Raw genomic sequence first — 57671 nt, forward strand, 5'->3', positions numbered from 1 at the left:
CACCACGTCGGCGCGGTAGTCGATGGACCAGCCGGCGTCCAGCGCCCGCCACGCGAGGTCGGTCTCCTCGTGGGCGTAGAAGAACTCCGCGGGCACCGCGCCCCTGGTGTAACCAATTTCCTAGACCCCGGCGACGTTGCCCCAGACCTTGTGGAAGTCGGGCCGCTCGTCGGCGGTGACGTCCCGCATCGTGCGCAGCCGCGCCCGCATCTCGTCCGTCGGGAACATCAACGGCTCCTCCGCCAGCGCCGCCACCTCCGGGTCCTCGCTCTTCGCCAGAACGTCCCGCGCGGCCGGCACCGGGCAGATGTACTGCACCGCCGCCGCCAGCTCCGCCGCCACCTCGGGCTGGTAGTAGTAGTCGATCAGCAGCTCGGCGTTGGTCTTGTGGGCGGCCCGGTTCGGCACCAGCAGGCTCTCGGCCCACAGCTCGCCGCCCTCCTCCGGCACCACGAACTCGATGTCCGGGTTCTCCGCCTTCAGCTGGATCGCGTCGCCGGAGTACGCCTGGCAGGCGACCGCCGCACCCGACGCCAGGTCGCTGGTGTAGTCGTTGCCGGTGAACCGCCGGACGTGCTTGGTGTCCACCATCTTCTGGACCAGCGCCATCGCCTTGTGCGCGTCGTCCGCCGTGAACTTCGCGATGTCCGCGCCCTGGGCCAGCATCAGCATGCCGATCGCCTCGTCCATCCCGGCGAACAGCGTGACCCGGCCCTTCAGGTCGGGGGCCCACAGGTCCGCCGTCGACTTGAGCTCCCGCCCCAGCGCCTTGCGGTTGTAGGCGATCCCGGTGATGCCGGACTGCCACGGCACGCTGTGCCGGCGCCCCGGGTCCCAGGCCGGGGAGGCCAGCTGCGGGTCGAGGTGCTTGGTGACGTTGGGCAGGTTGGCGGCCTCGTACTGCTGGACCCAGCCCAGCGAGACGTACCGCCCGGCCATCCAGTCGCTGACCACCATCAGGTCGCGGCCCGGGTCCCCGCCCTGGGCCAGCACCGGGCTGATCTTGCCGAAGAACTCGTCGTTGTCGTTGATGTCCTCGGTGTAGCTGACCTCGATCCCGGCGTCCTTGGCGAAGGCGTCCAGGGTCGGGCGCCCGCCCTTGTCGTCGGTGTCGATGTACTGCGTCCAGTTGGAGAACTGGAGCGACTTGTCCTGCTCCGACTTGTCCGGCCCCGCGCGGCGCTCCTCCGGGACGTACGCGGCGGGGATGCCGCAGGCGGAGAGGCTCAGCAGGCCGGCGGTGCCCAGCAGGGCGCGGCGGGTGAAGGTCATCAGCGGGTCTCCGAGCAAAGGGGCGGCCCCGGGCCGGTAGCCCGGGGCCGTGCCGAACGGTACGTCAGACGGTGTGCGCGTCGGTGAGGTTGAGCACCTCGTCCAGGATGGCGAGGCCGGTCTTGGCCTCCTCCTCGCTCACGTTGCACGGCGGCACCACGTGGAAGCGGTTCATGTTCACGAACGGCCACAGGCCGCGCTTCTTGCAGGCGGCGGCCAGCTCGGCCATCGGGGCGTTCGCGGGGCCGGCCGCGTTGTACGGCACCAGCGGCTCGCGGGTCTGACGGTCCTTCACCAGGTCCAGCGCCCAGAACACGCCCAGGCCGCGGACCTCGCCGATCGAGGGGTGACGCTCCGCCAGCTCGCGCAGGCCGGGGCCGATCACCGTCTCGCCGATGTGCTTGGCGTGCTCCACGATGCCCTCCTCGGCCATCGTGGTGATGGTCGCGACGGCGGAGGCGCAGGCCAGCGGGTGGCCGGAGTAGGTGAGGCCGCCGGGGAAGACCCGCTCGGCGAAGGTGGCCGCGATCTCGGCCGAGATGGCCACGCCGCCGAGCGGCAGGTAGCCGGAGTTGACGCCCTTGGCGAAGGTCAGCAGGTCCGGGGTGACGTTCCAGTGGTCGGCGGCGAACCACGCGCCGGTGCGGCCGAAGCCGGCCATCACCTCGTCGAGGATGAAGACGATGCCGTAGCGGTCGCAGATCTCCCGGACGCCCGCCAGGTAGCCGGCCGGCGGGATCAGGATGCCTGCGGTGCCGACCACGGTCTCCAGGATGATCGCGGCGACGGTGCCGGGGCCCTCGAAGGCGATGGTCTGCTCGAGGTGGGCGAGCGCGCGCTCGCACTCCTGGGCCTCGTTCTCGGCGTGGAAGTTGGAGCGGTAGGCGTACGGGCCCCAGAAGTGCACGATGCCGGAGACGCCGGTCTCGTTGGCCCAGCGACGGGGGTCGCCGGTCAGCGTGATCGCGTTGGCGGTGGCGCCGTGGTACGAGCGGTAGGTGGCCAGCACCTTGTGGCGGCCGGTGTGCAGCCGGGCCATCCGGATGGCGTTCTCGTTGGCCTCGGCGCCGCCGTTGGTGAAGAAGATCTTGTCCAGGTCGCCCGGGGTGCGCTCGGCGATGAGGCGGGCGGCCTCCGAGCGGGACTCCTCGGCGAAGCCGGGGGCGATGGTGCAGAGCTGGGCGGCCTTCTGCTGGATCGCGGCGACCACCTTGGGGTGCTGGTGACCGATGTTGGTGTTCACCAGCTGGGAGGAGAAGTCGAGGTAGCGGTTGCCCTCGTAGTCCCAGAAGTACGAGCCTTCGGCACCGGCCACCGCGAGGGGGTCGATCAGGGCCTGGGCGGACCACGAGTGGAAGACGTGCGCGCGGTCGGCGGCCTTGACGGCCTGCCCGGCAGCCGGATCAGCAGTGGGGATGCTCATGCCGGTAAGCCTAGGGAACCCCGGGCCTGACGTGCAGTTGCATCCTGTCAGGCGGACGCCGCGTCGCCCGACACCCTGACAAACACGAGGGGCGCGGAGCCAGTGGCCCCGCGCCCCTCACGCACTCAGAACCCTCAGAACACTCAGATCGCGGTCATGACGTGCTTGACCCGGGTGTAGTCCTCGAAGCCGTACGACGACAGGTCCTTGCCGTAGCCGGACTTCTTGAAGCCACCGTGCGGCATCTCCGCGACCAGCGGGATGTGGGTGTTGATCCAGACGCAGCCGAAGTCCAGGCGGCGGGACATCCGCATGGCGCGGGCGTGGTCCTTGGTCCAGACCGAGGAGGCCAGCGCGTACTCGACGCCGTTGGCGTAGCCGACGGCCTGGTCCTCGTCGGAGAACTTCTGCACGGTGATGACCGGGCCGAAGACCTCGTTCTGGATGATCTCGTCGTCCTGGTTCAGGCCGGAGACCACGGTCGGGGCGTAGAAGTAGCCGACCTCGCCGACCCGGTGGCCACCGGCCTCGACCTTGGCGTGGGCCGGCAGGCGCTCGATGAAGCCGGCCACCTGCTTGAGCTGGTTGGCGTTGTTCAGCGGGCCGTAGAGCACGTCCTCGTCGTCCACGCCGCCGGTCTTGGTCTCCGAGGCGGCCTTGGCCAGCGCGGCGACGAACTCGTCGTGGATCGACTCGTGCACCAGCACGCGGGTGGCGGCGGTGCAGTCCTGGCCGGCGTTGAAGTACCCGGCGACCGAGATGCCCTCGACGGCCTCGGCGATGTCGGCGTCCTCGAAGACCACGACCGGGGCCTTGCCGCCCAGCTCCAGGTGGACCCGCTTGACGTCCTTGGCGGCCGACTCGGCGACCTGGATGCCGGCGCGGACCGAGCCGGTGATGGAGGCCATCGCCGGGGTGGAGTGCTCGACCATCAGGCGGCCGGACTCGCGGTCACCGCAGATCACGTTGAAGATGCCGGCCGGCAGCTCCAGGTCCTTGAGCACGCCGCCGATGATCTCGGCCAGCAGCACGGTGGAGGCCGGGGTGGTGTCCGAGGGCTTGAGGACCACGGTGTTGCCCGCGGCGATGGCCGGGGCGAACTTCCACACGGCCATCATCATCGGGTAGTTCCACGGCGCGACCTGGGCGCAGACGCCGACCGGCTCGCGGCGGACGATCGAGGTCATGCCGTCCATGTACTCACCGGCGGCCTTGCCCTCCAGCAGACGGGCGGCGCCGGCGAAGAAGCGCAGCTGGTCCACCATCGGGCCGATCTCCTCGGAGAGGGTCAGCCCGCGCGGCTTGCCGGTGTTGCGGACCTCGGCGTCCACGATCTCGTCGGCGCGCGCCTCGACCGCGTCGGCGATCTTCAGCAGCAGCTTCTGCCGGGTGGAGGGGGTGGCGTCGCGCCAGGCCGGGAAGGCCGCGGCGGCGGCGTCCATGGCGGCGTCCACGTCGGCGGCGCCCGACAGCGGGGACGTCGCGTACACCTCGCCGGTGGTCGGGTCGATCACGTCGAGCGTGCGGCCGTCGGCCGCATCGACGAACTCACCGTTGACGTAGTTGCGCAGCGTCTGAAGCTCGCTCACGGAAGTCTCTCCTCGGTCGGGGCCTGCCACGTTGCAGGGACACCGGCGCCAGGGTACCTCTGGGCGCCGGGCGGCCGGCTGGGAAGCGCCGGTCCACGGTTGGGTGCGTACCCGCCTTCGCGTGTACCTGACCAGAGTAGCCGGTTGGCTTCCGTTCTCGACAGCCCATCGACATAAGGGCTACGTAATCCGCAGGCCAAATCGGAAACAGCGACGAAATCAGCAGCAGGAGCAGTTGCGCCTGACGAAACGATCAGGCACAGTGGCGACGTGGCCAACCGCGACCGGAACGCCAGCGTTCCCCTCGACGCCGCCTCCAAGGCGATCATCGAGCAGCTCCAGGAGGACGGGCGCCGCCCGTACGCCGCCATCGGCAAGGCCGTCGGCCTGTCCGAGGCGGCCGTGCGTCAGCGGGTCCAGAAGCTGCTCGACCAGGGCGTGATGCAGATCGTCGCCGTGACCGACCCCCTCACCGTCGGCTTCACCCGGCAGGCGATGGTCGGGATCAACGTCGAAGGTGACATCGAGCCCGTCGCCGACGCGCTGGCCGCCCTCGACGAGGTCGACTACGTGGTCTGCACCGCAGGCTCGTTCGACCTGCTGGCCGAGCTGGTCTGCGAGGACGACGAGCACCTGCTCGAACTGATCAACAAGCGCATCCGCGCCCTTCCCGGCGTGCGGAGCACCGAGAGCTTCGTTTACCTGAAGCTCCGGAAACAGACCTACACCTGGGGCACCAGATGACGGACCTTTCCAAGACCGCCTACGACCACCTGTGGATGCACTTCACCCGCATGTCGTCGTACGAGAAGAACCCCGTCCCCACCATCGTGCGTGGTGAGGGCGTCTACGTCTGGGACGACAAGGGCAAGAAGTACCTCGACGGCCTCGCCGGCCTGTTCGTGGTCCAGGCCGGTCACGGCCGCGAGGAGCTGGCCGAGGCCGCCGCCAAGCAGGCCAAGGAGCTCGCCTTCTTCCCGGTGTGGAGCTACGCCCACCCGAAGGCGATCGAGCTGGCCGAGCGCCTGGCCAACTACGCCCCGGGCGACCTGAACAAGGTCTTCTTCTCCACCGGTGGCGGCGAGGCCGTCGAGACCGCCTGGAAGCTGGCCAAGCAGTACTTCAAGCTGACCGGCAAGCCGACCAAGCACAAGGTCATCTCGCGCTCCATCGCGTACCACGGCACCCCGCAGGGCGCCCTGTCCATCACCGGCCTGCCGGGCCTGAAGGCCCCGTTCGAGCCGCTGGTGCCGGGCACCCACAAGGCGCCGAACACCAACATCTACCGCGCCCCCGAGTACCTCGCGGGCCCGGACGGCACCGTCGACCCGGAGTTCTACGGCCGCTGGGCCGCGGACCAGGTCGAGCAGGCCATCCTGTTCGAGGGCGCCGACACCGTCGCCGCCGTCTTCGTCGAGCCGGTGCAGAACGCCGGCGGCTGCTTCCCGCCGCCGCCCGGGTACTTCCAGCGCCTGCGCGAGATCTGCGACCGCCACGACGTGCTGCTGGTCTCGGACGAGGTCATCTGCGCCTTCGGCCGCCTGGGCACCATGTTCGGCGCCGACAAGTTCGGCTACCAGCCCGACATGATCACCTGCGCCAAGGGCATGACCTCGGGCTACAGCCCGATCGGCGCGACCATCATCTCGGACCGCCTGGCCGAGCCGTTCTACAAGGGCGACAACGCCTTCCTGCACGGCTACACCTTCGGTGGCCACCCGGTCTCCTCCGCGGTGGCGCTGGCCAACCTCGACATCTTCGAGCGCGAGGGCCTGAACCAGCACGTGCTCGACAACGAGTCGAAGTTCCTCGGCACCCTGGGCAAGCTCCACGACCTGCCGATCGTCGGCGACGTCCGCGGCAACGGGTACTTCTACGGCATCGAGCTCGTGAAGGACAAGGTCACCAAGGAGTCGTTCAACGACGACGAGATCGAGCGCGTGCTGTACGGCTTCCTCTCCAAGGAGCTGTACAACAACGGCCTCTACTGCCGCGCCGACGACCGTGGCGACCCGGTCATCCAGCTGGCGCCGCCGCTGATCTCCGACCAGTCGACCTTCGACGAGATCGAGCAGATCCTGCGCCAGACGCTGACCGACGCGTGGGCGAAGATCTGACGGCCTGACAGGCTCTCCGTCCCACCCTCCGCCCGAGGCGGCCTCCTTCCGGGGGCCGCCTCCGGCGTTTTCCGGTGATCAACACGCCGGATTCGTCACTCTTCGGACCGGAATGCGACCTGAACGGCTCAGTGTGCCGCAACCCCGACCCGCCCCGGTCGTTCTAATCTGACGACTGTCATATCCGCGTTCGGCACAGGATGGACCTCATGTCAGCGGCCCCGCCCGACAACGACGTGCTCTGGGCCCGGGGGATCGTCAAGTCCCACCACGGCACCCCCGCCCTCCGCGGCGTCTCGATCGGCGTCCGGGAGGGCGAGGTCCTCGCCGTCACCGGCCCCCGCGGCTCCGGCAAGAGCACCCTGCTCGGCTGCCTCTCCGGCCTGCTCCCCGTGGACGAGGGCGAGGTCTGGTTCAACAGCTCCCCCGTGCACACCCTCGGCCGGGCCGGCCGCGAGCGGCTGCGCCGCGAACGCTTCGGCTTCGTCGGCTCCGAGCCGCACCTCGTGCCGGAGCTCACCGCCCGCGAGAACGTCGCCCTGCCCCTGCTGCTCTCCGGCGTCGGCCACAAGGCGGCCCACACCGCGGCCGCCGAGTGGCTGGAGCGGCTCGACGTGGCCGAGCACGCCAAGCAGCGCCCGGCCGAACTGATGCAGAGCCAGCGCCAGCGGATCGCGGTCGCCCGGGCCCTGGCCCCGCTGCCGCCGGTGGTCTTCGCCGACGACCCCACCGCCCCGCTGCACCGCGAGGCCCAGGACCAGGTCCTGCGGATACTGGCGACCGCCGCCCGCTCCCACCAGCTCACCCTGGTGCTCGCCACCCACGACCCGGAGCTCGCCCGGTACGCCGACCGCACCGTCGCACTCGCCGACGGCCGGCTCACCGGGCCCGCCGTCCCGGTCGGCCGGGGCACGGCACCGCAGAACCTGAACGGCCACGGCCCCGCCACCGCCGTACCCGCGGGGCGCTGAGCATGCTCTATCTCCGCCTGGCCCGCGGCTACCGGGCCGCCGACCTGCTCCGCTGGCTCCTCACCGCGACCGCCGCCGCCCTGGTGGCGGCGCTGCTGCTGCGCGCCCTCGGCCGCGCCCTCGGCACCCCCGGCACCGACGCCCTCCCCCGGCTGCTCTGGTGCCTGCCGGCCCTGGCCGCCGTCGGCTGGTTCGCCGCCGCGGCCGCCCGCGCGGTGCCCGCCGCCCGGCCCGAGCGGATCCGGGGCCTCACCGCTGCCGGAGCCGGCCCGGTCCGCATCCGGCTGCTGATCGCCGGCGAGATCGCCCTCGCCTGCACTGCGGGCAGCCTGCTCGCCCTGCTCGCCTTCCTGGTGCTGCGCAACGACATCGCCGGCCCCTCGCTCGCCGCCGACCTCGGCATGGGCACCCCCCTCCCGGCGGCCGCGCCGGTCACCCTGCTGGCCCTCGTCCCGCTCGCTGCGGGCCTGTGCGCCGCACTCGCCGTCCCGGCCGCCGACCCGCTGCCCACCGGCGCCGAGACCACCGCCCGCACCGGCTTCCCGACCGCCCTGACCGCCACCGGCCTCGGCCTCCTGGTGGCCGGCGCGGCCCTGGAGCTCTACGGCCTGCGGCCCGGCGCCGCCGCCGACGGCCGCCCGGTCGACCTGCCCGGCGGCCTCGGCGACACCAGCCACGCCGCCCTCGCCGGCTGGGCCATGGCCGCACTGGGCCTGGCCCTGCTCACCGGGCCGCTGCTCGCCCTGGCGGGCCGGGTGCTCGCCCTCGGCCGCCCGAGCCCGCTCCGACTGCTGGCCGGCCGGGGCCTCACCGCCGAGGCCCGCCGGCTCGCCGTCCCGCTCGCGGTGCTCGCCCTCACCGCGGCCACCGTGCTCACCGCCTTCCGCCACTGGGGCGACCGCCCCGGCACCGGCGAGGCGCTGACCGCCCTGGCCGCCGTCCTGGTGATCGCCTGCGCGGCGGCCGCCGCGGTCGCCCGGGCCAACGAGGTCCGCCACTCCCGACGGGCCGTCAGCTCCACCCTGCTCCGCCTCGGCGCCGCCCCCGGGCTGCTCCTCGGCGCCGCCGTCCTCCGGGTGCTCACCGCCGGGACGGTGCTGCTGCTGACCGGCGGCCTGACCGCCGCCCTGGCGGCCGGCGCGCTCTCCTGACCCCCGGTCATGCCGAAGGGCCCGGCGGACTCACCGTCCGCCGGGCCCTTCGCCGTACGCCCTGACCGCTCGTCAGCCGGCCGCCGCCAGCTGCCCGCAGGCGCCGTCGATCTCCTGGCCGCGGGTGTCCCGGACCGTGGTCGGCACGCCGTGCGACTGGAGGCGGCGGACGAACTCCCGCTCGTCCTCCGGCCGCGAGGCGGTCCACTTCGAACCCGGCGTCGGGTTCAGCGGGATCAGGTTCACGTGCACCCGGTGGTTCTTGATCAGACGGCCGAGCAGGTCCGCCCGCCACGCCTGGTCGTTGATGTCCTTGATCAGCGCGTACTCGATGGAGATCCGGCGCCCGGACTTCTCCGCGTAGTTCCACGCGGCGTCCAGCACCTCCTCGACCTTCCACCGGGTGTTCACCGGCACCAGCTCGTCGCGCAGCTCGTCGTCCGGCGCGTGCAGCGAGAGCGCGAGGCGGCAGGAGAGCCCCTCGTCCGCGAACCGGTACATCGCCGGGACGAGGCCGACGGTCGAGACCGTGATGCCGCGCTGGGAGAGCCCGAAGCCGTCCGGCGCCGGGTCGGTCAGCCGGCGGATCGAGGCCAGCACCCGGTTGTAGTTGGCGAGCGGCTCGCCCATTCCCATGAAGACCACGTTCGACAGCCGCGCCTCACCGCCCGGCATCTCCCCGGAGCGCAGCGAACGCATCCCGGCGGCGATCTGCTCCACGATCTCGGCGGTGGAGAGGTTCCGGGTCAGCCCGGCCTGCCCGGTCGCGCAGAACGGGCAGTTCATCCCGCAGCCGGCCTGCGAGCTGATGCACATGGTGACCCGGTCCGGGTAGCGCATCAGCACCGACTCGACCAGCACGCCGTCGAACAGCTTCCACAGCGTCTTGCGGGTCTCGTCGTCGTCGCAGGACACGTGCCGGACCACCGACATCAGGTCCGGCAGCAGCGCCTCGGTCAGCTTCTCGCGGCTGGCGGCCGGCATGTCCGTCCACTGCGAGGGGTCGTTCGAGAGGCGGCCGAAGTAGTGGTTCGACAGCTGCTTGGCGCGGAACGGCTGCTCGCCCAGCTCGGCGACGGCCGCCTTCCGCTCGTCGGCGGACAGGTCGGCGAGGTGTCGCGGGGGCTTGGCGCCGCGCGGCGCAGCGAAGGTGAGTTCTCCGGGCTTAGGCATGATTCATCCAGTGTCGCAGATCGAAAAGGCCCCGGACGCTACGGCGTCCGGGGCCCTCCTGAGGGTGCGTCAGCGCGGCCGGTCAGCTGCCGACGAAGGCGGCGAGCAGGAGCCAGACCACCGGGGCGGTCGGCAGCAGCGAGTCCAGCCGGTCCATGATGCCGCCGTGGCCGGGGAGCAGGGTGCCCATGTCCTTGATGCCGAGGTCGCGCTTGATCATCGACTCGGCCAGGTCGCCCAGGGTGGCGGTGACGGCCGCGCAGGCGCCCAGGATCAGGCCCTGCCACCAGACGCCGTCGTCGATCACGTACTGCATCAGCAGCGCGCCCGCGATCATCGACAGCCCGATGCCGCCGGCCAGGCCCTCCCGGGTCTTGCCCGGGCTGATGGTGGGGGCCAGCTTGTTCTTGCCGAACTTGTAGCCGACCGCGTAGGCGCCGGTGTCGCTGCAGATGGTGACGACCAGGAAGAGCAGGATGCGCCACGGCCCGTCGTCGGCCGCCAGCATCATCACCACGAAGGTGGCCAGGAACGGCACGTAGAAGGCGGTGAAGATGCCCGCCGTTATGTCGCGCAGGTAGTTCTCCGGCGGCTGCGACATCCGCCAGACCATCACCGCGAGCCCGGTCAGCGCCAGCGCGGCGGCGGCCCACTCGGGCCCGGCCCAGTAGCCGGCCGCCAGCATCGCGATGCCGCCCGCCACCAGTGGCACCAGCGGGACGCTGACCTGCTTGCGCTCGGTGAGCCGGCTGGTGAGCTCCCAGATGCCGACCCCGACCGCGGCCATCACCACGAAGAGGAAGAGCACCTTCACGAAGAACAGCGAGGCCACGATGACCGCACCGAGGCCGACCCCGACTCCTATCGCCGCCTGGAGGTTGCGGCCGCCCCGCTGCTTGCGGGGCTGCTGGTCGGGCTGGGCCACGGCTGTCTCCTGCCCTGGGGCGGACGTCGGGGTGGGATGGTGCGGCATGACAGGAGTCTGTGCCGGGGTGCCCGGTCGGTACACCGGGCGCTGCCGCGCGTGACCCGTTTGGGGTGCACCGACCCCCGGGCCGGAGGACTCCGGCCCGGGGGCGGTCGCAGCAGAGCGGTCGGGCGCCGAGGCCGGGCGCCCGGGAGCGTCGTGCATCAGACCTCGAGCAGCTCGGCTTCCTTGTGCTTCAGCAGCTCGTCGATCTGCGCCACGTGGCGGGCGGTGACGTCGTCGAGCTCCTTCTCGGCGCGGCGGCCGTCGTCCTCGCCGATCTCGCCGTCCTTCACCAGCTTGTCGATGCCGTCCTTGGCCTTGCGGCGGATGGAGCGGATCGAGACCTTGGCGTCCTCGCCCTTGCCGCGGGCCTGCTTGATGTACTCGCGACGGCGCTCCTCGGTGAGGACCGGCAGCACCACGCGGATGATCGAGCCGTCGTTGGACGGGTTGACGCCCAGGTCGGAGTCGCGGATCGCGGTCTCGATGTTCTTGAGCGCGGTCTTGTCGAACGGCGTGACGACCGCCATCCGGGGCTCCGGCACCGAGAACGAGGCCAGCTGGTTGATCGGCGTCAGCGCGCCGTAGTAGTCCGCGACGATCTTGGCGAACATCGCGGGGTGGGCCCGGCCGGTCCGGATGGCCGCGAAGTCGTCCTTCGCAACCTGGACGGCCTTCTCCATCTTCTCCTCGGCCTCGAAGAGGATCTCTTCGGTCACTGTCTGCTCCCTGTCCCGTACATCTGCTGTTGTCCCGTACCGGTTGGTGCCCCGGACGGCTGGTTGCTGCTCAGGTGACGGCCCGCCGGCTGACCGACCGTCGGCTGACGACCGCTCAGGCCCGTACGGAATCCTGGCTGATGAGTGTGCCGATCTTCTCACTCTTCACCGCGCGGGCGATATTGCCCTCCGCCAGCAGCTCGAAGACCAGGATCGGCAGGTCGTTGTCCTTGCACAGCGTGATGGCGGTCAGGTCGGCCACCTTGAGGTCCCGCGAGATGACCTCGGTGTAGTCGAGCGAGTCGAACTTGACCGCCCCGGGGTTGGTGCGGGGGTCGGAGTCGTACACGCCGTCGACGCCGTTCTTGCCCATCAGCAGCACCTCGGCGTGGATCTCCAGGGCGCGCTGCACGGCGGTGGTGTCGGTGGAGAAGTACGGCATGCCCATACCGGCGCCGAAGATGACCACGCGGCCCTTCTCCAGGTGCCGGACGGCCCGCAGCGGGAGGTAGGGCTCGGCGACCTGGCCCATGGTGATGGCGGTCTGGACCCGGGTCTCGATGCCTTCCTTGATCAGGAAGTCCTGGAGCGCCAGGCAGTTCATCACGGTGCCCAGCATGCCCATGTAGTCGGAGCGGGCCCGGTCCATGCCGCGGACCTGGAGCTCGGCGCCCCGGAAGAAGTTGCCGCCGCCGATCACGACCGCCACCTCGGTGCCGCCCCGGACCACCGTGGCGATCTCGCGGGCGATCTTGTGCACCACGTCCGGATCGACGCCGAGGCCACCGCCACCGGCGAACGCCTCACCGGACAGCTTGAGCAGTACCCGGCGGCGGCCGCCGTCCTGCCCGGTCTCCTGCGTCTCCGTCATCGACTTCTCCTTCTCCACCTACTGGTCCGCAGGCGGGGCCACCGGCGGGCGCTGCCGGGCCCCTTGACCTGCGCGTACACGCGAGGAGGCCACTGCCGCGGGAACCGGTACGGTCTCCTGCACGGCAATGGCCTCCTCGTCGTTCATGGTGCCGACGTGGCCCGCCCGTTGACTTCGTGGCGCTGGTCGAGCCAGTTCGGCGCGTTCCTGGCCGCACCTGTGGTGGGCGGCCGGGCGGTTCCTACCTTAGGCGGGAAGCGCTCGGAACGGGTCTCAGGCGCCGACGCGGAAGCGGGCGAAGCGCTTGAGGGTGACGCCGTTCTCCTCGAGAACCTTGGCGACGGTCTTCTTGTTGTCCTTCGCGAAGGCCTGCTCCAGAACGGAGTTCTCCTTGACGAAGCCGGTGACGCGACCCTCGACGATCTTCGGCAGGGCGGCCTCGGGCTTGCCCTCCTCGCGAGCGGTGGCCTCGGCGACGCGGCGCTCGTTCTCGATGTCCTCGGCCGGGATCTCCTCGCGGGAGAGGTACTTCGGCGCGAAGGCGGCGATGTGCTGCGCGACGTCCTTGGCGACCTCGGCGTTCGGCTTGTCCAGCTCGACCAGGACGCCGATGGTGGGCGGCAGGTCCGGGTCGGACTTGTGCTGGTAGACCGCGACGAAGCCGTCACCGTCGAACTGGGCGAAGCGACGGAAGACGATCTTCTCGCCCAGGGTCGCGTTGGCCTCGTCCACGTACTGCTGGACGGTCTGGCCGGCGTTGATCTCGGAGGCCAGGGCGGCCTCGAGGTCGGCCGGGGAGGTGGCGGCGATGTGGGTGGCGATCGTGTTGGCGACCTCGACGAACTTGCCGCCCTTGGCGACGAAGTCGGTCTCGCAGTTGAGCTCGACCAGAACGCCGGACTGGGCGTCCTCGGCGATCACGGAGGCGACGGCGCCGTTGGAGGCGTCACGGCCCTCGCGCTTGGCAACGCCCTTCTGACCCTTGATGCGGAGCAGCTCGACGGCCTTCTCGACGTTGCCCTCGGCCTCGTCCAGAGCCTTCTTGCAGTCCATCATGCCGGCGCCGGTGAGCTCACGGAGCTTCTTGACGTCCGCGGCGGAGATGTTCGCCATGGTGTGAATCTCTTCTCGCGTCTCGCGTGTCTGCGGGGAGTGGTGCCGGGGTGGCGATGGCCAGGCCCCGGCACGGGAGAGAGGGGCACCTACCGGTGTCGTACCGGCGGGTGCCCCTCACCCTTGGTACGTCAGGCCTGCTCGGCCTCGACGGCCGGAGCCTCGGTGGCCTCGGCAGCGGGGGCCTCGACGGCCTCAGCGGCGGGAGCCTCGGCGGCGGCGGGAGCCTCCTCGGCCTTCTTCTCGCCCTCGAGGAGGTCCTTCTCCCAGTCGGCGAGCGGCTGGTCGGCGCCCGGCTCGGCCTTGACATCGCCCTTGGCGACACCGGCGCGGGACTTCAGGCCCTCGGCGACGGCGTCGGCGATGACGCGGGTCAGCAGGGTGACGGAGCGGATCGCGTCGTCGTTGCCGGGGATCTTGTAGTCGACCTCGTCCGGGTCACAGTTCGTGTCCAGGATGGCGACGACCGGGATGTTGAGCTTCCGGGCCTCGCCGACCGCGATGTGCTCCTTCTTGGTGTCCACGATCCAGACGGCGCTGGGAACGCGCTGCATGTCGCGGATACCGCCGAGGGTCTTCTCCAGCTTGTCGTGCTCGCGCTGGAGGACCAGGAGCTCCTTCTTGGTGAGGCCGGAGCCGGCCACGTCCGTGAAGTCGATCTCGCCGAGCTCCTTCAGGCGCTGCAGGCGCTTGTAGACGGTCGAGAAGTTGGTCAGCATGCCGCCGAGCCAGCGCTGGTTCACGTAGGGCATGCCCACGCGGGTGGCCTGCTCGGCGATGGCCTCCTGGGCCTGCTTCTTGGTGCCGACGAAGAGGACGCTGCCGCCGTGGGCAACGGTCTCCTTGACGAACTCGAAGGCGCGGTCGATGTAGTTCAGCGACTGCAGGAGGTCGATGATGTAGATGCCGTTGCGCTCCGTGAAGATGAAGCGCTTCATCTTCGGGTTCCAACGACGGGTCTGGTGACCGAAGTGGACGCCGCTCTCCAGCAGCTCCCGCATCGTGACGACGGCCATGGCCGTGCTCCTTGTGCTCTGCCCGGCGCGCCGGGTCCGTGCGGACCGCGGGGTGCCAGGGGTTCTCGGTTGTTCCGTGACGGTCGGGCGACCGTCACGCCTGACGCCCCGGACGTGCCGAGCCGCTCGGCCTGGCACAGGTCGGGACCGGAGTCCTGACCGCACCGGGCTCGGCGGACCGAGCGGCACTCGCACCGGGCTGGCGGCCTCCTCGCGGGTGGCCTGGCCGCCGGTGGCGGGGCGTGCGAAGTCGACCCGGGAGACCGGGTCGCGTGTGAAGTGTACGGGAAGCCCCGAGCGAGGAGCGACTCCGGCGGTGGCGGGAAGGGACTGGAGGACGGACTGCCGGGCCGCCCCGACCGCCCGGTCACCTCGGGTTCACCCCTGCGGGCGACGGCGGCCGTCCACAGGGACGGCCTTGTCCACAGGGCCGGGCCGGGCGGTGGTCCGGAGCTGGGCCGCTCGGGAGCCTGCACGGCATGACCGATCCTCTCGTCAGTCCTGTGGTTCCGTTTCCGTCCTCCTCTCCCCGGCCCCGGCCCCGGGTGCGCTCCTGGGGCCGGGCACGCTCCCGGGGATGGCCCGGGGCCGGTGCTAGGGCTCGCGCTGGGGCCCGGGACCGTCACCGGGACTGGGACCCGGGCTGGCTCCAGGGCTGGGACCGGCACCGGGGCTCGGGCTGGGGCTGGGACTGGGGCTGGGGCTCGGACCGGGCGAGGGTCCGGGCCCGGGACTTCCGGGGTGGGCTCGCCCTGCTACCCGGCGGGGACGGCTCCGGCCCGCCGGGCCGACCCGATCGACGGCTGGTGCTGTTGGCAGTCCTGCTGGCCGCGGTGCTGCTCGTCGGGGTGGAGCCGCCCACCGCTCACGGCACGGCTCGGGATGCGACTACGGGGGCGGCCCATGCACCCCGGGCTGTACCCCGGGCCGTGGTCGCTCCGGCGATCCGTCCTGCCGTCGGGCCGGGGCCCGGGCGGGCTTGGCCGGTGGGTGGACGGAGCGGGCTGCTGCAACGGTTCGACCCGCCGCCGGTCCGGTGGGCGGCCGGCCACCGGGGCGTCGACCTGGCGGCCTCGCTCGGCGACACCGTCCGGGCAGCCGCACCCGGGGTGGTGTCGTTCTCCGGGATGGTGGGCGGCCGACCGGTGGTGACGGTGACTCACCCCGGCTCAGGGAGCCCGGCCCTGCGGACCACCTACCTACCGGTCACCGGGCTCCCGGTCGGCACGGCGGTCTCGGCCGGGCAACCGATCGGGGTGCTGGCCGCCGGGGCCGGGCACTGCGCCAGCGACTGCCTGCACTGGGGGTTGCTGCGCGGGAAGCGCTACCTCGATCCGCTGGCCCTGCTGGGCACCGGGCGGGCCAGACTGCTGCCGCTCGACGTGCGCTGAGTCGGGCCGACCACCGTCACGTCGGCACGGGGCCGCCCTCAGGGGCGGCCTCCGTCAGTCCGCGGCCGGGGCTCCGGCCTGCCGCTGGGCAGCGGCGTCGGCAGTGATGGCGGCAGCGATGTCGGCGTCACCGTGGGCGGAAGCTTCACGGTGTGCCGGGCAGACACCGTGCAGCACCATCGACACGGCCGAGTCGGAGACCGGGCCGGAGCCCGGGCCACCCGGCCGCTCGGCCTGGCGCACGGCGGCCTCGACCACTCCCTGCAGCAGCGCGGCCGCCACCCTGGGCTGATCGTGCCCGAGGTCCTCCAAGGCCTGCACCACCAGGTCGACCAGGGTGTGGTGGGCCGCCCGGATCCGCTCGCGCGCCTCGTCGCTCAGTTCGAGCGCCGAGATCGCCACGACCGCACGGTGCCGAGGGTCCGCCGCGAGGGCGAGCTGCCCCCGGACATAGGCCTCGACCTTCTGCTCCGGGGCGTCCGAAGCGGCCATCCCGGCCTCGATCTCGGCAGCCCAGAGCGGGAAGTCGATGGCGCAGAGCTCTTCCACGACCGCCGCGCGCGAACGGAAGTACTCGTACACCGAGGAGCGTGCGAGACCGGCCTGCGCCGCGAGTGCGGGGAAGGTCAGCGCCTCCATGCCCCCCTCGGTGAGCAGCGTGCGGGCAGCATCGAGCAGCGCTGCGTGCTGCAGCTGGCGATGCTCGGCCACGGTGGCCGCCCGGATCTTAGGCACGCACCTACTGTACGGAGCCCGGAGCGCTCCGGTGACGGGGCCTCGCGAATCCGTCAGAGCACACCCGGCGCACCCGGCGCACGCCGCCCAGCGCGCGCTCCACCGAGGGTGGCTGCGAATCCGCCGGCGCCGTCCGCCGACCTGTCGGCCCATCAGCCGCGGGCCGACATCCGTGAGTGAGCCGTGGGCCGACATCCCGCACGGCGCGAGCTGCGGCCGCGAGCCGTCAGCAGATCTCGGAGAGCTTGGCCCGGAGCTGGATCACCGACTTGGTGTGGATCTGGCTGACCCTGCTCTCCGTGACGCCGAGCACCTGTCCGATCTCGGCGAGCGTGAGGCCCTCGTAGTAGTAGAGGGTCACCACCGTCTTCTCCCGCTCGGGGAGGGTGTTGACCGCCGTGGCCAGCAGCCGGCGCAGCTCGCGGTCCTCCGCCACCTCGACGGGATTGTCGGCGCCGGTGTCCTCCAGGGTGTCCATCAGGCTCAGCCGGTCACCTCCGTCCCCGGCCGGGTGCAGCAGTTCGTCCAGAGCCACCACGTTGGCGAGCGAGAGCTGGCTGAAGATCGCGTGCAGGTCCTCGATCGCGATCCCCATCTCGGCCGCGACCTCGGGTTCGTGCGGGGTTCGGCGAAGACGCGCCTCCAGCGTGGCGTAGGTCCGCTCCACCGCCTTGGCCTTCTGCCTGACGGAGCGTGGGATCCAGTCCAGCGCCCGCAGCTCGTCGATGATCGCGCCGCGGATGCGGCTGATGGCGTAGGTCTCGAACTTGATCGCGCGGTCGATGTCGAACTTCTCGATCGCGTCGATCAGGCCGAAGACCCCGGAGGAGACGAAGTCGGCCTGCTCGACGTTGGCGGGAAGCCCGACCCCGACCCGGCCGGCCACGTATTTGACCAATGGCGAGTAGTGCAGGATCAGTTGTTCCCGCAACCTGGCGTCGCCGGACTCCTTGTAGGAGCGCCAGAGCACCTCCAGAGCTGACCGTTCGTCAGTGGCAGCCCCCTCGGGGGGTGTAGCCGACGCCTGCTCACGCCGGGCGGCCGGCGCGCGGGCTCCCGTCGGGGCCGCCGCCTCCTCCGCGTTCCCCCTGGTGTGCGCCCGGCCGGCCTGCCGGGTCACACCCATCACGCCTGCTGCCTTGGCCGGTCCCTCGGCGGCCGGGCGCACCTCGGCCCCCGGCCCTGGCCCTCCCGAGGACCGGAGGCCACCGGTCACCCTGTGTCCGGGAATGTGTGTGGGCATACGTTGGTCTGCGCCGTTCTGCCGAGTCATGTGCTGATAGGGAAGCCACTGGGAGCGTAGCGTGATCGAGTCGCTGCACAGTGCTACCACCACTCGGTCGTCCCTCGATCCGGTGGTGCGATCGGCGCGTCGCGCTCCACCGGACCGGCGGGTCGTCACCCTCGTCCGGACCTCGCCCGGCGCGCGAGCCGCCAGTGGGCGCCGCACCTCTCGACGAAGCCAAGGGACCCCAACTCGTACAGCCGCTGCTGGACTTCGTCCTGAGACAGCCCCGCCTGCCGTGCCAGCCGCTCGAGCGGCGCGCCCTCGGCCGTGGCCGGGACCGCCTCCAACACCTTGGCCACGTTCGGCGTCAGCAGATCCCGGGGAAGAACCGGCCCGGACCGGCGCGGCGCGAGGTCGTCGCCGATTGCCCCGATCAGCTCGCTGACCTCCGCGGCGTCGGTGACCAAGGTGGCCGCGCCGCTGCGGATCAGGGCGTGGACCCCTGCCGAGAGCTCGGACGTGACAGGGCCGGCCACGCCCATGGTGTGCCGGTTGAGGTCACGGGCCCGGCGCGCCGTGCTCAGAGCGCCGCTGCGCAGGGCCGCCTCCACCACGACGGTGCCCCGGGTGAGGGCCGCGATGACGCGGTTCCGCAGGACGAAGCGGAACCGGTTGGGGTGCTCGCCAGGCGGCAGTTCGCTCAGCAGCAGCCCCTGCGCCGCGATCCGGGCGATCAGCTCGGAGTTGCCCGCCGGGTAGGCCACGTCCACCCCACTGGCCAGCACTGCGAGGGTCACACCGCCGACCGCGAGCGTGCCCCGGTGCGCCGCCGCGTCGATTCCGTACGCCGCCCCGGAGACCACCACCCAGCCCCGCTCGGCGAGTTGGGCCGCCAGCTCTCCGGCCACATGGGCCCCGTAGGAGGTGCAGGCCCGGGCTCCGACCATCGAGACCGACCGTAGGGCGAGCATCCGCAGGGAGCCCGAGCCTCGGATCCAGAGGCCGATCGGCCGGCCGTCCCCGAGGTCGTCGAGTTGGGAGGGCCACTCGGTGTCGCCCGGAATGATGAACCGCCCACCGAGTGATCGCACCCGTTCCAGGTCACCGTCAACGTCGATGAGCGGAAGTCTGGCCCGGTAGGCGGCGAGCCGGTCGGCGTCCAGGTCCAGGTACCCGGGCTCCGCCCTGCGGTGGATCGCCTCGACCAGGCTGGCCGCGCCGACCTGTCCGAGCCAGCGCCCGATCACGGCGTCGCCCGGCTCGATGAGGCGTGAGAGCGCGGCTCTGGCGCGCCGCTCGGGGTTGTCCTTCCAGGATGGAGGGTGGGTGCCGTCACTGGCGGCGCAGTCCTCGCCGGTGTGCCGACTCTCGGGCTGCGGCTCGGTGCGGCGCCCGGTCCGGGGTTCGGTGCGAGGTCCGAGCTCGGTCTCGGTCTCGGTCTCGGGCAGGGTGTCGGGCTCGGTCGCGGGCTTGGACTCGGTCAGGGAGTCGGACTCGGCAACGGTGGGTCGACTGCGGTTCACCTGCACCTCCACGGTGCGGAGTTGGGGAAGGCTCGGCCACGAGGGCTGTGAGGGGGTGTCAGGGCTCGATCTCGAAGTGGCCGTCTGGCTCTCCTTCGGGGTGGGCGGGCCGCTCCACGGCGGGGAGGCCGCGTTGGACTCCCGTCCGCAGTTGCAGCGCGGCCCGGACGTCGACCCTGGTCGGGCTGGAGTGCCCGCACAGGTCGGCGACAGTCCAGGCGACCCGCAGCACGCGGTCGAGCCCGCGGGCAGTGAGCAGGCCCCGCTCCAACTCCCGCTCCGCGTCGATCAGGGCACCCGGTGCCAACTCCCAACGGGTGCGGAGGGTGTGGCCGGGGACCTCCGCATTGGTGCGCCAGGGGGTCTCGGCCATCCTGGCGGCGGCTCGCTCACGAGCGACCAGGACCCGGTCGGCGACTTCCCGGGTGCTCTCGGCCTTCCCCTCACGCCCCATCAACTCGGCCCTTGTCACCGGCGCCACCTGCACCTGGAGGTCCACCCTGTCCAACAACGGCCCGGAGAGCCGGCCCTGATACCGGCTGACCATCGTGGGTGTGCACTCACATCCCTCGCCCCGGCGCGAATGCCTGCCGCAGGGGCAGGGGTTGGCCGCGAGGCAGAGCTGGAACCGGGCGGGCAGGCGGACCGAACCGGCAGACCGGGCGATGGTCACCTCCCCAGACTCCAATGGCTGCCGCAGCGCGTCGAGGACCCGGACGGGGAACTCCGGTGCCTCGTCCAGGAAGAGGATCCCTCGGTGTGCCAAGGAGACCGCTCCCGGTCTGGGGAGCCCGCTGCCGCCACCGACGATCGCGGGCATCGTGGTGGAGTGGTGCGGCGCGTAGTAGGGCGGACTGTCGATCAGCGGCCGGTCCACGGGCAGCAGACCGGCGACCGAGTGCACCGCCGTCACCTCCAGCGCCTCGGACTGGGTCAGCGGCGGCAGAAGGGCCGGGAGCCGCTCCGCGAGCATCGTCTTGCCCGCGCCCGGCGGCCCCTTCAGGTAGAGGTGGTGGCCGCCGGCGGCGGCGATCTCCAAGGCCTGGCGGGCTTCCTGCTGCCCGGACACGTCGGCGAGGTCGAGCAGGGCCGCCTTCTCGGCCGTGAGCCCCCGGATGCCGGCTCCCGGCAGGAGCAGCCCGGCCACCGACGGGTCACGGCGCCCGTCCAGTTGAGGTGAGGGATCGTCAGGAGCCGGGGCACCGGTCAGCATGGCGATCAGCTGCCGGAGGCTGCGGACGCCGCGGACCGAGACCTCGGGGACGAGCGACGCCTCGGCAGCGGTCTGCTCGGCCACGATGATCTGCCGGTACCCGGCCTCGGCGGCCGCCAGGACGGAGGGCAGGACTCCTCGGACCGGCCTGACCCGTCCGTCCAGGCCGAGCTCACCGATGATCAGCAGGTCGGCGATGACGGCCGGTTCGAGCCGCTCGGCCGCGGCCAGGACCGCACAGGCCACGGCCAGGTCGAACCCGCTGCCTCCCTTCGGGACCGAGGCCGGGCTCAGACCCACCGTCAGTTTCCGCTGGGGCCAGGTCTCCCCGCTGTTGACCACGGCAGCCCTCACCCTGTCCCTCGCCTCCGAGAGCGCCTTGTCGGGCAGTCCCACCAGGGCGAAGGCGGCCAGACCGGGCTCCAGGTCCGCCTGGACCTCCACCACCACGCCGTCCACCCCGACCAGGGCCACCGAGCAGGTGCGGGCGAAGGCCATCTCAGATCGCCCCTCTGAGGTGCTCCACCAGGGCGGCACCCTTGAGGCGGTTGACCACCGCCACCAGGTCGATGCGGACACCGCCGGGCGGCAGCGGGACCGACCGGATCGGGGGCTCCGGGGCAGGTGTCGGGCTGCCGCCCTTGGCCGCCTTGGCGCGACTGCCCTTGGCGCGACTGCCCCTGACACCGTCGCCCTTGCCACCGGTGGTCCCGCCCTGGCCCGTACTCGGACCCGCTCCCGGCGGTCCGGCGTCGACCATGGCTCCTCCCGGGGCAGGCCCTTCCCCGGCGGTGACCGCGGCCGGCGATGCCTTGACCGACTGGTCGACCGACTGGCCCCCCGGTGGTCCGGAAGCTGCCTCGACCGCCCTTGCCAGCCGATCGAAGTGCTCGGGCCAGCGCTCGCCGAGCCAGCGCTCGGCGAGGTGGCGCAGCCGCTCGGCCTTCGTCTGGTCGATGCCCTCCTGGGGCTGCTGGAACCCGCGCTCGGACCGCGTCTTCACCTCGCACACGGCGAGCGTGTCCCCGTCGAGCGCAACGATGTCCAGCTCGCCCTCGGCGCAGCGCCAGTTGCGCTCGAGGATCTGCAGCCCGCCTTGAGCGAGCCAGCGGGCAGCGACTTCTTCGCCGTACCGCCCGAGGCCGGTGTTGGAACTCTGCACGGCAATCACCTCCATGCCGGAGGTTGCCGCGACGGACCGACGACGGGTCGGAAGCGTCCTCAGCCTGTGGAAAACCTGGGGCTGTGGACAACGGTGCTCACTCGGAAGAGTGGTGCCGAGAATTCACCCTGGACAGACCGGTGATCGACGGTCCAATGTCTCGTTCCGGGCAGCAGTTCGACCGCTGCCGAGGTTCAGTTCCCGAACGACGCGTCGTCGGACGGGAGCTCCAGATCACTCTTCGCCAGTTCCTCGATATTGACGTCCTTGAAGGTCAGCACCCTCACCTTGCGGACGAACCGGGCAGGCCGGTACATGTCCCAGACCCACGCGTCCGCCATCGAGACCTCGAAGAAGACCTCGCCCTGCACCGAGTGGACCTGAAGCTCGTAGTCGTTCGTCAGGTAGAAGCGCCGCTCGGTCTCGATCACGTATTTGAACAGGCCGACGACATCCCGGTACTCCCGGTAGAGCTTGAGCTCCATCTCGGTCTCGTACTTCTCGAGGTCTTCGGCACTCATCCAGGCGTCCCCTCAGCTCGATACGTCCACCCCATTGTGGACCACCCCGCTCGTCCGCAGAGCCTTACCGGCCGGACTGGCGGACCATCGGCCAGCAACCGCTCCACCAGCTCGGCCAGCTCCACCGGGTAGACCGTCTCCCCGGTCTCCCGGAGTTCGGCCACCGTCCACCAACGGGCCGTCAGCAGCTGGGCGTGCTCGGTCCCGTCCCCCTCGGGCACGCGCAGCTCGGTGCTCGCGGTCCGCGCCAGGTGGAACCACTGGTCCTGCTCGTACCCCCTCCCCAGATAGGAGAAGGTCACCGTGTCGAACGCCACCACCGGCCCGAGCTCCACTCCGGTCAGCCCGGTCTCCTCCGCCAGCTCGCGCAAAGCCGCGTCGCGCAGCTCCTCGCCGGGCTCGACGCCCCCTCCGGGCGTGAACCACCAGTACACGTCCGGGACCGCGGGATCCGTTCCTCGGAACAGCAGCAGCCTGCCCTCACCGTCCAGCAGCAGCACCCGTGCCGCTCGACGCCGCTCCACCGTCATCGCCGACTCCTCCGTGACCGACTCGGCGCGGCCTCGCGGTTCAGCCCCGCCCCGCTCGCTTCCTCAGCCGCCCCGCCAGCGACGCCACGCCACCGGCCAGCGAGGCCAGCAGGACCAGGCCCGCACCGAGCGCCGTCCCGAACGCGAGCAGCCCGAACGGGCCGGCCTCCGCCGCAGGCCGGCCGGGCAGACCGTCGAAGGCGGCGGTGCGCCCGCTCACTCCCGCCCGGCCCGCCGGCCAGACCGTCGCGTCCACCCGTCCCAGCACCTCGGTCGCCGCCACCGTACCGCCCGCCAGGTCGAGGTGGGTCCGCGAATCGAGCGAGCCGAGCCGGTGATCACCCAGCAGGAACAGGCGCCCTTCGGGGACCGTCGTCGAGAAACGCTGGTCGTCGAGCTTCGGATCAGCCACGTAGGGCTCGTCGACCGGGTGGTCGTTCACCACGAGCCGGTGCTGGGCATCGCAGCAGACCACGGTGTCACCACCGACCGCGACCACCCTCTTGACCATCGTGCTGTTGCCCCACAGTGGGTCCCGGAAGACCACCACGTCGCCGCGGCCGATGCTGTCGGCCGACACCGACCGGGCCACCACCGTGTCGCCGATCCGCAGCGTGGGCTCCATCGACTGCGTCGGAATCCGGTACAGCCGGTACTGCACCGCGATCACCGCGAAGCAACCGACCATCAGCAGGAAGCCGAGGCCGATCACCAGCCCCTGGAAGACCGCCGCCGGACTCCGCCCGGGCTTCTTCCCCGCCGGGGCCGGGGCCGCCGGGCTCATCACACCGCTCACCGTCGCCACCTCCTGGTCGGCCCGCACTCCGCGCGGGCAGGCCGCGGCGGGGCCGGGAAGACCGACGGGCCGTGGCACGTGCGAGCAGATTACTCGCCGGTACCACGGCCCGCGCAAGAGCCGAACGCTGCTCGGGAGCAGCCCGGTCAACCGTCAGCGGCGCTTGCGCCGCAGCCACCAGACGGCCGGCAGTGCGACCGCCGCGCCCGCCACCGGCGGCGCGTACGGCAGTGCGGCAGCGGCGAGCCCCTTCTGGTCGAAGGTGTCCGGGACGGGAAGCGTGGCCCAGTTGCCGATCGGCCAGGCCACAACGAAGGCGCGGCCGACCACGTTGTCCACCGGCACCGTGCCGCCACCGGGCTGGTCCTGGTGGAAGCGCGAGTCGAGCGAGTCCGCCCGGTGGTCGCCCATCACCCAGATGCGGCCTTCGGGGACGTTCACCCGGCCGAACGGCTTGTCGCCGCACGGGGTGTTGCCGGGGTAGATGTAGGGCTCGTCAAGCGCGATCCCGTTCACCTTGACCGGCCCGGTGCCCTCGCACTCGACGGTGTCGCCGCCGACCGCGATGACCCGCTTGATGAGGTCCTTCTCGTTGGCCGAAGGCATCAGACCGATGAAGCTCAGCGCATCCTGGATGCCTCGGACGACGGCGTTGTCGCTCTGCTCCGCCGGCTCGTCGCTCAGCCAGCCGCCCGGATCGTGGAAGACCACGACCTCTCCGCGCTCGGGCTCGGCCCCGAACCAGGGCGTCAGCTTGTCGACCAGGACCCGGTCACCGATCTGCAGGGTGTTCTGCATCGAGCCCGAGGGGATCGAGAAGGCCTGGACGAAGAAGGTCTTGATCACCAACGCCAGGATCAGCGCGATGCCTACCAGGATCGGCAGTTCCTTCCAGAACGAGCGCTGCTTGGCCTGCTTCTTCCCGCCGCCTTCCGGCGTCTCCTCGGTCGAGTCCGAGGCCGCCGAAGCGGCCTGCCCGGATCGATCGGAGCCGTCCAACTGCTCGGGGCCCTCGCCCTCGGGCTCAGGGCCCCCAGAGCGGGCACCGATCACCAGATCCCCCACAACATCTCCTCCCAGCTGTGCGGACGCCCACGCGTCCGCGCTCACAGTGCCGCACAGCGGGCACCACGTTCTGCGTCGGGCCGTCAGCCCGCATCAGCACTGCCCGCCGAAACGGGGTCTGACACCGACTCAGCGACCGTGTCGCCGGAGGCAATCGGACCGTGCACCGAGCACTCCAGCACTTCTCTACCACTCCCGGCCGGGACGTCCGAGCTCCCACACGGCAGCACCTACGAATCAGCGGACGAGTGGTCCGTCCCGGTCCCTTACGCGCCTTGGCCGCACGAGGGCCGGAAGGAAGCCCAACACACCCATAACGAGCGGAGGTTTCGCCGGATCCGGCTGAGCACCCGCGAGATTCGTCCCGTCAGGTGTGCTCGTTCCTCCGCCCGCCCCCGGAACGCTACGCTCCCCCGCCCCGGCTTGCACGGGAAGCGCCGACAGAGCCCCGGGAACGTCGAGTTGGCTCATCCGCTGAAGCGGCCAGGCGATCACGAAGGCCCGTCCGAGCACGTTGTCCATGGGGATGGTGCCCTGGCCGGCCTCACCCAGGTGGTAGCGCGAGTCGGCGGAGAGGTCCCGGTGGTCACCCATCACCCAGAGCCTTCCCGGGGGAACGGTGACCTTGAACGGCTGCTTGGAGGGCGCGTTGCCCGACGCCAGGTAAGGCTCGTCCAGCGGAACGCCGTTGACGGTCAGTCGGCCCGTCGCCTCACAGCACTCGACGGTGTCCCCCGGGACACCGATCACCCGCTTGATCAAGTCCTGCTCGTCGTCGGACGGCAGCAGGCCGACGTGCGAGAGCAGCCGCTTTCCGGTGCGAAGTACGGCGCCTTCGTCCTGCGCACGGGGCTGGGGTTCGAGCCAGCCTCCGGGGTCCTTGAAGACGACCACCTCACCCCGGGACGGCTCGTTGCCGAACCACGGCGTGAACTTGTCGACCAGCACCCGGTCGCCGATCTGGATGGTCTGCTCCATCGATCCCGAGGGGATCACGAAGACCTGGACGGCGAAGGTCTTGAGCGCCAGGGCGATCAGCACGGCCACCACCGCGATCAGCGGCACCTCGCGCAGCAGCGAACGCCTGCGCCGCCGGGCGGCCCGGCGAGCGCTACGGCGCCGTTCGGCCCGGCCGCGCGGCGCGGGAGTCGAGGCCGGCGCTGCCCCACCTGTGGCCGGCCCCGTCCGTGGCCAGCCACTCGACGTGCCCGTCCCACCAGTCGCTCCGCCCCCACCGGGTATTCCCGTGCCGGCGGTCCCGTCGGCAACGGTGGGCGAGGCGAGGCCACGCCCTCTACCGCGCTCCCCCATGGCCACCGGTCCCCTCCACCTGGGCGAAGCTCGTGGGGCGGTCGAGCGAGGTCCAGCGACCGACCGGAAGGACGATCCAGTCCGCCCGTCCGATCACCTTCGACTCGGGCACGAAACCACCGCCCGGCTCACCGAGGTGATCCCGCGAATCACGAGAGGCGCTCCGGTGGTCCCCCATCAGCCAGAGCTTGCCGGCCGGCACCACCACGTCGAACCTCACCGTTGACGGGGCGTCACCCGCGTACAGGTAGGCCGACTCGTCCAACGGCACCCCGTTGACCCGGAGCCGCCCGTCCGTTCCACAGCACGTCACCCGGTCACCCCCGACACCGACCACACGCTTCACGTACACGGAGCCGTCACCGGGGTTGAGCCCCGCGGCCGACAGGAAGCGTCGCACAGGCGGTGTCTCGTCGGCGTAAGGCAGGAAGGAGCCGGTCCCGTCGAAGACCACCACGTCCCCGCGCTCGATCTCACCGCCGAAGACGTAGGCGAGCTGGTTCACCAGAAGGCGGTCACCCGGCTGGAGGGCACCCTCCATCGACCGGGAGGGGACGGAGAACGGGCGGACCACGAAGGCGTTCACCAGCAGCAGGACCAGCAGACCCAGCGCACCGATCCGCAGGAGGTCCCATGTCGACCAGCCGGCTGACGAGTCATCGGCTTCGTCGGTGCCGTCCACGACGTCAGTCGCTGCTCCGGCTCCTCCTGCTTCCTCTGCTACCGCTCCGGCTGCTTCTCCGGGCTCTTCCTCCGGAGGCCCGCCCCGCGCTCGGTCCACGGCCGAAACGGACGCGGACCGCGACGGCGGGTCCGCACCCTGGGGTACGGCCGTGCCGTCGCGGTCCGCGACAGGTTCTTGCGTGCTCATCGGGGCAGAGCCTATCCCGAAGGGACTCGGCCCCGACCGAGCGTTCCGGGCCTCCGGACGGACCGGAGGCCGGAGGATCAGCGGTCGCGCTTCTCCTTGATCTTCGCGGCCTTGCCGCGCAGGTCACGCAGGTAGTACAGCTTGGCGCGGCGGACCGCACCACGGGTCACGACCTCGATCTTCTCGACGACCGGGGTGTGCACCGGGAAGGTGCGCTCCACGCCGACGTTGAAGGAGACCTTGCGAACGGTGAAGGTCTCACCGATGCCGGAGCCGTGACGGCGGATGACGACGCCCTGGAAGACCTGGACACGGGAGCGGTTGCCCTCGATGACCCGGACGTGGACCTTCAGGGTGTCACCGGCGCGGAAGGCCGGGATGTCGGAACGCAGCGAGGCCGCGTCGACAGCAGCGAGCTTGTTGCTCATGTTGCTCTCCATCGCAGGCGCCACGGGCCGCCCACGGAAGTTCGTCACAATGGGGTGTGCTGCGGGCCGTTTCGGTCTTCGGCGATCCCCCCGTGGCGGGGGCACCGATCCACTGGCTCCCCAGGAGGCAGCCCAACGGCAGACAACAGTCGCCTATTCTTCCACAGCCTCCGCCGCGGACCGAAATCGGCCGAGCTCCTGGTCCCAGGCCAGCCCCAGGATGCTGAGCGCCTCGCGCTCCTTCTTGTCGAAGTCGCCGTGCTGCCAGCGCTGCACCAGGTCCGGCCGGTTCGCCAGGGTACGGGCGAACGCCTGCTCGCGGCGCCACCGGGCGATCTTGCCGTGGTGACCGCTGAGCAGAACCTCCGGCACCTCACGGCCGCGCCACTCGGCGGGCTTGGTGTAGACGGGCCCCTCCAGCAGGTCCGCCATCGCACCCGGCGCGAAGGAGTCGTCCCGGTGGGACTCCGCATTGCCGAGCACCCCCGGCAGCAAACGGGCGATCGCCTCGACCATCACCAGCACCGCGACCTCGCCGCCGGCCAGCACGTAGTCACCGATCGACGCCTCGACCACCGGCATCCGGGTCGCGGCCTCTTCGATCACACGACGGTCGATGCCCTCGTAGCGGGCCGGTGCGAAGGCCAGCCACTGACGCCCCGCCAGCTCCTGGGCCAGCTCCTGGGTGAACGGCTTCCCGCTCGGGGTCGGCACGACCAGAGTCGGCACCTGGCCCTCGGGCCCTTGAGCGAGCACCGCGTCCAGCGCCGCGCCCCACGGCTCCGGCTTCATCACCATGCCCGGGCCGCCACCGTAAGGAGTGTCGTCCACCGTGCGGTGCACGTCGGTGGTCCAGGACCGCAGGTCGTGCAGGTGGACGTCGAGCTGCCCCCGGGCACGGGCCTTGCCGACCAAGGAGACGTTCAGCGGCTCCAGGTACTCCGGGAAGATCGTGACAACGTCGATCCGCATCTCGCTCATGCGCGAGCCCCGCCGGGCGCATCGTCAGGTGCCTCGTCGGGCGTTCCGCCGGCCGACGCACCGTCAGCTTCCGCGCCCTCGGCCGTCTCATCCGCTTCGGTCGGCTCGGCCGCGTCCGCGCGGACCACCTCGGCGTCGGCCGGGTCGATCAGGCCGGGCGGCGGGTCGATGACCGCACGCTGGTTCTCCAGGTCGATGGTCGGCACGATGCGGGTGACGAAGGGCACCAGCACCTCCGTACCGTCGGGCTTGGTGACGGTGAGCAGGTCCTGGTACGGCAGGTGGACCACCTCGGTGAGCTCGCCCACGAGGGTGCCGTCCAGCATCACCACGTTGAGCCCGATCAGCTGGTGGTCGTAGTACTCCTCCGGATCGTCCGGGCGCTCCTCCGGATCGACCTCCGCGATCAGCATGGTGCCGCGCAGGGCCTCGGCCCCGTTCCGGTCCTTGACCCCCGCGAAGCGCAGCAGCAGCCGACCGCTGTGCACCTTGCCGGACTCGACGGTCAGCGGACCGACCGACGCCGGGTCGGTGAGCAGCACCGCACCGGGCCCGAGCCGCAGTTCGGGCTCGTCGGTCCGGACCTCGACACTGACGTCCCCCCTGATGCCGTGGGCGCGGCCGATCTTGCCGACGACGAGCTGCACGGTGATCTTTCTCCTGATCCTCTGGTCCTTGAAGCGATGAATACACGAGCGACACCCGTGCGGGTGCCCCGGTACGCAGAAGGACCGGCCGGGACGACATGCGTCCCGGCCGGTCCCTGAATCCTGACGATCTGACGTCAGCGAATGCTGTCCACGTCGACCAGGTCGACCCGGACGTTGCGACCGCCGAGGGCGCCGACCACGGTGCGCAGAGCGCGAGCCGTGCGGCCGCCCCGGCCGATCACCTTGCCGAGGTCATCGGGGTGCACACGCACCTCGATGGTGTTCCCCCGACGCAGGTTGCGCGAGCGCACCTGTACCTCGTCGGGGTGCTCGACGATGCCCTTCACCAAGTGGTCCAGGGCGTCCTCGATCACGATCAGGCCTCGGTGGAAGCGGCGTCGGCCTCGGCCTCGGCCTTGTCAGCCTTCTTGGCCTTCGGGGTGATGGCAACACCGGTGGTGCTGTCCTCGAAGCCGGCGACGGCCTTCGCGAAGAGGTGCGAGAAGTCCTCGACCTTCGGCTCGGCAACCAGCAGCGGAGCCGGAGCCGGCAGGCCCTTGAACTTCTGCCAGTCGCCGGTGAGCTTCAGGATGGCAAGGACCGGCTCGGTCGGCTGGGCGCCGACGGACAGCCAGTACTGGGCGCGGTCGGTGTCGACCTCGATCTTCGAGGGGTTGTAGGTCGGCTGGTAGATGCCGATCTCCTCGATCGCGCGACCGTCACGCTTGGTGCGCGAGTCGGCGACGACGATGCGGTAGTGCGGGGAGCGAATCTTGCCGAGACGCTTGAGCTTGATCTTGACTGCCACGGGAGTGGATTCTCCTGGTGTTGACGTGGGTGAGCGGCCACTTCCGTCGCGTGGGGTTGCGAGGTGGGCCGTTCAAGGGACACGCCAGCCGTAGGAGAGAGGGGTCCTGCTCGGCTGCCGAGTACTCAGCTGTCCATTCTGCCACACGCCGACGGCGCGCCCGACCGGAGCCCGAGCGGGGTCCGCGCCGGTCGGCCCGACCGAGGGCCCCCGCCCTCGGTTGAGCCGAATCTCGGCACGACAGGCACTGCACACCACGAGCAGTGCAGGTTGTACGGCGCTGCGAGTACTACGGGACTGCGGGACTACCGAACCTTCGGAACTGCACACCTGCGGATCCGCGAACCTGCGGACCTGTGAAACCACCGGGGCCATCGGCCCCGCGTGCGAGCAGCGCGGTACGTACGGCTCATCCGCCTGGCAACGGATGGCCACCCCCCGACCGGCTGCGGTTGAGCGCCCCGGTGCTCAGGCGATCCGGAACGGCTGCTGGCAGGCGCCGCAGACGATCGACGCCTGGGCGAGCACCGACGGCACCACCCGGACGTTGCGGCCGCAACCGCAGATCGCCTTGACACGGACGCCGCCCCCGGAGGAGCCGTGCCGAGCGGCCGGTCCGCGGAACGCGCGGTGCCCGCCCTCGCCGTTGACGGCGAGCTGGTGCGCACCGAGGGCGCGGTCGAGGCGCTCGATCGTCTCGGAGTAGCGCTCCTGCGTCTCCGACAGCATGGTCACCTGCGAGAAGCCGCTGCTGGCGTGCGGCTCGATCGGGTGGGCCAGGCCGAGCTCGGAGGCGAGCATCAGGAAGCGGCGGTTGTGGTAGCGGCCGGCTCGCGAGGTGTCCCGGATGTCCCGGGCGGCGGCGAGGCCGTGGGCGGCTTCGTGCAGCAGTCGCTCGAAGCCGAGCTGGGTGCCGCAGGCCGAGGAGGACTCGCCGATCAGCGCCTCGGGCGAGGCCAGGTCGGGGAGGTCCTGATGGTGGGCCTGGATGTCGCTCCAGGCGGCGGCCAGTTCGGCCGCCAGGACGAGAGGCTGTGTCGTGCTCACGCTAGACCAACGATGCAGTGAGAGCCGATGTTCCGCGAGTTCCCGTTCACGGGGAATTCCCAGCGAACTTTCAGGAATGCACTGCCGTGCGCGAATTGCGCTGCCTGTATCTGACGCAAGACCAACCCCCTGCAACTTTGGGCCCGGCGAACCTCGCCAGGCTCTCGGCTATCGCCCGGGAGCGGTTGCTCCCCTTGCGGCGAACGGCCCGTGGCGGTGTCGAGAATTGACAGGGCCACGGGCCGTATACCGTACCGCTAGTTCACCACGACCGGGAGTTGACCGGTCAGTAGTCTCACCAGACAGTCAGTCGGCGGTAGAACATTCGCACTGCATAAGTCACGTTCTGGGTGCCGGGAAGAAGCGAACTCAGTACGCCCGGGCCACGATCGCGACGTTGCCCTCCTGGTCGTCCGTCAGCGGCACGGAGCCGTCGGCGGCGACGATGCAGCGGACCGAGACGCCCTGCTCGGCCAGCTTGGCCTCGCCCTCCGGGCCGAGCTCGGCCCAGGAGATCCGGCCCCAGCCGGTGGCCGCGGCCTCGACCGCCTCGTCGAGGTTGGAGACCTCGACGGTGCGGGACAGCCGGCGCTCGCGCGACTGACGGAGCAGCAGGTCCTGGTCCTCCTCGAGGATGCCGGGCAGCAGCGCCGCCAGGCCGTCGATCGAGACCGGCTCCTTGCCACCGGGGATGCGGCGGGCCAGCATCGCGGTGCCGTTCTCCAGGTCGCGCGGGCCGACCTCGATGCGGACCGGGACGCCCTTGAGCTCCCAGTCCACGGCGCGGCGGCCGAACGGGGTGTCGGTGCGGTCGTCCACGACCACCCGCACGCCGGCCGCCTCCAGCTGGGCGCCGATCTCACGGACCTTGGCCAGCACCGCGTCGTCGCCCTTGATGGCGAGCACCACGGCCTGCACGGCGGCCAGGCGCGGCGGGACGCGCAGCCCGTTGTCGTCGCCGTGGGACATGATCAGGCCACCGACCATGCGGGTCGAGACGCCCCAGGAGGTCTGCCAGACGTGCTCGCGCTCGGCGCCCTGCAGCTGGTACGTGGTGTTGAACGCCTTCGCGAAGTTCTGGCCCAGCTCGTGGCTGGTGCCCATCTGCAGCGCCTTGCCGTCGCCCATCATGCCCTCGAGGGTGAGGGTGTTGATGGCGCCGGCGAAGCGCTCCTTGGCGGTCTTGCGGCCGAGCACCACGTCGATGCCGAGCACGTTGGTCATGAAGTCGCCGTAGACCTCGGTGTGGATCATCGACGCGTAGGCGCGGGCGTCCTCGTAGGTCGCGTGGGCCGTGTGGCCCTCCTGCCAGAGGAACTCGGTGGTGCGCAGGAAGACGCGCGGGCGCAGCTCCCAACGGACGACGTTGGCCCACTGGTTGATGAGCAGCGGCAGGTCGCGGTGGCTCTGCACCCACTTGGAGAAGTACTCGTTGATGATGGTCTCGGAGGTCGGCCGGACGACGACCGGCTCCTCGAGCTCCTTGCCGCCGCCGTGGGTGACCACCGCGAGCTCGGGGGCGAAGCCCTCGACGTGCTCGGCCTCCTTGGTCAGGTACGACTGCGGGATGAACATCGGGAAGTAGGCGTTCTGCGCGCCCGCCTTCTTGATCCGGGCGTCCATCTCCTGCTGCATCCGCTCCCACAGGCCGTAGCCGTACGGTCGGATGACCATGGTGCCGCGGACCGGGCCGTTGTCGGCCAGCTCGGCCTTGTTGATGAGGTCCTGGTACCAACGCGGGAAGTCGTCCGCCTGGGGAGTGAGCACGGGTGCCTTAGCCATGGGGCAGATGGTACGGGGAGTGGGCCCCGGACCGTGAATCCGTTTCACCTGCCAGCTGCGGTCGGCCACCGACCGGCTGACCGGCCGTCCGGCTGACGGACCGTCGGACGGCGCTCGGGAGGGCGCACCGGGGGCGCATCACCCATGTGGCGGGACACCACCCCGTACCCCTCTGGACGCCGGGGCCCGACGGCTGTTCGCTGGTGTCGGGGCGGGACTTTGGGGGGTTGGTTTTCGATGCGGCGACCCTGTGGTGACCCAAGGACCGGATGGAGGCCGAGATGGCTTCGGCGCAGTTGACCGGCACGACCTCGGAGGCGACTCCGGACTGGCTACGCTCCCACGACCCGGACGGCCGACTCGGCCGGACCAACCGGGCCCGTGACTGGGCGGAGATCCAGGAACGGATGCTGGTACCGCTCTACCAGGCCGTGTACGAGCGGCTGGAGGTCGGCCCGGCGACCAGTCTGCTCGGCATCGGCTGCCGCTCCGGGCTGGCCCTGCTGCTGGCCGCAGAGCGCGGCGCACAGGTGGCCGGCGCCGAGGCCGACCCCGAGCTGCGCGAGCTGGCCACCGCCCGTGGCCTGACGGTGCACCAGGAACCCGCCACCGGCACCCGTCCGGCCGCGAGGCCGGACGCCCACCCCGGCACCGGCACCGGAACCCACTCCGGCGCTCACGCAGGTGCCCATCCCGGCGCCCACCCCGGCACCAGTTCCGGTGCCCACCTGAGCACCCGTCCCGGCACCCACCCGGACCACCGCCCTGGCACCCGGACGGCGGAACCCGTCGCCCGCTCGGCGCACTCCCTCGTGACGGTCTTCGAGCAGTTGCAGACCACGCGCGCCCCCGGCCTGCTGGTGGAGGCCGCCGCGCGGCGCGTGCTGACGGGCGGTCAGCTGGTGCTGGCGGCCTGGGGCCCGGCGGAGCGCTGCGAGAGCGCGTCCGTGCTGGAGCTGGGGCAGCGGCTGGCCGGCTCCGGGCCGACGGTGCGGGCCGGGCTGCTGCCGGGGCCGTTCGCGCTGAGCGCGCCCGGGGGTCTCGAGTCGCTGCTGTTCCGCGCCGGTCTGCGCCCGGCCGGGGGCGGCCGGGTGTCCTGCCCGTTCGCCTATCCCGACCTGGAGAGCGCGGTGCGCGGGCTGCTCTCCACCGGGCTGTTCGACGCCGCCCTGGCGGAGTCGGGCGGGACCCTGGTCGCGAAGGAGCTGGAGGAGGCGCTGCACCCGTTCGTCCTCCCGGACGCCTCGGTCCGGATGACCAACCTGTTCCGCTACGTGGTCGGCGAACGCGCCTGAGCCCACCCCCGCCCGGCCCCGCCCTACCCACCCGACCCGCAGCGTCCGAGCCCCACGGGCAAGCGTCCGAGCCCCACGGGCAGCGGCGGCGGACCACGGGCCGTCGGCGGATAGGAGTGTGCCCCGGTCCCTTCCCGGACCGGGGCACACGTTCCACGGACCGTCAGCTGCGGTCCAGCTCCTTGGCGTTGCGGGCCACCCCCGCCGCCCGGTACGCGGCCTCCTCGTCGAGGGTCTCGGCCTCCAGCAGCGCGGCGGCCAGGGCGTCCAGCTGGCCGCGGTGCAGGTTGAGCAGCCGGATGGCCTCCTCGTAGCACTCGGCGACGATCCGGCGGGCCTCCTCGTCCACCGCGTCCAGGGTGGTCGGCGCGGCGGAGAGCCCGTAGGCGCCCTGGGTGTCGCTGGGGACGGCGGTGAGCCGGCCGACCCGTTCGCTCATGCCCCAGCGGCCGGCCATCCCGCGCGCGATGTTGGTGACCTGCTCCAGGTCGCTCTCGGCGCCCGTGGTGATGACGCCGTAGACCACCTGCTCGGCCGCCATGCCGCCGAGCGCGCCGATGATCCGGCCGCGCAGGTACGGCTCGGTGTACGAGTAGCGGTCGGTGTCGGGGGTGGAGAGGGTGACGCCCAGGGCCCGGCCGCGCGGCACGATGGTGATCTTGCGGACGGGGTCGGCGCCGGGCTGGAGCATGCCCAGCAGGGCGTGGCCGCTCTCGTGGAACGCGGTGCGCTCCCGCTCGCCCTGCGGCATCACCAGCGGACGGACGGCGCCCAGCTGGACCTTCTCCAGCGCGTCCGAGAGGTCGTCGGCCCCGACCCGTTCCTGCTTGCGCTTGACCGCGAGCAGGGCGGCCTCGTTGACCAGGTTGGCGAGTTCGGCGCCGGTCATGCCGGGGGTGACCTTGGCCAGCTGGGTGAGGTCGGCGTCGGAGCCGAGCGGCACCGTCCGGGTGTGGATCTTGAGGATCTCCACCCGGCCGTCCCGGTCGGGCGGGCTGACGGTGATCCGGCGGTCGAAGCGGCCGGGCCGCAGCAGCGCCGGGTCGAGGACCTCGGCGCGGTTGGTGGCCGCGATCACGATGACGCCCTCGGAGCCGGAGAAGCCGTCCATCTCGGTGAGGATCTGATTGAGCGTCTGCTCGCGTTCGTCGTGGCCGCCCATCCCGCCGCCCCCGCCCCGCTGGCGGCCGATGGTGTCGATCTCGTCGATGAAGATGATCGCCGGCGCCACCTTCCGCGCCTCGGCGAACAGCTCCCGGACCCGCGAGGCACCGACGCCGACGATCATCTCGATGAACTCGGAGGCGGAGGCGGAGAAGAACGGCACGTTCGCCTCCCCGGCCACGGCCCGGGCCAGCAGGGTCTTGCCGGTGCCGGGCGGACCGGTGAGCAGCACGCCGCGCGGCATCTTGGCGCCGAGCTTGCGGTACTCCTGCGGGTTCTTCAGGAAGTCGACCACCTCGCTGAGTTCGGCCTCGACCTCGTCGATGCCGGCCACGTCGGCGAAGGTGGTGCGCTTCCCCTCGTCCGGGTTGACCGGCTTCGGCGGGGCCTTCTTGCCGAACCCTCCGGCACCGCCCATCCCGCCCGCCATCCGGCGGGCCAGCAGCACCCAGATCAGCACCAGCAGCAGCATCGGGGCGAGCGAGATCAGCAGGTTGGCCAGGAAGCTGCGCTGCTGCACCACCGGTTCGGCGGTGACGGTGACGCCCTGCTGCTGGAGGGTGTTCCAGAGTCCGTCGTCGGCGAAGGCCGGGCGCTGGGTGGTGAAGTCGGTGTAGTTCCCCTTGGCGCCGTCCGGCTTGGGCGCGGCCGCCTTGAGGGTGCCCTCGATGGCGTCGCCCTTGGAGTAGATCTGGGTGATGTTGCCCTTGCCGAGCTGATTGCGGAACTCGGTGTAGGAGATGGTCGTGCCGCCCCCGCCACCGAAGGTGTTCAGCAGCAGTTCGGCGAGCAGGAAGACGGCGAGCGCGGTGAGGAGCATGCCGGCCCAGCCGCCGGGCATCTTCTTCTTCGGCGTCGGCGGAGGCGGTGCGCCCTCGGACCGCCAGGGCTGGTCGGGGGTCTGACGGGGCGGTACGGGATTGCTCACCCATCGGACAATACGGACATCCGGACGGGCCGACCAAGACGCAACGCCGCGCCCCGCAGGCCTGACCCGGGGTCAGCCGACATGGAGTCAGACGGCCCGGGGTCAGACGGCCCGGGGTCAGACCCCCGGCCACTCCTCCGCCGTCAGGGCGAAGCGCTCGTGGTCCCGCCAGGCCCCGCCCAGGAAGAGCATCCGCGGCGTGAAGCCCTCGTGCCGGAACCCCAGCCGCCGCGCCAGCGCGATCGAGCGCTCGTTCTCCGGCTGGACGTTGATCTCGAGCCGGTGCAGCCCGAGCCCGCCGTCCACCTGCCCGGCGAAGCAGCGGTCCACCACCAGCCGCATGCCTTCGCTCATCAGTCCCGTCCCCGCGTAGGGGAGGTAGGAGTCGTAGCCGAGGGCGGCGTTGCAGAAGCGGCCCATGACGATGTTGGCCACGTTGCACTTGCCGACCAGTCCACCGCTGTCCCGCTCGAGGATCAGGAAGGTGCGCAGCCCCGGCCCCTGACGGCCGAGCAGCTCGGGGAGGCCGTCCGGCTCCACCGGGTTCCACCGCCCGACGTGCTCGGCGGAGCGGCGGACCGCCGCCGCGTACGGTCCTGCGTCTGCCGCCCTGGGGGCCCGGATCTCCACTCGCACGGCACCATCATCGGGCATGGCGGCGGCCCGCCACCGGAAGGGGTGACGGGCCGTCGGAAACTCGCCCTCGGACTGACTCGGACGGACCGTCCGCAGCGGGTCAGAGCAGGTCCTTGAACTCCTTGGGGAGCTCGAAGTCGGCCGGGCCCTTGCCCGCGCCGAGCCCGAAGGCACCGCCCGGGGCCTGCGCGGCGTCGCCCGCACCGGCACCCGCGCCGAGCGCCTTGCGCTCCGCCGCGGCCGCCTCCTCCTGGGCCCGCTTGAGCGGGTTGCCGCTCTTGCGCTTGCCCTTGGCCGGCTGGGCCTTCTTGGCGGACTTCTTGCCGCCGCCGCCCATGCCGGGGATCCCCGGCATGCCGGGCATGCCCTTGCCGGAGGCCATCGCGGACATCATCTTGCGGGCCTCGAAGAACCGCTCGACCAGGTTCTTCACCTCGCCGACCTGGACGCCGGAGCCCTTGGCGATGCGGGCCCGGCGGGAGCCGTTGATCAGCTCCGGCTCGGCCCGCTCGACCGGGGTCATCGACTTGATGATCGCGCCGACCCGGTTGACGTCCTTGTCGTCGATGTTGTTGATCTGGTCCCGGATCTGGCCCATGCCCGGCAGCATGCCGAGCAGCTTGGAGATCGAGCCCATCTTCTGGACCTGCTCCAGCTGGGACAGGAAGTCGTCCAGTGTGAAGGCCTTCGGACCGCCGCGCAGCTTGGCGGCCATCTTCTCGGCCTCGGCCTGCGAGAAGGTCTGCTCGGCCTTCTCGATCAGGGAGAGCATGTCGCCCATGCCGAGGATGCGCGAGGCCATCCGGTCCGGGTGGAAGGCGTCGAACTCGTCGACCTTCTCGCCGTTGGAGGCGAACATGATCTGACGGCCGGTCACGTGGGCGACCGAGAGGGCCGCACCGCCGCGCGCGTCGCCGTCCAGCTTGGAGAGCACCACGCCGGTGAAGTCGACGCCGTCGAGGAAGGCCTGGGCGGTGGTGACCGCGTCCTGGCCGACCATGGCGTCGACCACGAACAGGACCTCGTCCGGGTTGATCGCGGCCCGGATGTCGGCGGCCTGCTGCATCAGCTCGGCGTCGATGCCGAGGCGGCCGGCGGTGTCGACGATGACCACGTCGAACTGCTTCTGCTTCGCGTACTCGATCGAGTCGCGGGCCACCTGCACCGGGTCGCCGACGCCGTTGCCCGGCTGCGGGCCGTAGAAGGCGACGCCGGCCCGGCCGGCCATCACCTCGAGCTGGGTGACGGCGTTGGGGCGCTGGAGGTCACAGGCCACCAGGAGCGGGGTGTGCTTCTGCGCCTTGAGCCAGTGGCCGAGCTTGCCGGCCAAGGTGGTCTTACCGGCACCCTGGAGACCGGCCAGCATGATCACGGTCGGGCCGGACTTGGCGTACTTCAGGCGGCGGGTCTCGCCACCGAGGATGGCGATGAGCTCCTCGTTGACGATCTTGATGACCTGCTGCGCGGGGTTGAGCGCGCCGGAGACCTCCGCGCCGGTCGCGCGCTCCTTGATCCGCGCGATGAAGGCGCGCACCACGGGCAGCGCGACGTCCGCCTCGAGCAGGGCGATCCGGATCTCGCGGGCGGTGGCGTCGATGTCCGCCTCACTGAGGCGGCCCTTGCCCCGGAGGTTCTTGAACGTCGCTGCGAGGCGGTCGGAGAGAGTGTCGAACACGTCGGTCGCGGGTCCCTTGCGGCATCGGTACGGGTACTGTCGTCGCCCCCAGGGTATCCGGCCACCACTCCAACGGTCCCCACCCGGTCGGAAGCGGTCGTCGGAAGCGGCGGTCGGGGCCCGTTCACGACAGGGCCGACTGCACCGCCGCCGCCACCTCCCGCGCCCGCTCGACCGTCAGCGGACCGCCCGCCGGGTCGGTCAGGTAGAAGGCGTCCACCGCCTCCGCCCCCAGGGTGGAGACGTGCGCGGTGCGGACCCGGGCGCCCGCCCCGTCCAGCGCCCGGCCGATCCGGTGCAGCAGCCCGGGGGCGTCGTGCGCACGCACCTCCAGCACCGTCGCGGTGCTGGACGCCCCGCCCGGCGCGACGGTGACGACCGGCGGCGGAGTGGTGATCCCCCGGCGGCGCGGGGCGGCGGCGTCGCGCTCCGCCAGCTTCCTGGTGACGTCCAGCGAGCCGTCCAGTGCGCGCCGCAGGTCGGCCCGCAGCCGGGCCGCCTCCGGGAGTTCGCCGTACTCGGCCGCCACCGTCCAGCCGAGCAGCAGCACCGGCCCGGCTCCCGCCGGGTCCAGCTCGCGCAGCCCGGCCGAACGGACCGTCAAGCGGTGCAGCGCCAGCACCCCGGCCACCGTGCCGAGCAGGCCGGGCCGGTCCGGCAGGGCCAGCGTGAGCTCGACCCCCATCGGTTCGGTTCCCAGCGGCTCGGAGGTGCCGCTCCCCAGGCCCGTCCCGGCGACACCGGCGACACCCGCGCCGCCGCCCCCCAGGCCCGTCCCGGTGTTCAGTGTGTGGGCCAGCAGGGTGAGCGCGGGCTCGCCCGTGCGGGCCGCCTCGACCGCGAGGCGCTCCTGCTCGGCGGTCGGCCCCGAGGCCCAGCCGAGCTCCGCGAGCGGCTCCTGAGCCCCCGTCAGCCGCGCGGCGGCCCGCCCGGCCAGCCCGGACACCAGCGAGGCCCGCCAGCTGCTCCAGGCGGCCGGCCCGGTGGCGGTGGCGTCCGCCTCGGTGAGCGCGTGCAGCAGCTCCAGGTGGGAGAGGGTGCCGGTCACCTCCGTGATCAGCTCCACGGTGGCCGGGTCGTCCGGGTCCCGCCGGGTGGCGGTGTCGACCAGGGTCAGGTGGTGCCGGACCAGCAGCGCGAGGGTCTCCACGTCGGCCTTGTCGAAGCCCATCCGGGCGGCCACGTCCCGGACGATCACCTCGCCCGCCTCGGAGTGGTCGCCGGGCCAGCCCTTGCCGATGTCGTGCAGCAGCGCGGCGACCAGCAGCAGGTCGGGCCGGGCCACCCGGCGGGTCATCGCGGCGGCCCGCACCGCGGTCTCGATCAGGTGCCGGTCCACCGTCCAGACGTGCACCGCGTTGCGCTGCGGGCGGCAGCGCACCCGCTCCCAGTCCGGCAGCAGACGGGTGATCAGGCCCTCGGCCTCGTACGCCTCCCAGACCGGCACGGCCGCCTCGCCCGCGCCGAGCAGGGTGACCAGCTGGGCCCGGGCCTCGTCCGGCCAGGGCACCGGGAGCGGGGCGGCCTCGGCGGCGAGGCGCCGGACGGTGGCGTAGGAGACGGTCAGCCCGGCCTGGGCGGCCGCGGCGGCGGCGCGCAGCGGCAGCACCGGGTCCTGGCCGGGCCGGGCGGACTGGGCGAGCACCGCCTCGCCGTCCTGCTCGACCACGCCCTCCGCCAGCGGCGTCCGCTCGACCGCGCCGCGGGCCACCGCGCTGTTCGCCCGGCCGACCTGGCCCCGGGCCGCCGCCCCGCTGCCCCGCCCGGCGCCGCCGAAGGTGAACAGCCGGCTGCGGCGGACCCGGGCGCCCCCGCTCCGTTCGGCCAGGACCCGTTCGACGGAGCGCCAGGTGACGTCCGCCGCGTAGGAGATGGTGCGGGCCGCCTCGTAGACCTGGCGCAGCAGGGTGTCCGCGTCCAGCACGCCGAGCCTGGCGGCGACTTGGTCCTGCTCCTGGAGGGCGAGCCGCTCGGTGGCCCGGCCGGTGGTCAGGTGGAGGGCGTCGCGGACGTCGGCGAGCCGCTCGGCGGCGGCCTCCAGCCCGTCCCGCGGGGCGTCGGCCAGCCAGCTGGCGGCGATCGCGTTGAGCGCCACCACGTCCCGCAGGCCGCCCCGGGCCTCCTTCAGGTCGGGCTCCAGCAGGAAGGCCAACTCGCCGTGGCGCTCGGCCCGTTCGAGGCAGGAGGCGCGCAGTTCGGGCAGCCGTTTGGGGGCGCTCGCCCGCCAGTCGGACAGGACGGCGGAGCGCAGGTCGGCGGTCAGCTCGGGGTCCCCGGCCAGATGGCGGGCGTCCAGCAGGCCGAGTTGGGCCTTGAGGTCGTCGGCGGCCACCGCGCGGGCCTCGGCGGGGGTGCGGACGGCGTGGTCGAGGGCGGCGCCGCCGTCCCAGACGGGGTACCAGATCCGTTCGGGCAGGGCCGGGTCGAGCGGGCCGCGGTGGAGCAGCAGCACGTCCAGGTCGCTGCGCGGGGAGAGTTCGCCGCGGCCGTAGCCGCCGACGGCCACCAGGGCGGAGCCGGAGGGCGCGCCGGCCGCGGCGTAGAGGCCGGCCAGCCAGTCGTCGGCGAGCCGGGCCAGTGCCTTGCGGCGGACGGCGCCGGTCAGGCCCGGTTCGTCGAGCAGCCGGGCGCGGGCGGCCGCGTGGTCGGAGGGCTGGTCGGTGGTGGTCACGTCGGTTCCCCGTCCGTCGGTGCCCGCCGCGGCTGTCCTGCCGCGGCGGGCTGCTGCTGGCTCGGCCGGACCCGCCCGGGTCCGGATACGCGTCCGGCGGACCGGCGACCACGGGGGGTCACCGGCCCGCCTGGGACCGTCGGTTGCTGCTCTCGGTTGCCACTCTCGACCGCCGCCGTCGACCACTGCCCTCGACCGCCGCTCTCGACCGCTGCCCTCGAGCGCCGCTCACCGCTCTCGAATGATGCCGGTCGTTCCGGTCCCGCTAGATCGCGTCGGGGCCGCGTTCGCCGGTCCGCACCCGGACGGCGGTGTCGACCGGGATGCTCCAGACCTTGCCGTCACCGATCTTGCCGGTGCGGGCGGCCTTCACCACGACCTCCACCACGTCGTCGGCCATGTCGTCCTCGACCAGGACCTCGATCCGGACCTTGGGCACCAGGTCGACGGTGTACTCGGCGCCCCGGTAGACCTCGGTGTGGCCCCGCTGGCGGCCGTACCCACTGGCCTCGGTGACGGTCAGTCCGTGCACCCCGAAGGCCTGCAGGGCGTTCTTGACCTCGTCCAGACGGTGCGGCTTGATGACTGCAGTGATGAGCTTCATCAGGCGTCGACCTCGGCCTTCTTCGGAGCGGTGGTGACGGTGGAGGCGGAGGTGGAGGCGCGGCCCAGGCTGGCGCCGACGGCGCTGAAGTCGTAGGCGGACTCGGCGTGTTCGGCCTGGTCGATGCCGGCCACCTCGACGTCCTCGGAGACCCGGAAGCCGATGGTCTTGTCGATCGCCTTGCCGAGCAGCCAGGAGAGCACGAAGGAGTAGAGGCCGACCACGACCACGCCCATCGCCTGCTTGCCGAGCTGGCCGACGCCGCCGCCGTAGAACAGGCCCTGCGCGGTCTGGCCGACGTGGCCGGTGGCGAAGAGGCCGATCAGCAGCGAGCCGATGACGCCGCCGACCAGGTGGACGCCGACCACGTCGAGCGAGTCGTCGAAGCCCCAGCGGTACTTGAGGCTGATCGCGGCGGCGCAGGCCACACCGGCGATGAGACCGATGGCCACCGCGCCGAGCGGGCTGACGGAGCCGCAGGCGGGGGTGATGGCGACCAGGCCGGCCACCGCGCCGGAGGCGGCGCCGAGCGTGGTGAAGGCGCCGTGGCGGATCTTCTCGTAGGCCAGCCAGCCGAGCACCGCGGCGGCGGTGGCCACCTGGGTGTTGACGAAGGCCATCCCGGCGACGCCGTTGGCGGCCAGCGCCGAGCCGGCGTTGAAGCCGAACCAGCCGAACCAGAGCAGCCCGGAGCCGAGCATCACCAGCGGCAGGCTGTGCGGGCGCATCGGGTCCTTCTTGAAGCCGATCCGCTTGCCGAGCACCAGGCAGAGCGCGAGGCCCGCCGCACCGGCGTTGATGTGGACGGCGGTGCCGCCGGCGAAGTCGATCACGCCGTTGCGGTCACCGAGCCAGCCGCCGTTGCCGCCGTCGAAGAAGAACACCCAGTGCGCGACCGGGAAGTAGACCACCGAGACCCAGAGGGCCACGAAGAGGCCCCAGGCGGCGAACTTGGCGCGGTCCGCGATGGCGCCGCTGATCAGCGCCGGGGTGATGATCGCGAACATCAGCTGGAAGGCGGAGAACGCGGTGACCGGGATGGTGCCGGTGAGGTCGTTCAGGCCGATGCCGCGCATGCCCAGGTAGTCGAGGTTGCCGATGAGACCGGCGCCCGCGTCCGGGCCGAAGGCCAGCGAGTAGCCGTAGAGGACCCACAGCACGCTGACGATCGCGAGCGATACGAAGCTCATGACCAGCATGTTGAGGGTGCTCTTGACCCTGACCATGCCTCCGTAGAAGAAGGCCAGGCCCGGGGTCATCACCATGACCAGGGCCGCACAGATGAATACGAAGGCGGTGTCGCCAGCGCTGAAGCCGTCCGGCATCGGCGTCTCCTCGTGGGTGCAAGAGCCGCTCCACACCCGGGATCCCTGTCCCGTGCCACCCGGGGTGTCGGCGTTGAGGAGGAGAGTGCCGAAGGCGGATTTCGGCCAGTGCGGCTCGGTGTTTCGCCGCCGTGACGAGCGCCACGGCGGCGTTACGAGGAGGTGAACGACTGCTGCGGACGGGCGACACCCGACCGTGAGGCCCGCAGGCCACCGACATCCCGGGACCGCAAACCACGGACTTCCCGGAGCCACGGCGTCCCGGGCCACGCACAACGGGCGCCCCGGCCGCCGCCGGGCCTCAGGTGCTCTGGACGAACTCCGGGATGTTCTCCACCACCCGGTCGGAGAGCTGGGCGACGGCGTCCAGGTCGCCGTAGTTCTGCAGCGCGTTGGCGGTGGTCTTGCGGATGCGGGTGTTCAGCCGCTCGGAGCGGACCTTGGTGGCGATGGCCACCGCCTCCTCCGCCACCGCGACGGCCTGCCGGGGCTCGTTCTGCAGCAGGTGCACGCTGGCCATGCCGATCAGGTTGAAGGCGTAGCTGCGCACGTGGTCCTTGTCCTGCCGGAACAGGTCCACCGCGCGCTGCATCACCGGCTCGGCCATCGAGGCGTAGAGCGGGCTGCGGTTGGCGTGGTACGCCAGGTCGCGGTAGGAGTGCGAGTTCTCGCCATTGAGCTCGGCCTCGGTGAAGAACTTCAGCCAGCCCGGCGAGTTGTCGTCGAACCGGGTGTCGCTGAAGGTGTCCTCGGCCATCCGCACGGCACGGGCGCAGCGGTTCACCTCGCCGATGGTGGCGTAGGCCCGGGCCTCCATGGCGAACAGCAGCGACTGCTGACGCGGGCTGGCGGTGTCCCGGCTGCCGTACTGCGCGAGGTGGATCAGCTCCAGGGCGTCCTCGCCCCGGTTGAGGTGGATCATCTGGCGGCTCATGTCGGTGAGGATCTGCGCGCCGAACGGCCGGTCCCCCGCCTCCTTGGCCGCGTGCAGGGCCAGCACGTAGTACTTCTGCGCGCTGGGGTGCATGCCGACGTCGTACGACATCCAGCCCGCCAGGTGGGCGAGTTCGGCGGTGAGCCGGAACAGCCGCTTGGTGGTCTGCTCGGGGTAGGTCTCCTGGAGCAGGTCGGTGACCTCGTGGAGTTGGCCGACCACCGCCTTGCGGCGCAGGCCGCCGCCGTTCTGCGCGTCCCACTGACGGAACATCACCGTGGTCTGCTCCAGCAGTTGGAGCTCCGGCTCGGAGAGGCGGCCGGTGAACTGCTCCCCGCCGTTGGCGGCGGCCAGGATCGGGGTGGGGGCGCCCGCCGGGTTGGGAGCGAGCCAGCGCTGCATCGGCTCGATTAGGGCGGTGCCGGCCGTCAGGGCGAGCGAAGTGCCGAGGAAGCCACGGCGGTTGAGCATCAGGTCGCTGCGGGAGTACTCGCTGATCAGCTGGACCGTCTGCGGCGCGCTCCAGGGCAGGTCGACCCCGCTGTCCACAGTGGAGACCGGAACGGCGGTGCGCAGGCCGAGGTCCTCGATGGAGACCACCGAGCCGAAGCGCTCCGAGAAGAGCTGCGACATGATCTTCGGGATCGGCTCGCGGGGCTGCTCGCCGTCCAGCCAGCGGCGCACCCGGGAGGTGTCGGTGGAGACGTGGTGGGCGCCGATCTGCCGGGCCCGGCGGTTGACCTGCCGCGCCAACTCCCCCTTGGACCAGCCGCTGCGGCCGAACCAGGAGGTCAGCTTCTCGTTCGGTTGCTTCTCTGCCATGGGTAAGCGCCCCATCCCGCCCGGCCCCTCGGGGCCCCCGATCGTCTTCGCACTCCCCCGCCCAGCGTGAGCGGCCCGATGCGTTCCGTGTGCTGAACGTAACGCGACAAGTCCCGCCCCGGGGAGCGCGCCCGGATAATCGCCACCATTCGCCACCCCTAGGAGTGAACTACGCGACGGCCCGGGGCGCTTCACTGGTAGCCGGCACCATGCCCGCCCAACTCGCCGTGCCGCCAGGGATCTTGACGACCCGGCAGCCGCCGGACCAGGAAGGGGAGTCCCGTGCAGCTCCGACGATCCGGCATCCGCAGCGGGTGCGCAAGCGGCCTGCTCGCCCGGCACCCACGAATCGGAGCACTCCGCCTGCTGCGCGCCGCCGACGCACGACCCGCTTCACGTCGCACAATCGACGCACCGGCACGGCCGGCCGACCGTCACGGCGTCACGCCCGGCGGCCCGTCCGGAGGTCCGTCCGGAAGTCCGTCCGGAAGTCCGTCCGGCGACGCGCCCCGTAACCACCGGCATTCCGAACCTGTTGGGGGAGGCATGGAAACCCTCTTCGGCGAACTCCGCTTCGGCACCCGCCGCCGGGCCCGCGGCACCGCGTACGAGGCCGCCGCTGAGTACACCGGGCGCTGGGGCTGGGCGGTGGCGGTCTCCACCGGCTCCGCCACCCCCGCCGACGGCCGCTGCGACTGCGGCACCGTCCACTGCGCCGCGCCCGGCCTGCACCTCGGGCTCGGCCCCGCCGTCGACCCGGCCTCCGGCACCGGCACCGCCGGGCTGGACGCGCTCCGGGACGGCTCGTCCTCCCCCGCCGCACTGCTGCTGCCCGCCGGCCGCTCCTTCGACGTCCTCGACGTCCCCGCGCAGCCGGGTCTCCAGGCCCTGGTCCGGCTGGAGCGGATGGGCACCCAGGTCGGCCCCGTGCTCGGCCTGCCGACCGGACGGCTGCTCTTCTTCGTCGCCCCCGGTGCCGCCCAGCGCCTCCCCGACCTGCTCTACCGGATGGGCTGGGACGACACCACCCTCGACCTGGCCTGCCACGGCGAGGGCTCCTACGTCGCCGCCCCGCCCACCGTCCTCGGCCCCCTCGGCCCGGCCCGCTGGCTCCGCCGCCCCTCCCGCGACTCCGCCGCCTGCCCCCCGGAGGCCCGCCTCCTCCTCGGCACCATCGCCTACGCCTGCCACCGCACCCGCGAACGCACACCGGTCACCGCGTAGCGCAGGTGGCGACGCCGGGGGCGCGAGGCTCTGCCGATCTGCGGCTCCGCCGCGCGGGCGCGCACCCCCAGCCCCCCGTCCGGCAAGGCACACGCCCAGGGGCACGAGGCTCTGCCGATCTGCGGCTCCGCCGCGCGGGCGCGCACCCCCAGCCCCCCGTCCGGCAGGGCACACGCCCAGGGGCGCGAGGAACTGCGCGCGGCGGAAGGCCACTCACCTGCAACTGAGGCTCCATCAGCCGGTTGCACGTGCTGCCGTTCCCCTGCGCGCAGTTCCCCGCGCCCCTGGTGTGACCACTCCCGCGGAAGAACCCGCGTCAGTCGCCGATCAGCGCGTCCACGAAGGCGCCCGGCTCGAACGGGGCGAGGTCGTCCGCGCCCTCGCCGAGCCCGATCAGCTTGACCGGCACGCCGAGTTCCCGCTGCACCGAGATGACGATGCCGCCCTTCGCGGTGCCGTCCAGCTTGGTGAGCACGATGCCCGTGATGTCGACCACCTCGGCGAACACCCGCGCCTGGACCAGCCCGTTCTGCCCGGTGGTGGCGTCCAGCACCAGCAGGACCTCGTCCACCGGCCCGTGCTTCTCCACGACCCGCTTGACCTTGCCGAGCTCGTCCATCAGCCCGGTCTTGGTGTGCAGCCGGCCCGCGGTGTCGATGAGCACGGTGTCCGCGCCCTCCGCGATGCCCTCCTTGACCGCGTCGAAGGCGACGGACGCCGGGTCCCCGCCCTCGGGCCCGCGGACGGTGGCCGCGCCGACCCGCTCGCCCCAGGTCTGCAGCTGGTCCGCGGCGGCGGCCCGGAAGGTGTCGGCCGCGCCGAGCACGACCTTGCGCCCGTCCGCGACCAGCACCCGGCCGAGCTTGCCGGAGGTGGTGGTCTTGCCGACGCCGTTGACGCCGACGACCAGCACGACGGCCGGCCGGCCGTCCTCGTGCTTGGCGGTCTTCAGCTGACGGTCGGTGTCGGCCCCGATCAGGGCGACCAGCTCCTCGCGGAGCAGGCCGCGAAGCTGCTCGGGGCTGCGGGTGCCGAGCACCTTGACCCGGGTGCGGAGGTTGTCGACCAGTTCCTGGGTGGGCTTCACGCCGACGTCGGCGGTGAGCAGGGTCTCCTCGATCTCCTCCCAGGTGTCCTCGTCGAGGCGGTCCCGGGAGAGCAGGGTGAGCAGGCCCTTGCCGAGCGAGTTCTGCGAGCGGGAGAGCCGGCCGCGCAGGCGGACCAGGCGGCCCGCGGTCGGTTCGGGGACCTCCAGCTCGGGGGCGGCCAGGGCCTCGTCGGGGGCCTCGATCTCCTCGGGGAGCGTCACCTCCTCGACCGTGCGGACCGGCTCCGGCGCCGATGCGGCGGACTCCTCGCCGACCTGCGGCTCGCGCGGGGGCGTGATGACGGGTGCCTCGGCCTGGGGAGGCAGCTGCTTACGTCGTCTGCCGCTGACGACGAGGCCCGCGACGGCGCCGACGGCGACGACCGCGATGACTACGGCAAGAATCAGATATTCCATGGCGTCACCCAGTATCCGCGACGCCCCCGCCCCGGTGAACGAGGACATACGCCTCTTATGCCATGAGCCGGGCAGAACATACCTTTGTGTCCCATGACCGAGAACCACCAGGCCGTGGAGACCCGCGGCATCGAACCGGTGCCCGACCACGAGCGCCAGGGCCGCGTCCGCGAGCTGTTCCACACCTGGTTCGCCGCCAACATCAGCGTGCTGCTGCTCACCATGGGCGCCGGCCTGATCGTCTTCAACGGCCTGAACCTCTGGCAGGTCCTGCTGGTCGCCGTCTCGGCCGCCGTCCTCGCGTACGGGATCGTCGGCCTGCTGACCGTCTCCGGGAAGTGGGGCGGCTCCCCCGCCATGACGCTCTCCCGGGCGGTCTTCGGCGTCCGGGGGAACCTGGTGCCGGGCGCGGTGACCTGGGTGGCCCGGTTCGGCTGGGAGACGGTGAACGCCGTCACCGGCGCCTACGCGCTGCTCTCCGTCCTCGACCTGCTCTTCGGGATCCGGAGCAGCACGCCCCTCGTCGTCGTCACCCTCCTCCTGTTCGTCGGCACCACCTTCCTGGTCTCCGGCCTCGGCCGGAACGCGCTGCTCTGGTGCAACCGCTGGTCGGCCTACCTGTTCGGGATCTTCTCGGTCCTGGTGCTCGGCTACCTGGTCGCCACCGTCGAGTGGTCCGAGGTCTTCGCCCGCCCGGCCGGCACCACCGCGATGGTGGTCGCCGGCATCGGCACCATCGCGGCCGGCGGTCTCAGCTGGGCCCCGTCCGGCGCCGACTTCGCCCGCTACCTGCCGCGCGGGGCGAGCAGCAGGGGCATCGTGGGCACCGCGGTCGGCGGCGCCGGGATCGTGGTGGTCCCGATGGTGCTGATGGGCGCGGTGATGGCGGTCGGCACCCCGGACCTGGCCTCCGCCTCCGACCCGGTGGCCTTCATCGGCGAGCTGCTGCCGACCTGGCTGGCCGTGCCGTACCTGCTGATCGCGCTGATCGGCATGGTGCTGATCAACAGCCTCTCGATGTACTCGGCCGGCTTCACCGCCCAGACCATGGGCGTGCGGCTGCCGCGCGCCTGGGCGGTCTCCATCAACGCGGTGATCAGCCTGGTCGGCGGTCTGCTGCTGATGCTGGTGGCGAAGAGCTTCTACGGCTCCTTCATCACCTTCCTGACCATCCTGGCCGTCTCCTTCTCGGCCTGGATCGGCGTCTACGGCGTCGACATGGTGCGCCGTCACCGCCAGGGCCGGACCCGCTACGACGACGCCGCCCTGCTCGACACCACCGCGCGCTCCGCCTACTGGTTCAGGGGCGGCTTCTGCTGGCAGGCACTCACCGCCTGGCTGCTGGCGATCGGCACCGGCCTGATGTTCACCCGGGCGGCCCTCAGCCCGGACGACGTCTGGTTCGCCGGCCCCTGGTCGAGCAGCTGGATCGGCACCAACGGCCTGGCCTGGGTGGTCACCATCCTGGTCGGCGCGGCGGTCTACGCCCTGCTCCCGCAGGCCCGCACCACCGCCGTGGAGACCGAGCCGGAGAGCGGCGAACGGAGCGAGCTGCTCACCCGCTGACCGACGGCTCCTGCCGGGGCACCGCGCGCGGCCTCCGCGCGCGGTGCTCCTCGCGCAGCCGTTGGCTGATCACCTGGGAGATCCCGTCGCCCTTCATGGTGACGCCGTACAGCGCGTCGGCCGACTCCATGGTGAGCTTCTGATGGGTGATCACGATCAGCTGGGAGCTCTCCCGCAGCTCCTCCATGATGGCGATCAGCCGGCGCAGGTTGGTCTCGTCCAGCGCCGCCTCCACCTCGTCCATCACGTAGAACGGGCTGGGCCGGGCCTTGAAGATGGAGACCAGCAGGGCCACCGCCGTGAGCGAGCGCTCCCCGCCCGACAGCAGGGAGAGCCGCTTCACCTTCTTCCCCGGCGGCCGGGCCTCCACCTCGACGCCGGTGGTGAGCATGTTCTCCGGGTCGGTCAGCACCAACCGCCCCTCCCCGCCCGGGAAGAGGCGGGAGAACACGCCCTCGAACTGCGCCGCGGTGTCGTGGTAGGCCGAGGTGAACAGCTGCTCCACCCGGGCGTCCACGTCCCGGACGATGTCCATCAGGTCCTTGCGGCTGCGCTTGAGGTCGTCCAGCTGCTCGCCGAGGAACTGGTGGCGCTCCTCCAGCGCCGCGAACTCCTCCAGCGCCAGCGGGTTCACCTTCCCCAACTGCTGGTACGCCCGCTCGGCGGCCCGCAGCCGCTTCTCCTGCTCGGCCCGGACGTACGGGCGGGGCTCGCCGGGCTCCTGGCCCTCCTCCGGCAGCGCGGGCGGGACGGGCTGCTCCGGCCCGTAGGAGGCGAGCAGCTCGCCGCCCTCGATGCCGAACTCCTCCAGCGCCTTGGCCTCCAACTGCTCGATCCGCAGCCGCTTCTCGGCCCGCAGCACCTCGTCCCGGTGCCCGGCGTCCACCAACTTGTCCAGCTCGCCCTTGAGTTCGCGCCCCAGCTCCCGCCCGGCGCGCAGCTCGGCCTCCCGTTCGGCGCGCTGCTGCTCGACCTCGGCGCGCTCCGCCTCGGCCCGGGCCAGCGTGAGCTCCAGCCGGGCCAGCAGCTGCCGGGCTCCGGCGGCCACCGCGCCGGCCACACCGGCCTCGTGGCGGGCCCGCTCGCGCCGTTCGGCGGCCCGGGCGCGGGCCTCGCGCTCGGCCCGGGCCGAGCGGTCCAGCTGGTCGGCCCGGCCGTTCAGGCCGCGCACCCGCTCCTCGTGGGTGCGCACCGAGAGCCGGGCCTCCAGCTCGCCCTGCCGGGCCTCGGCCGCGCCGGCCGCCAGCTCGTCGCGGCGCGCCGGATCCGGCTCGTCCTCTCCCGCTTCCGCCAACTCCTCGGCCACCGCGAGCCGTTCGGCCAGCTCTTCGGCGGCGGCCAGCGCCTGCGCCACGCCCTCCTCGGCCCGGGTGACGGAGGCGGCCAGCCGCTCGGCCTCCCCGGCGGCCGCCCTGGCCTGCCCGCCGAGCCGACCGAGCGCCCCGGCGACGGCGGCCCGCTCCTTCTCGGCCATCCGTCGACGGGCCGTCAACTCCTCGATCTCCGCCGTGAGTTCGCGACGCAGTTCGGTGGCATCGGCGAGCGCCCGGGCCGACTCCTCGCAGCGCACGTCGAGTTCGGCGATCCGCGCGGCCGCCTCGTCCACCGCGGCCCGGGTCTCCAGCAGGCTCGGCGCACCGGCCGCCCCGCCCTGCGCGAGGCCCGCGCCGAGCAGGTCGCCGTCCCGGGTCACCGCGGTCAGTCCCGGCTCCCGCACCACCAGCCGGACGGCCTCGTCCAGGCCGTCCACCACCACCGTCCGCTCCAGCAGCCGGGCCACCGCCGGCCGGAGCTCGGCCGGCCCGTCCACCAGCCCGGCCGCCCACCGGAGCCCGTCGGCCGCCGGCTCCCGCACCGCGGGCGCCCCGCCGACCAGCAGCGCCGCCCGCCCCGCGTCCCGCTCCCGCAGCAGCCGCAGCGCGGCCGCCGCCGTCTCCACCCCGTCGACCGCGACCGCCTCGGCCGCCGCCCCGAGCGCGGCGGCGACGGCCGTCTCGTACCCAGGCTCGACGGTCAGCAGCGAGGCGGCCGGCCCGAGCACCCCGGCCAACGCCCCGTCCACCAGCAGCGCACCGCTGCCGTCCTTGCGCCGCAGGCCCAGCGAGAGCGCCTCGTGACGCGCCGTCAGCCCGGCCCGCTCCTTCTCGACGGCGGCCAGCCCCTCCCGGGCTGCACCGACGGCGGCCGCGGCCGCGGCGGCCCGCTCCTTCGCCTCCCGGTGCGCGGCCTCGGCCTCCTCGTCCCCGCCGTCCGCGCCGCCGACCTCGGCCTCCAGGGCGGCGTACTCCTGCTGCGCGGCCTCGGCCCGCTCGACCGCACCGTCCCTGGCCTCGGCCTGGCGGGCCAGTTCGGCCTCGGCCCCGGCCGCCTTGGAACGGGCGGCGGCCGCCTGCCCCTGGAGCCGGGCCAGGCCCTCCCTGCGGTCCGCGATGGCCCGCGCGGCGCTCTTCAACCGGACGTCCTCGGCGGCGAGTTCACGCTCCAGCTCGGCCCTGCGCTCGACCGTCTCGGCCAGCGCGTACCGCGCCTCCTCCAGCGCCTCGGCGAGCGCGGCCTCCTCCTCGCGGACCCGGGCGGCCTCCCGCTCCAGCTCCTCCGGATCGCGCCCGCGCCGCTCCTCGCCCTGTCCGGCGGTGAGCGCGTGCCGCACCCGGGCCTCGGCCAGGCCGATGGTGCCCCTGGTCCGCTCGCCGAGCGCGGAGAGCCGGTACCAGGTCTGCCGGGCCTCCTCCAGCCGGGGCCCGAGCTGCTGCACCTGGGCCTCCAGTACGGCCTCCCGCTGCTGGGCCCGGTCCAGCTCCTGCTCCACGGTGGAGCGGCGCAGCCGCAGCGCCAGCTCGTCGGCGATCTCGGCCTCCACCGCCCGACGGAGCGTCAGCAGGTCGTCGGCGAGCAGGCGCAGCCGGGCGTCGCGCAGTTCGGCCTGGATCCCGGCCGCCCGCCGGGCGATCTTCGCCTGCCGCCCGAGCGGCCCGAGCTGGCGGCGCAGTTCGGCGACCAGGTCCTGCACCCGGTTGAGGTTGGCGGCCATCGCGTCGAGCTTGCGCAGCGCCTTCTCCTTGCGCTTGCGGTGCTTGAGCACCCCGGCGGCCTCCTCAATGAAGGCCCGGCGGCCCATCGGGTCGGCGTGCAGCACGGAGTCCAGCTGGCCCTGCCCGACGATGACGTGCATCTCGCGGCCGATGCCGGAGTCGGAGAGCAGCTCCTGGATGTCGAGCAGCCGGCAGGTCTCGCCGTTGAGGGCGTACTCGCTGCCGCCGTTGCGGAACATCGTGCGGGTGATGGTGACTTCGGAGTAGTCGATGGGCAGCGCGCCGTCGGTGTTGTCGATGGTGAGGCTGACCTCGGCGCGGCCGAGCGGCTGGCGGCCGCTGGTGCCGGCGAAGATGACGTCCTCCATCTTTCCGCCGCGCAGCGACTTGGCGCCCTGCTCCCCCATGACCCAGCTGAGGGCGTCCACGACGTTGGACTTGCCGGAGCCGTTGGGGCCGACCACGCAGGTGATGCCGGGTTCGAAGCGGAGGGTGGTGGCGGAGGCGAAGGACTTGAACCCGCGCAGCGTCAGACTCTTCAGGTGCACGCGCCCGTTCTCCTCACCTCGGCGGCCGTCCGGTGTTCACCTCCCGGATGGCCGACTGTATCCGGCCACCCTCACGGGGGCCGGACAGGCGGTGGTTTGACCACGCCGGAGCTGGGCAATGTGATCGGCAAAAGGTGACGGGAACGACGAAGGGACGCCGTCTTCGGCGTCCCTCTTGTAGCTGCGACCCCATCGGGGATCTCGTGCGCAGCAGCGTCGAACTCTGGCGATCGGGTCAGGATCAGGTGAGCGCGGGCTCCCGCTGGTCCAGCTCGATGCTGCTGAGCAGCGAGTGCTCGTCAACGACAGCGGTGAGTGCGTCGTTCTCGGCCTGCATCCGGTTGAGCTCGGACTCCAGGTCCTGGACGCGCTGCTGAAGCCGTCGCACCTCGGTGAGCATTCGCGGGTCGGGGCCGCCGACGTACCCGAGAAGCGCCTTTGCCATGATGAATGGTCCTCCACGCTGAGTGACCGAACCGTTTCGGTACAGGTCTTGGGGGAAGGGGTGTCACGCACCCGTCCGCGGGCCGGTAGTGCTGGCTGGGCACTACGGGAGAGCCGTGTGAGCTGGACTCACGACGACATGACCCTGCCGGGAGAACGCATATTGGTGCGCGGGCTTTCAGCGTCTCACCAAAGACGGTACGGGTCAACACGATCACCGCACGCTACCGCCACCCTGTCACCTGCACGCGGGAGTGGACACGCGGTGCGGCCGGGCGGGCGACCCATCGTGTGTCAGATGGATCACTGCTCGCTGCGGAGTCAACCACGAGTCTGCCCAGAAGGCAACCGCCCGACACCGGCATTCGCACCACGGTGTCACCTCAGTGTCACGCCGGTCTCGTCCGTGCACACCCCGGCGCCCCTGCCGCCCGCCGGGCGGCGCCCGCGGTCACCGGAGTTCGAAGCCCTCGTAGCACCCGGCGGTGCCTCCCCATATCTCGGTGACCCCGCTCACCCGGCCCGGCGTGCCGGGGCCGCGCAGCGCGTGCAGGAGGCGCTCGCAGTCGTGCCGCGCGCCCTGGGCGACCACCTGGACCCGGCCGTCGCCGAGGTTGCTGGTGTAGCCGGTGAGGCCGCCGATCTCCAGCGCCCGGGCCCTGGTCCACCAGCGGAAGCCGACCTCCTGGACCTTGCCGCGCACCCAGGCGGTGCAGCGGACGGACTCGTCGCTGTGCATGGCCACGACCCTAGGCCATGCACAGCGACCGGAACGTCAGCGGATCAGCGCCACCAGGGCGCGGGCCTCGTCCGAGGACTGCGAGAGCGCGGCCAGCGAGCCGTCCGCGAAGTGCAGGTCGACCCGGTCGGCGACGGCGCCGGTGCGGTCCTCGACCCGGCGGACCCGGCCGTAGGGCAGCTCGCCGAGCGGCTTGAGGCCGAGCCCGACCAGGTGGTCGGCGAGCAGCATCCGGCGGTCGGTGAAGGCCACCACCGCGCGGTTGTTGTCCATCGACGCGGCGCCCTCGTAGCCGTGCCGCACCGCGATCACGAACTGGCCGGCCTGGCTGCCCCAGCCACCCTGCAGGCCCGCGCCGCGGGTGATCCGGCGGATCACCCGGGAGATCCCGAAGATCCCCTCCAGCAGCAGCTCCGCGACCACCGCCACCGGCTCGAACAGCGCGCCGAGCACGGCCCCCACTCCCTGCGTCGCCGCGCCCGGCCGGTACTTGCGCGGGACGCGGCGGATCAGGTCGCTGAGGGTGAGCTCGGCCACCGCGTGGATCTGCTCGCCCGGCTGGAGGTGCGGCGCGAACAGCGGGCGGAAGGACTCGCCGCCCAGCGGGCGCGGCTCGACGTACTGACTCATCCGAAGGCCTCCTCGACCCGGGTCTGCGGCACCCGGTAGGGCTTCGCGTGCTCGCCGCCGTCCAGCGCGCCGGTGGCCGCGTCGATCGCGGCGTCGTCCTTGGCGGTGTCGGTGAGGACTCCGCCGAAGTCGCCCGCACCGATGCCGAGCCCGACGCCGGTGGCGATGCCGCCCTTCACCGCGCCGAAGCCGACCTTCACCGCCTGGGCGGTGGCGAACTCCCCGAGGGTACCGATGTTCGGGTTGGTGATCAGGTCCCTGGCGGTGCCGAAGCGGTTGCCGACGCCGCCGATCTTCCGGACCGCCTTGGCCGCCTTGAGGCCCTCGCGGATGTTCTTGAAGGACTTCCCGGCGGTCTGGATCTTCCGGACGGCGTCCATCAGCTTGCCCAGGGTGGTGGCCAGCTTGCGGGAGACCGAGGCGATCCGCAGGACGTAGACCGACACCTCCGCCTCGACCACCAGCGCGTTGACCACCGTGGCGGCGCCCAGGGTGATGATGTCGACCAGGATCATCGCGGCCATGGTGGCGATCAGGACCTCGATCGCCTCCCGGATCAGCCCGATCACCAGGTTCTCGGCCAGCTCGCAGGCCTCGGCGGCCTGGCTGATGATCTTGGCGGTCTCGTTCATGTCGGCGGCGGTGGCCTCGACGGCCTCGACCACCTTGCCCATGTGGCCGCCGAAGGCGGCGGAGGCCGCGCCCTCCCACTGGCCGGAGAGGGCCGATCCGCCCGAGCGCAGCTCGTTGGCGACCTCCTGCATCGCCTTCGCCTGGGCCTGCCACTCCTGGGCGGCGTTGGTGAGGGTCTCCAGCTCGCCGGTGACCTCCTCCAGCATGTCCATCAGCCCGAGGAAGTCGAGGGCTCCCTTGACGAACTCGTCCAGCCCGGCGTCCAGGCCCTCGGAGACCGGGTTGGTGAAGCTGGGCAGCGCCTCGAAAGGGGTGCTGACGAAGTCCCGGGTCCACTTGTACGCGGCACCGGCCTCGGCGAAGGAGACGTCCGTTCCGGGGATCACCGGCTGCTCCCGTCCCCGTAGGCCGAGGCGATGGCGGTGTCGTGGCTCTCGTAGTTGTCCGCCGTGTCCTGGAGGCCGCCGGCCGTGTCGGCCAGGATCTCGCCGAGGTCGGCGAGGTTCTGGTGCTCGGCCTCGGCGTGCTCCTGGTAGGCCTCGTACAGGTTCTGTGCGTCCGGCAGCTTGCCGAAGTCGTTCGAGTTCAGCGACACCGAGGCGAGGCGGGACTGGATCTCCGCGATCCGTTCCGCCTGCGCCTCGACGAGTGCCGCGTACTGCCTGAGTGCGCCCGGTTCTACCCGGAAGCCCTGGTCCCCCATGGTGGTGCCCCTTGCTCTCTGCCTAGCTGATCATCGTACTGATAGCCAGACGCAGCCCTGCGGGCAAGGGGTTTCACACCACCCGACTCAGAAGCCCCCGAAGTCCCCTCCCCCACCGAAGTCCCCGCCGCCACCGCCGTCGAACCCGCCGAAGTCGGAGGGGTTGAAGTCGGCTCCGGAGGAGTCGCCGCCCTCCCAGCCCGACCCGGCCGCGCCGCTGTCCGCCCAGGCGGTGGACGGGGTCGCCATCATCGAGCCGAGCGCCGTCCCGACCAGCAGGGCCGGCAGCATCCCGCCGCCGAAGTACCCGCCCGCCCACGGGCTGTAGGCCGGCCCGGCGTTCCAGTACGGCTCGCGGCCGTGCTCGGTCTCCACCGTCCGAACCACCGGCTCCTGACCCGCCGTCAGCCGGGCCGCGTCGGCCGCGCAGACCGGCACCGAGCGGCGGGCCGCACCCGCCGGTGCCCAGTCGGCGTCCTTCACCGAGGGGCCGTGCCGGGGGTCGAAGAAGCACGGCGGACGGCGGTCCGGCAGCGGCTGCTTCTCCCGACGGGCCGTCAGGGTGGCCAGCGCGAACCGGCCGTCGGCCAGCGCCTCGGTCACCGGGCGGACCTGCTCCGGGTGCCCGGCCCGGTCCATCTCCCGCTTGGCCCGGTCGTAGCAGTCCAGCGCGTGCGCGTAGTCCGCCCGCTGGGCGTCGTCCGCGTCCGGGGCGCCCGGGGCGAAGTCCAGCCGGTCCAGCTCCTCGCCGAAGGCCGTGATGTCCTCGTCCACCACCACCCGCAGCTGGGCCAGCTCGGCCCGGGTCTTCTCCGCCTTCTTCCGCTTCGACCGGCGCAGCAGCAGGAAGACCCCGCCGCCGCCCAGCGCCAGCAGCGCCACCGGCACCACGATCGCGGCCACCCCGACCCCGCCGGAGGAGGAGGCCACGCCCTTGCCCTTCGTCTGGGGGAGCGCCTGCCCGACGAAGTCGTCCAGGGTGCCGGCGATGTCACCGGGGTGCGCCCGGAAGGCCGCCCCGGCCATCGAGCCCGCCGCCGCGCCGGAGAGCGCCGCCGGGTCCGAGAAGGCCTTGAACTCCTCGCCCCGCCAGATCGCGTAGACGCCCGTCACCCCGACCCTGGTGCGCAGGTCCCGGGCGAGGGTCTGCGCCGGGTACTGGTCGCCGGCCGGCACCACGGCCACGAACACCGGCTTGTCGGCGGCCTTGATCCGCGCGGTCAGCGCGGCCGCCTGCCCGGCCGAGTACCGCCCCGCCATCGCCGGATCGACGTACACCTGACCCTGTTTCAGCGCCTTCCCCGCCTCCTCGATCCCCCCGGCGGCCACGGCGGGGCCCGCGAGGAGCAGCAGGAGTGCGGCCACCAGCGCGGCGAGCACGGCGACGGCCGGGGAACGGCCCGGGCGGTGGAGCGCGAAGGTCCTCATGCTCCGAACCTACCCCCGGAGGCCGGACATTCCGCCCACCCCGGGGCACCCGGTCTCCCCCGCCGGTCGGGCCGGACCGCACTCCTCCTACCGGTGGACCCCGCCACCCGGCGGGCGGGGCATAGTTAGGACTGATCAAGCACGTCCGCACCATCCACGATCGGAGCACCCGGTGATCCTGGGCCTCGTCACCGCCGTCGCGGCATCCGCCTGCTACGGCACCGGCTCGGTACTCCAGGCGGTCGGCTCACGCCGCTCCGCCCGCGAGGAGGCCGCCGCCAAGGGCCGCTCCGCCGGGGTCACCGAGCACGGCGGCCCCAACCTCTCCTCCACCGCCAAGGCCGCCGTCACCTGGGAGTTCATCCTCGGCACGGTGCTCGACCTGATCGGCTTCGGCCTCGGCGCGCTGGCCGCCCGGCTGCTCCCGCTCTTCCTCTCGCAGACCATCATCAGCGCCAACCTGGTGATCACCGCGGTGCTCTCCATCAAGCTGCTCGGCATCCGCCTGAAGCGCCCCGAGTGGGCCTCGATCGCCGTGCTCTGCGCCGCGCTGATCCTGCTCGCCGTCGCGGCCGGCCCCGAGGGCGGGCACCACGCCGAGATGGCCGTCCACTGGTGGCTGCTCGGCGTCACCGTCGCCCTGATCGTGATCGGCGCGGTGGTGGTCCGCCTGATGGGCGCCGGCGGCGCGATCGTGGCGGGCCTGCTCTCCGGCCTCGGCTTCGGCGCGCTCGGCGTC

The 57671-nt window shown here is 72.1% G+C and carries 50 protein-coding genes and 2 pseudogenes (1 of these 52 running past the window's edge); 9 read left to right on the forward strand and 43 right to left on the reverse strand.

Going from position 1 to position 57671, the window contains the following annotated elements; all coding sequences use genetic code 11:
- The 4 genes and pseudogenes from ACWEPF_RS22825 to ACWEPF_RS22840 all read right to left on the reverse strand — a co-directional run.
- Positions 1–102, reverse strand: a pseudogene (locus tag ACWEPF_RS22825) (glycosyltransferase family 2 protein); the annotation flags it as partial.
- A gap of 18 nt (positions 103–120) precedes the next feature.
- Positions 121–1272 (reverse strand): polyamine ABC transporter substrate-binding protein, encoded by a 1152-nt coding sequence (locus tag ACWEPF_RS22830; protein ID WP_452173944.1) that lies wholly within the window; start codon positions 1270–1272, stop codon positions 121–123.
- A gap of 64 nt (positions 1273–1336) precedes the next feature.
- A complete protein-coding gene (locus tag ACWEPF_RS22835) occupies positions 1337–2695 on the reverse strand; it encodes an aspartate aminotransferase family protein (protein ID WP_345285585.1) in 1359 nt (452 codons plus the stop codon).
- A gap of 143 nt (positions 2696–2838) precedes the next feature.
- Positions 2839–4284: a gamma-aminobutyraldehyde dehydrogenase gene (locus tag ACWEPF_RS22840; RefSeq protein ID WP_449798066.1), complete on the reverse strand. Its 1446-nt coding sequence runs from the start codon at positions 4282–4284 to the stop codon at positions 2839–2841.
- Positions 4285–4554: 270 nt separating this feature from the next.
- Here ACWEPF_RS22840 and ACWEPF_RS22845 point away from each other — a divergent pair, with 270 nt between their 5' ends.
- The 4 genes from ACWEPF_RS22845 to ACWEPF_RS22860 all read left to right on the forward strand — a co-directional run bounded on the left by ACWEPF_RS22845 (position 4555) and on the right by ACWEPF_RS22860 (position 8523).
- Positions 4555–5028: an Lrp/AsnC family transcriptional regulator gene (locus ACWEPF_RS22845; protein WP_057232352.1), complete on the forward strand. Its 474-nt coding sequence runs from the start codon at positions 4555–4557 to the stop codon at positions 5026–5028.
- Positions 5025–6401: an aspartate aminotransferase family protein gene (locus ACWEPF_RS22850; protein WP_345285580.1), complete on the forward strand. Its 1377-nt coding sequence runs from the start codon at positions 5025–5027 to the stop codon at positions 6399–6401. The genes ACWEPF_RS22845 and ACWEPF_RS22850 overlap by 4 nt, the downstream gene beginning before the upstream one ends.
- Before the next feature lie 209 nt (positions 6402–6610).
- Entirely contained in the window at positions 6611–7372 is a 762-nt protein-coding gene (locus tag ACWEPF_RS22855; RefSeq protein WP_345285578.1) for an ABC transporter ATP-binding protein, read from the forward strand.
- Positions 7373–7374: 2 nt separating this feature from the next.
- Positions 7375–8523, forward strand: coding sequence for a hypothetical protein (locus ACWEPF_RS22860; RefSeq protein ID WP_452173945.1), 1149 nt, complete (start codon positions 7375–7377; stop codon positions 8521–8523).
- Between the two features lie 72 nt (positions 8524–8595).
- Here the strand turns inward: ACWEPF_RS22860 and rlmN are convergent, their stop codons facing one another.
- From rlmN to rpsB, 6 genes are all read right to left on the reverse strand, one after another.
- A complete protein-coding gene (rlmN, locus tag ACWEPF_RS22865) occupies positions 8596–9696 on the reverse strand; it encodes a 23S rRNA (adenine(2503)-C(2))-methyltransferase RlmN (RefSeq protein ID WP_402304487.1) in 1101 nt (366 codons plus the stop codon).
- A gap of 82 nt (positions 9697–9778) precedes the next feature.
- A complete protein-coding gene (locus ACWEPF_RS22870; protein WP_449798068.1) occupies positions 9779–10828 on the reverse strand; it encodes a phosphatidate cytidylyltransferase in 1050 nt (349 codons plus the stop codon).
- Positions 10828–11385, reverse strand: coding sequence for a ribosome recycling factor (gene frr / locus ACWEPF_RS22875; protein ID WP_345285570.1), 558 nt, complete (start codon positions 11383–11385; stop codon positions 10828–10830). The genes ACWEPF_RS22870 and frr overlap by 1 nt, the downstream gene beginning before the upstream one ends.
- Before the next feature lie 115 nt (positions 11386–11500).
- The gene (gene pyrH, locus ACWEPF_RS22880; protein WP_345285568.1) at positions 11501–12256 is read right to left on the reverse strand and encodes a UMP kinase; all 756 of its coding nucleotides are present in this window, start codon (positions 12254–12256) and stop codon (positions 11501–11503) included.
- Between the two features lie 273 nt (positions 12257–12529).
- Positions 12530–13369, reverse strand: a complete 840-nt coding sequence (gene tsf / locus ACWEPF_RS22885) for a translation elongation factor Ts (protein WP_345285566.1) — start codon at positions 13367–13369, stop codon at positions 12530–12532.
- A 131-nt stretch (positions 13370–13500) separates the two neighbouring features.
- Entirely contained in the window at positions 13501–14385 is an 885-nt protein-coding gene (gene rpsB / locus ACWEPF_RS22890) for a 30S ribosomal protein S2 (protein WP_449798069.1), read from the reverse strand.
- A 986-nt stretch (positions 14386–15371) separates the two neighbouring features.
- Between rpsB and ACWEPF_RS22895 the strand changes: the two genes are divergently transcribed.
- Positions 15372–15776: a M23 family metallopeptidase gene (locus tag ACWEPF_RS22895; RefSeq protein ID WP_452173946.1), complete on the forward strand. Its 405-nt coding sequence runs from the start codon at positions 15372–15374 to the stop codon at positions 15774–15776.
- 162 nt (positions 15777–15938) lie between these two features.
- Here the strand turns inward: ACWEPF_RS22895 and ACWEPF_RS22900 are convergent.
- The 18 genes and pseudogenes from ACWEPF_RS22900 to proS form a co-directional block, all read right to left on the reverse strand.
- Positions 15939–16487: pseudogene (locus tag ACWEPF_RS22900) on the reverse strand (TetR/AcrR family transcriptional regulator); the annotation flags it as partial.
- A 250-nt stretch (positions 16488–16737) separates the two neighbouring features.
- Positions 16738–17637: an RNA polymerase sigma factor WhiG gene (gene whiG / locus ACWEPF_RS22905; RefSeq protein WP_452173947.1), complete on the reverse strand. Its 900-nt coding sequence runs from the start codon at positions 17635–17637 to the stop codon at positions 16738–16740.
- Between the two features lie 272 nt (positions 17638–17909).
- Complete coding sequence (gene dprA / locus ACWEPF_RS22910; RefSeq protein WP_452173948.1) at positions 17910–19262, reverse strand: DNA-processing protein DprA; 1353 nt, start codon at positions 19260–19262, stop codon at positions 17910–17912.
- Between the two features lie 58 nt (positions 19263–19320).
- Positions 19321–20973, reverse strand: a complete 1653-nt coding sequence (locus ACWEPF_RS22915; RefSeq protein WP_345285561.1) for a YifB family Mg chelatase-like AAA ATPase — start codon at positions 20971–20973, stop codon at positions 19321–19323.
- A gap of 1 nt (position 20974) precedes the next feature.
- Complete coding sequence (locus tag ACWEPF_RS22920; RefSeq protein ID WP_452173949.1) at positions 20975–21637, reverse strand: YraN family protein; 663 nt, start codon at positions 21635–21637, stop codon at positions 20975–20977.
- Between the two features lie 194 nt (positions 21638–21831).
- Complete coding sequence (locus tag ACWEPF_RS22925; RefSeq protein WP_057232326.1) at positions 21832–22158, reverse strand: DUF2469 domain-containing protein; 327 nt, start codon at positions 22156–22158, stop codon at positions 21832–21834.
- Complete coding sequence (locus tag ACWEPF_RS22930; protein ID WP_449798072.1) at positions 22155–22688, reverse strand: NUDIX hydrolase; 534 nt, start codon at positions 22686–22688, stop codon at positions 22155–22157. The genes ACWEPF_RS22925 and ACWEPF_RS22930 overlap by 4 nt, the downstream gene beginning before the upstream one ends.
- Before the next feature lie 40 nt (positions 22689–22728).
- Positions 22729–23562, reverse strand: coding sequence for a signal peptidase I (lepB, locus tag ACWEPF_RS22935; protein WP_452173950.1), 834 nt, complete (start codon positions 23560–23562; stop codon positions 22729–22731).
- A gap of 75 nt (positions 23563–23637) precedes the next feature.
- The gene (lepB, locus tag ACWEPF_RS22940; RefSeq protein ID WP_345285553.1) at positions 23638–24549 is read right to left on the reverse strand and encodes a signal peptidase I; all 912 of its coding nucleotides are present in this window, start codon (positions 24547–24549) and stop codon (positions 23638–23640) included.
- Positions 24550–24786: 237 nt separating this feature from the next.
- A complete protein-coding gene (lepB, locus tag ACWEPF_RS22945; RefSeq protein ID WP_452173951.1) occupies positions 24787–25614 on the reverse strand; it encodes a signal peptidase I in 828 nt (275 codons plus the stop codon).
- Between the two features lie 229 nt (positions 25615–25843).
- Positions 25844–26542 carry a signal peptidase I gene (lepB, locus tag ACWEPF_RS22950; protein ID WP_449798076.1) on the reverse strand — a complete coding sequence of 233 codons (699 nt, stop codon included), beginning with the start codon at positions 26540–26542 and terminating at the stop codon, positions 25844–25846.
- A 266-nt stretch (positions 26543–26808) separates the two neighbouring features.
- Positions 26809–27159, reverse strand: coding sequence for a 50S ribosomal protein L19 (gene rplS, locus ACWEPF_RS22955; RefSeq protein ID WP_345285549.1), 351 nt, complete (start codon positions 27157–27159; stop codon positions 26809–26811).
- Positions 27160–27312: 153 nt separating this feature from the next.
- Positions 27313–28131, reverse strand: coding sequence for a tRNA (guanosine(37)-N1)-methyltransferase TrmD (trmD, locus tag ACWEPF_RS22960; protein WP_452173976.1), 819 nt, complete (start codon positions 28129–28131; stop codon positions 27313–27315).
- Positions 28132–28136: 5 nt separating this feature from the next.
- Entirely contained in the window at positions 28137–28787 is a 651-nt protein-coding gene (rimM, locus tag ACWEPF_RS22965) for a ribosome maturation factor RimM (RefSeq protein ID WP_452173952.1), read from the reverse strand.
- A 137-nt stretch (positions 28788–28924) separates the two neighbouring features.
- Entirely contained in the window at positions 28925–29164 is a 240-nt protein-coding gene (locus tag ACWEPF_RS22970) for an RNA-binding protein (RefSeq protein WP_030306741.1), read from the reverse strand.
- Positions 29165–29166: 2 nt separating this feature from the next.
- Positions 29167–29598, reverse strand: coding sequence for a 30S ribosomal protein S16 (gene rpsP / locus ACWEPF_RS22975; RefSeq protein ID WP_184913873.1), 432 nt, complete (start codon positions 29596–29598; stop codon positions 29167–29169).
- 468 nt (positions 29599–30066) lie between these two features.
- Positions 30067–30645, reverse strand: a complete 579-nt coding sequence (locus ACWEPF_RS22980) for a hypothetical protein (RefSeq protein ID WP_345285545.1) — start codon at positions 30643–30645, stop codon at positions 30067–30069.
- Between the two features lie 369 nt (positions 30646–31014).
- A complete protein-coding gene (gene proS / locus ACWEPF_RS22985; RefSeq protein WP_345285543.1) occupies positions 31015–32427 on the reverse strand; it encodes a proline--tRNA ligase in 1413 nt (470 codons plus the stop codon).
- Positions 32428–32708: 281 nt separating this feature from the next.
- On the opposite strand from proS, the gene ACWEPF_RS22990 reads away from it, so the two are divergent.
- Complete coding sequence (locus ACWEPF_RS22990; RefSeq protein ID WP_452173953.1) at positions 32709–33722, forward strand: SAM-dependent methyltransferase; 1014 nt, start codon at positions 32709–32711, stop codon at positions 33720–33722.
- Positions 33723–33885: 163 nt separating this feature from the next.
- On the opposite strand, the gene ftsH is transcribed toward ACWEPF_RS22990, so the two are convergent.
- The 7 genes from ftsH to nsdA form a co-directional block, all read right to left on the reverse strand.
- Positions 33886–35814, reverse strand: coding sequence for an ATP-dependent zinc metalloprotease FtsH (gene ftsH, locus ACWEPF_RS22995; protein ID WP_452173954.1), 1929 nt, complete (start codon positions 35812–35814; stop codon positions 33886–33888).
- A 117-nt stretch (positions 35815–35931) separates the two neighbouring features.
- The gene (locus tag ACWEPF_RS23000; RefSeq protein ID WP_345285541.1) at positions 35932–36468 is read right to left on the reverse strand and encodes a GNAT family N-acetyltransferase; all 537 of its coding nucleotides are present in this window, start codon (positions 36466–36468) and stop codon (positions 35932–35934) included.
- Between the two features lie 82 nt (positions 36469–36550).
- Positions 36551–38125, reverse strand: coding sequence for a signal recognition particle protein (gene ffh / locus ACWEPF_RS23005; protein WP_345285540.1), 1575 nt, complete (start codon positions 38123–38125; stop codon positions 36551–36553).
- Between the two features lie 124 nt (positions 38126–38249).
- Complete coding sequence (locus tag ACWEPF_RS23010; protein ID WP_452173955.1) at positions 38250–40796, reverse strand: [protein-PII] uridylyltransferase; 2547 nt, start codon at positions 40794–40796, stop codon at positions 38250–38252.
- Positions 40797–41061: 265 nt separating this feature from the next.
- The gene (locus ACWEPF_RS23015) at positions 41062–41400 is read right to left on the reverse strand and encodes a P-II family nitrogen regulator (protein WP_345285536.1); all 339 of its coding nucleotides are present in this window, start codon (positions 41398–41400) and stop codon (positions 41062–41064) included.
- Complete coding sequence (locus ACWEPF_RS23020) at positions 41400–42725, reverse strand: ammonium transporter (RefSeq protein ID WP_345285534.1); 1326 nt, start codon at positions 42723–42725, stop codon at positions 41400–41402. Before ACWEPF_RS23020 ends, ACWEPF_RS23015 begins: the two co-directional genes overlap by 1 nt.
- 301 nt (positions 42726–43026) lie before the next feature.
- Complete coding sequence (nsdA, locus tag ACWEPF_RS23025) at positions 43027–44481, reverse strand: transcriptional repressor NsdA (protein WP_345285532.1); 1455 nt, start codon at positions 44479–44481, stop codon at positions 43027–43029.
- A 546-nt stretch (positions 44482–45027) separates the two neighbouring features.
- Between nsdA and ACWEPF_RS23030 the strand changes: the two genes are divergently transcribed.
- Positions 45028–45705: a bifunctional DNA primase/polymerase gene (locus ACWEPF_RS23030; RefSeq protein ID WP_452173956.1), complete on the forward strand. Its 678-nt coding sequence runs from the start codon at positions 45028–45030 to the stop codon at positions 45703–45705.
- 316 nt (positions 45706–46021) lie between these two features.
- Here the strand turns inward: ACWEPF_RS23030 and ftsY are convergent, their stop codons facing one another.
- Positions 46022–47209: a signal recognition particle-docking protein FtsY gene (gene ftsY, locus ACWEPF_RS23035; RefSeq protein WP_452173957.1), complete on the reverse strand. Its 1188-nt coding sequence runs from the start codon at positions 47207–47209 to the stop codon at positions 46022–46024.
- Between the two features lie 93 nt (positions 47210–47302).
- On the opposite strand from ftsY, the gene ACWEPF_RS23040 reads away from it, so the two are divergent.
- The gene (locus tag ACWEPF_RS23040) at positions 47303–48775 is read left to right on the forward strand and encodes a purine-cytosine permease family protein (RefSeq protein ID WP_452173958.1); all 1473 of its coding nucleotides are present in this window, start codon (positions 47303–47305) and stop codon (positions 48773–48775) included.
- Here ACWEPF_RS23040 and smc read toward each other — a convergent pair.
- The 7 genes from smc to ACWEPF_RS23075 form a co-directional block, all read right to left on the reverse strand.
- Positions 48765–52355: a chromosome segregation protein SMC gene (gene smc, locus ACWEPF_RS23045; RefSeq protein WP_452173959.1), complete on the reverse strand. Its 3591-nt coding sequence runs from the start codon at positions 52353–52355 to the stop codon at positions 48765–48767. The two genes, ACWEPF_RS23040 and smc, sit on opposite strands and share 11 nt — an antisense overlap.
- Positions 52356–52596: 241 nt before the next feature.
- The gene (locus ACWEPF_RS23050) at positions 52597–52800 is read right to left on the reverse strand and encodes a hypothetical protein (protein ID WP_345285524.1); all 204 of its coding nucleotides are present in this window, start codon (positions 52798–52800) and stop codon (positions 52597–52599) included.
- A 450-nt stretch (positions 52801–53250) separates the two neighbouring features.
- A complete protein-coding gene (locus ACWEPF_RS23055) occupies positions 53251–53538 on the reverse strand; it encodes an acylphosphatase (RefSeq protein ID WP_345285521.1) in 288 nt (95 codons plus the stop codon).
- Between the two features lie 36 nt (positions 53539–53574).
- Positions 53575–54168, reverse strand: a complete 594-nt coding sequence (locus ACWEPF_RS23060) for a hypothetical protein (protein ID WP_452173960.1) — start codon at positions 54166–54168, stop codon at positions 53575–53577.
- Positions 54165–55187 (reverse strand): WXG100 family type VII secretion target, encoded by a 1023-nt coding sequence (locus tag ACWEPF_RS23065; RefSeq protein ID WP_452173961.1) that lies wholly within the window; start codon positions 55185–55187, stop codon positions 54165–54167. Before ACWEPF_RS23065 ends, ACWEPF_RS23060 begins: the two co-directional genes overlap by 4 nt.
- On the reverse strand, positions 55184–55504 hold the full coding sequence (locus ACWEPF_RS23070; RefSeq protein ID WP_345285515.1) for a WXG100 family type VII secretion target: 321 nt from the start codon (positions 55502–55504) through the stop codon (positions 55184–55186). The genes ACWEPF_RS23065 and ACWEPF_RS23070 overlap by 4 nt, the downstream gene beginning before the upstream one ends.
- An 87-nt stretch (positions 55505–55591) precedes the next feature.
- A complete protein-coding gene (locus ACWEPF_RS23075) occupies positions 55592–56932 on the reverse strand; it encodes a hypothetical protein (RefSeq protein WP_452173962.1) in 1341 nt (446 codons plus the stop codon).
- Positions 56933–57104: 172 nt separating this feature from the next.
- On the opposite strand from ACWEPF_RS23075, the gene ACWEPF_RS23080 reads away from it, so the two are divergent.
- A protein-coding gene (locus ACWEPF_RS23080) for a hypothetical protein (protein WP_452173963.1) crosses the window boundary here: on the forward strand, positions 57105–57671 show its 5' portion. 357 nt of this gene lie beyond the right edge of the window; only the first 567 of its 924 coding nucleotides appear in the window; it begins with the start codon at positions 57105–57107; the stop codon falls past the right edge of the window.

The sequence above is a fragment of the Kitasatospora sp. NPDC004289 genome, assembly GCF_053602875.1.

Coding starts and splice junctions, on each gene's coding strand:
- ACWEPF_RS22835 (WP_345285585.1), bottom strand. CDS start 2,695: ATGAGCATCCCCACTGCTGATCCGGCTGCCGGGCAGGCCGTCAAGGCC.
- ACWEPF_RS23020 (WP_345285534.1), bottom strand. CDS start 42,725: ATGCCGGACGGCTTCAGCGCTGGCGACACCGCCTTCGTATTCATCTGT.
- ACWEPF_RS23070 (WP_345285515.1), bottom strand. CDS start 55,504: ATGGGGGACCAGGGCTTCCGGGTAGAACCGGGCGCACTCAGGCAGTAC.
- ACWEPF_RS23030 (WP_452173956.1), top strand. CDS start 45,028: ATGGAAACCCTCTTCGGCGAACTCCGCTTCGGCACCCGCCGCCGGGCC.
- ACWEPF_RS22860 (WP_452173945.1), top strand. CDS start 7,375: ATGCTCTATCTCCGCCTGGCCCGCGGCTACCGGGCCGCCGACCTGCTC.
- ACWEPF_RS22855 (WP_345285578.1), top strand. CDS start 6,611: ATGTCAGCGGCCCCGCCCGACAACGACGTGCTCTGGGCCCGGGGGATC.
- tsf (WP_345285566.1), bottom strand. CDS start 13,369: ATGGCGAACATCTCCGCCGCGGACGTCAAGAAGCTCCGTGAGCTCACC.
- ACWEPF_RS22850 (WP_345285580.1), top strand. CDS start 5,025: ATGACGGACCTTTCCAAGACCGCCTACGACCACCTGTGGATGCACTTC.
- ACWEPF_RS23055 (WP_345285521.1), bottom strand. CDS start 53,538: ATGCACAGCGACGAGTCCGTCCGCTGCACCGCCTGGGTGCGCGGCAAG.
- ACWEPF_RS22870 (WP_449798068.1), bottom strand. CDS start 10,828: ATGCACGACGCTCCCGGGCGCCCGGCCTCGGCGCCCGACCGCTCTGCT.
- rlmN (WP_402304487.1), bottom strand. CDS start 9,696: ATGCCTAAGCCCGGAGAACTCACCTTCGCTGCGCCGCGCGGCGCCAAG.
- ACWEPF_RS22915 (WP_345285561.1), bottom strand. CDS start 20,973: ATGGCCTTCGCCCGCACCTGCTCGGTGGCCCTGGTCGGGGTGGACGGC.
- ACWEPF_RS23060 (WP_452173960.1), bottom strand. CDS start 54,168: ATGAGTCAGTACGTCGAGCCGCGCCCGCTGGGCGGCGAGTCCTTCCGC.
- rplS (WP_345285549.1), bottom strand. CDS start 27,159: ATGAGCAACAAGCTCGCTGCTGTCGACGCGGCCTCGCTGCGTTCCGAC.
- proS (WP_345285543.1), bottom strand. CDS start 32,427: ATGGCTAAGGCACCCGTGCTCACTCCCCAGGCGGACGACTTCCCGCGT.
- ACWEPF_RS23040 (WP_452173958.1), top strand. CDS start 47,303: ATGACCGAGAACCACCAGGCCGTGGAGACCCGCGGCATCGAACCGGTG.
- trmD (WP_452173976.1), bottom strand. CDS start 28,131: ATGCGGATCGACGTTGTCACGATCTTCCCGGAGTACCTGGAGCCGCTG.
- ACWEPF_RS23075 (WP_452173962.1), bottom strand. CDS start 56,932: ATGAGGACCTTCGCGCTCCACCGCCCGGGCCGTTCCCCGGCCGTCGCC.
- ACWEPF_RS22925 (WP_057232326.1), bottom strand. CDS start 22,158: ATGAGTGCCGAAGACCTCGAGAAGTACGAGACCGAGATGGAGCTCAAG.
- ACWEPF_RS23015 (WP_345285536.1), bottom strand. CDS start 41,400: ATGAAGCTCATCACTGCAGTCATCAAGCCGCACCGTCTGGACGAGGTC.
- rpsB (WP_449798069.1), bottom strand. CDS start 14,385: ATGGCCGTCGTCACGATGCGGGAGCTGCTGGAGAGCGGCGTCCACTTC.
- ACWEPF_RS22830 (WP_452173944.1), bottom strand. CDS start 1,272: ATGACCTTCACCCGCCGCGCCCTGCTGGGCACCGCCGGCCTGCTGAGC.
- ACWEPF_RS23000 (WP_345285541.1), bottom strand. CDS start 36,468: ATGCCCGATGATGGTGCCGTGCGAGTGGAGATCCGGGCCCCCAGGGCG.
- whiG (WP_452173947.1), bottom strand. CDS start 17,637: ATGGGTGTGACCCGGCAGGCCGGCCGGGCGCACACCAGGGGGAACGCG.
- ACWEPF_RS22930 (WP_449798072.1), bottom strand. CDS start 22,688: ATGACGGTGGAGCGGCGTCGAGCGGCACGGGTGCTGCTGCTGGACGGT.
- ACWEPF_RS23050 (WP_345285524.1), bottom strand. CDS start 52,800: ATGGCAAAGGCGCTTCTCGGGTACGTCGGCGGCCCCGACCCGCGAATG.
- ftsY (WP_452173957.1), bottom strand. CDS start 47,209: ATGGAATATCTGATTCTTGCCGTAGTCATCGCGGTCGTCGCCGTCGGC.
- pyrH (WP_345285568.1), bottom strand. CDS start 12,256: ATGACGGAGACGCAGGAGACCGGGCAGGACGGCGGCCGCCGCCGGGTA.
- ACWEPF_RS22990 (WP_452173953.1), top strand. CDS start 32,709: ATGGCTTCGGCGCAGTTGACCGGCACGACCTCGGAGGCGACTCCGGAC.
- nsdA (WP_345285532.1), bottom strand. CDS start 44,481: ATGGCAGAGAAGCAACCGAACGAGAAGCTGACCTCCTGGTTCGGCCGC.